Below are 55,145 nucleotides of genomic sequence, written 5' to 3' on the forward strand. Positions count from 1 at the left end.
GTTGAGTTCTCAAGGAACGGACGCTTCCTTTGTACTCACCCTCTCGGGCTTTCCTCCGGGCTTCCCTTCGGTCTTGCGTTTCCGACTCTATCAGACTCTTTCGGGCCTGATTCCCAGTCGGCGGGATTTGCCTTTCGGTTGCCTTTCGACTTCCTGCGGGCTGTCTATTCGGCCTCGCGACCTTTCGACATTCACTACGTTAGCGGATTCCTTCGGCAACTCATAATCGAGTCAGCGGAATCGAATTTCGGCATGCCGAAATGGACCCCGTTGAGGGAAGTCGCAGTAGTGGTTTGGCCGCTTCCGGCTGCTGTCGAAGGCAGTACCCGGTTCAAGCGGCTCGGGCTACATTACGGATCCCCCGGAGCGGCGTCAAGTCCCGTCAGGACGTCCGCCGTCGGGGCGTATGGGCCCTGTAAGGGCTGACGGTCGGGTCGTCGGCGATCCAGAAGCGCCAGGGGTGGACTCCGCCCTCCCCCGAGACGCCGGTGCGCGGGCCGTTGCGTACCTGGTCGGAGGGCACGGGTGTACCCGTATAGACAGAGAGCGAAGCTTCGGGGCCCGCGCAGACGTCCGTGCCGTCGAGGGCGCGGTCGACGTCGAGGGCCGTGGCGAGGCGGGCCGGGCCTTTGGCCAGTTCCTTGTCATTGCGGGCCGATAGGCGTCGGTGCCGGGTGAGCTCGGCGCCCTCGACGATCTCGCCGGCGCGCAGGAGTACACCGCTCGCGAAGCCCTCCGGGCCGCAGACGAGGTTGAGGCAGTGCCACATGCCGTACGTGAAGTAGACGTATGCGTGGCCCGGCGGTCCGAACATCACGCCGTTGCGGGCCGTGCGGCCACGATAGGCGTGCGAGCCCGGGTCGGACTCCCCGGCGTACGCCTCCACCTCTGTGAGGCGGAGCGCGATCGGACCGTCGGGGGTGGTGCGGACCAGGATGCGTCCCAGGAGGTCGGGGGCGACCTCGAGGACGGGCCGGTCGAAGAACGTGCGGGGCAGGGGCGTACGGTCGGGGGCCGCGATCATGGCGTACGAGCGTAGTGCAAAGGTTCTGTACGGGTGGGTGGTCAGGGGGCCCTGCGCTTGCAAGGGTGTGGGCCGGAACCAGCGCCTGCCGGTTCGCGTTTGTAGATGAGAGATCGCTGATCAAGACGGGCCGTCGTCGTGCGGCACGGGGAGGAACATCATGGGGTTCAAGAGGCTGCTCGCGAGCATGGGTGCCGGTGGCGCTTCGGTGGAGACGGTGCTGACCGAGGCCAATGTCGTGCCGGGCGGCGTCGTCCAGGGCGAGGTCCGTATTCAGGGCGGGTCCGTCGATCAGCAGATCGAGGCCCTCTCGGTCGGCCTGCAGGCGCGGGTCGAGGTCGAGGGCGGTGACCAGGAGGTCAAGCAGGACATCGAGTTCACCAAGCAGCGCCTCGGCGGTGCCTTCGAGCTCAAGGCCAATGCGCTGCACGCCGTGCAGTTCGGGCTCGAGATCCCGTGGGAGACGCCAGTCACCACGATCGACGGTCAGGCGCTGCGTGGCATGAACATTGGTGTGACCACCGAGCTGGAGATCGCGCGTGCGGTCGACTCCGGTGACCTGGACCCGATCAATGTGCACCCGCTGCCGGCGCAGCAGGCGATTCTCGACGCCTTCATCCAGCTGGGCTTCCGCTTCAAGAGCGCGGACATGGAGCGCGGGCACATCCGCGGTACGCGGCAGAAGCTGCCGTTCTACCAGGAGATCGAGTTCTTCCCGCCGTCGCAGTACCAGGGTCTGAGCCAGGTCGAGCTGTCCTTCGTCGCGGACGACCGCGAGATGGACGTCGTACTGGAGATGGACAAGAAGCCCGGTCTGTTCAACCAGGGCGGCGACACCTTCCGTGCCTTCAAGGTGGGGCTGAACGACTACCAGGGCACGGACTGGTCGGCTTACCTGAACGAGTGGCTGTCCAAGGTCGGCGGGAAGCGCAACTGGGCCTAGGCTCTGAAGCGCAGACCCGAGACTGCCGACCGGAGGTTTGACGTGACGGACAAGAGGCGCCCGCTCCCCCATGACTTCCACCCGCAGGTGCCGTCGTTCACGGTCCTGAGCGACGATGTCGCGCCGGGTGAGGTCCTGGACGACGCCCAGGTGTACGCGAAGGGCAACACCTCGCCGCAGCTGCGGTGGGAGGGGTTCCCTGCGGAGACCAAGAGCTTCGCGGTGACGTGTTACGACCCCGATGCCCCCACGGGCAGCGGGTTCTGGCACTGGGTGCTCTTCGACATCCCCGCGTCGGTCACCGAGCTGCCTGTCGGTGCCGGCAGCGGCAAGTTCGAGGGTCTGCCCGAGGGTGCGGTGCACGCGCGCAACGACTACGGGTCGAAGGACTTCGGTGGCGCCGCTCCCCCGCCCGGGGACGGCTCGCACCGTTATGTCTTCACCGTGTACGCGGTGGACCAGGAGAAGCTGGGTCCCGACGCGGAGGCGTCTCCGGCCGTCGTCGGCTTCAACCTGCGGTTCCACACGCTGGCCCGTGCGCAGCTCATCGGTGAGTACGAGGCACCCGCCGACAGCTGAGGGTTCATCGGTTGTTTGCCCGCTCCTGGTCATGGAATTGATCAGGAGCGGGCATTTTTATTCCGTTGTCCAGATCAGCCCGCCCGGCCAGAGTTGATCCCAGTCCGCCGTGGGGTGGGCTGGTGCGCACGGGAGGGTGGGCGAGATGCGGGACACGCTGGTGCTGAACGCGAGCTTCGAGCCGCTGTCGACGGTGACGTTGAACCGGGCTGTCGTGCTGGTTCTGACCGATAAGGCCGTCGTCGAGCAGGCCCACCCCGAGCTGCGTATGCGCGCGGCGGCGGTGGAGCTGCCGGTGCCTCGGGTGATCAGGCTCTGCCGGTACGTACGGGTGCCGTTCCGAAGACACGCGCCCTGGTCGAGGCGGGGTGTCTTGATCAGGGACCGCAACAAGTGCGCGTACTGCGGCCGGCGGGCCACCACGGTGGACCACGTCGTACCGCGTGCGCAGGGTGGTGGGGACACCTGGTTGAACACGGTGGCCTCGTGTGCGGCGGACAATCACCGCAAGGCGGACCGTACGCCGGAGCAGGCTCAGATGCCGTTGCTCTTCGAGCCGTTCGTGCCGACGCCGAGTGATGCGATGTTGTTCGCGCTGGCGGCTGACGACCGGTCGGCGCTGCCGGAGTGGCTCACGCAGTCGGTGGCCGCGTAACAGGCGCGTGCCCGATCCCGACGAGGCCCGTCTCCTTCAGGAGGCGGGCTTCTTCGCGGGACGGGGCCGTATGACCAGCTCTCCCGAGCAGTTGGGGCAGATGTGCTCCATCGCCGTGGTGCAGTCCGGGCACCACGTGCACTCGTACACGCAGATGTACGCGGGGTCCTCGGGGGCTATCGGCTTGTCGCAGCGTTCGCAGACGGTCCGCATTTCGAGCGCCATGGTCACCTCATCACGAGTTGGATCAAGGCCACAGTACCGACGGCCACGATGAGCCCCCTCAGCAGGCCCGACGGAATGCGACGGCCCAGCGTCCCGCCGACGAAACCGCCCACCAGGGAGCCCGCCGCCAGGAGCAGGACCACGGTCCAGTCGAAGTGGGCGGCGAAGAGGAAGAAGAGGGCGGCGACGGCGTTGACCATCGCGGCCAGGATGTTCTTGACCGCGTTGGTGCGCTGCAGGGATTCGCCGAGGAACATGCCCATCAGGGCCATGTAGAGGATGCCTTGGGCGGCGGTGAAGTAGCCGCCGTACACGCTTGCGAGGAACAGACCTACGAGGAGCCAGGGGCCGCCGAACTGGCTGCCCGGCTGTCCCTTGCGTTCGCGGCGGCGTTGCAGGGCCTTGGTGATCCAGGGCTGGAGCGCGATGAGGACGAGCGCGAGGCCGACGAGGACCGGGACGATCATCTCGAACGCGGAGTGCGGCAGCGTCAGGAGCAGGATCGCTCCGCACAGGCCGCCCGCGGTGACAACGATGCCGAAGCGCAGGACGCGCGCCCGCTGCCCGGCCAGTTCACGGCGGTAGCCGAAGACTCCGCCGGCGAAGCCGGGCAGCAGACCGAGGCCGTTGGAGACCGTGGCCGTCACCGGGGGCAGGCCGATGGCGAGGAGTACCGGGAACGTGATGAGCGTCCCGGAGCCCACGACCGTATTGATGGCCCCTGCACCGAATCCGGCGGCGAGGACCCCGACTATTTCCCAGGCCGTCACAGCGGGTCAGTCGACCGGCGGCTGCTCGCGGCGCTCCGTCGCGGGTGGACCGGCCTGTGGGCCCACGGAGTTGGGGCCGAGCCCGCCGCCGCCGAAGTTGCCGAACGCGCCGGACAGGCCCTTGAGTGCGTCGCCGATCTCGCTGGGCACGATCCAGAGCTTGTTGGCATCGCCCTCGGCGATCTTCGGCAGCATCTGGAGATACTGGTACGAGAGCAGCTTCTGGTCGGGGTCGCCGGCGTGGATGGACTCGAAGACCGTACGGATGGCCTGCGCTTCGCCTTCCGCGCGCAGAGCCGCGGCCTTGGCCTCACCTTCGGCGCGCAGGATCGCGGACTGCTTCTCGCCTTCGGCGGTGAGGATCTGCGACTGGCGGATACCTTCCGCGGTGAGGATCGCGGCACGCTTGTCACGGTCGGCGCGCATCTGCTTCTCCATCGAGTCCTGGATGGAGGTGGGCGGTTCGATCGCCTTGAGCTCGACGCGGTTGACGCGGATGCCCCACTTGCCGGTGGCCTCGTCGAGCACGCCGCGCAGTGCCGCGTTGATCTCCTCGCGGGAGGTCAGGGTCCGCTCCAGGTCCATGCCACCGATGATGTTGCGGAGCGTGGTGACGGTGAGCTGCTCGATCGCCTGGATGTAGGAGGCGACTTCGTACGTGGCGGCGCGGGCGTCGGTCACCTGGTAGTAGATGACGGTGTCGATGTTGACCACCAGGTTGTCCTGGGTGATCACCGGCTGGGGCGGGAACGGAACAACCTGTTCACGCAGGTCGATCCGGTTGCGGATCGAGTCGATGAACGGGACGACGATGTTCAGACCCGCGTTGAGCGTGCGGGTGTAGCGGCCGAAGCGCTCGACGATGGCGGCGCTGGCCTGCGGGATCACCTGGATCGTCTTGATCAGGGCGATGAAGACCAACACCACCAGGATGATGAGGACGATGATGACCGGTTGCATCGCGCTCCCCGTGCCCTTCGAGCCTGAATACGCTGCATAGTGCGCGTACGTCTGGAAGATCTTGCTGATCGAGTCTGTCAGACCTGCGGGTGCCGCGAGCCATCTTCGGCCAGATCACGCCACCGGTCACATGACGACGGCGGTGGCTCCGTCGATCTCCACCACGTCGACCTGCTGACCGACGTCGTACGCCTGCGCCTCGTCGAGTGAACGAGCCGACCAGACCTCGCCGTTGAGTTTGATGCGGCCGCCGCGTGCGTCCACCCGTTCCAGGACGACGGCCTGCTTGCCCTTCAACGCCTCGACCCCGGTGGCGAGTTGGGGCCGCTGGGCTTTGTGCCGGGCGGCGACCGGCCGGACGACGGCGATCCCCGCCACCGAAACGGCGGCGAAGAGGATCACTTGGAGAACGACGTCGCCGCCGAGACCGGCGGTCACGGCGGCGGCCACTGCACCTGCGGAGAGCATCCCGAGCTCGGGCATCGCGGAGATCACGAGCGCAATGCCCAGGACTACCGCGCCGATCAGCCACCACACCCATGGGTCCATGACGTTCATGGTAGGGGCGGGGGCCCGGCCCGGGACAGGGTGCGCGGGCCCCTGCACTGCTCTTCCGTACGGGATTTTACGGGGTCAGGAGATCGGCAGGCCCTGCGCGGTCCAGCGGTCGCCGACCTGTTCGACGACCAGCGGGAGGCCGAAGCAGAGCGACAGGTTCCGGGACGTCAGTTCCAGCTCCAGAGGGCCGGCCGCGAGGACCTTGCCCTGGCGGATCATCAGGACGTGCGTGAAGCCGGGGGCGATCTCCTCGACATGGTGCGTGACCATGATCATCGAGGGGGCGATGGGGTCGCGGGCCAGGCGGCCGAGCCGGCGCACCAGGTCCTCGCGGCCGCCGAGGTCGAGGCCCGCGGCCGGCTCGTCCAGGAGCAGCAGCTCGGGGTCCGTCATCAGGGCGCGCGCGATCATGGTGCGCTTGCGCTCGCCCTCGGAGAGGGTGCCGAACTTACGGTCCAGGAACTCGGACATGCCGAGGCGGTCGAGGAAGGCGCGGGCGCGCTGCTCGTCGACGTCCTCGTACTGCTCGTTCCAGCCGGCGGTCATGCCGTAGGCGGCGGTGAGCACGGTCTGCAGGACGGTCTGGCTCTTGGGGAGCTTGTCGGCGATGGCGATGCCGGCCATGCCGATGCGCGGGCGCAGCTCGAAGACGTCGACCTTGCCGAGGGTGTCACCGAGGATGGTCGCGGTGCCCTTGCTCGGGAACAGGTAGCTGGAGGCGACATTGAGCAGCGTCGTCTTGCCGGCGCCGTTGGGGCCGAGGATGACCCAGCGCTCCCCCTCCTTCACCGACCAGGAGACCTGGTCCACCAGTGCGCGGCCCCCTCGGACCACGGACACGTCCTCCAGCTCGAGCACATCGCTCATGAGCGTGCTGTCTCCCATGCGTATCGGAACTTGCGAGCGTCAGGTCGGACGTCGCCCCCAGGGAAAACCTACGCCACCGGGCGAGGACTCCGGTCGCCGGTCCGGTCCTTGGTGTTTGTTTCGGCAACGTGGAGGGGCTCCAGAGCCTGCTTCCGAACCTCCGTCGTTCTGCCCGGAGGGCAGGCGCAGCGGCGGTCGCGGCGAGAGTGCGCGCCGCGCGTCGGGGCGCAGGCGGGGGTTCGGAAGCAGGCTCTTAGGCTGGTCTCCATGCTCACGGAACAGCGCTCGGGCCGGCTGGCCTCATGGGGTAATGCACTGATTGCCGGACTTGTCTCACCTGATGAGGCCGCGCTCGCGATCGTCGGGGACGACGCCGTGCACCGGGTGGACGGTGTGCCCGGTGAGGCGGGTCCGGTCGGCCTGACCCTCGCGCTCGGCCGGCTGCGGGCGCTCGGCGCGCAGGGGCTGCGGGTCGCGCTGCCGGCGCCCGGGCATCCGCTGGGGCTGAGCGGTCCCGCGGAGTTCAACGCGCGGGCGCTCGAGGCCGAGGAGGCCGTGGTCTGCCACGGGGTCGCGCTCGGGCTCGTGCCCGAGGTGTACGAGGCAGGGCCCGACGGTGACGTCCATGTGGAGGTCCTCTGGCACTGTCTGCCGGTGCGCGAGGCGCCGCCGGCCGATGTGCCCTCGCTCGGGGAGGCGGAGCGCGAGCTGGCCGAGGCGCTGCGGGACGCGACGGCGCTGCTCACCAAGCTGGACGTCGCGGGGTCGGGGCCGGTCGCCGAGGCCGCCGTGGAGGCGTACCGGGCGCGGGCGGAGCGCGGGCGCGAGGTGCTCGCCCCTGGCTATCCGCCGCGTGCGGTCAGGGTGTTGGAGCTGGCGCAGCGGGTCGGACTGCTGATCTCGGTGGCGTACGAGAACGGGCACGGCGGGGCTGTCAGCGCCTCCGAGATCGGCGCGCGGGCCGAGGCGCTGCGGCCGGTGGAACGTACGGCGCGCAGGGCGCAGGTGGCCGCGTACAACGCGTATGTGGAGGAGCTGCTGCGGGGCTGAGCGCCCGCGCCGTAGCAGCCGGAAAGCTGGAACGACCGGAACACGCGAAAGCCCCGCGAACCGGGAGGAGTTCGCGGGGCTTTCGGAGTGCTGTGCGTCAGCTGGCGTTCGAGAGCGCGTTGCCGAACGCCGGGTTGAGGGCGCCACCGACGTTGGCGGAGTTGCCGCCGACGTTCACGGGGACGTGCACCGGGGCCTGCACGGTGTTGCCCGAGCCGACGCCCGGGTTCTGCAGGGCCTTGGCGTCCGCGTCGGAGTCGGCGAACGCGGCACCGGCGGAGGCACCCGCGGCCATCGAAGCGGCGGCGACGACCAGGGCGGCCTTCTTGGCGAAGTTCATGAGGTTGTTCCTCCATCAAGTCCCGTGCTGAGCACGGGAGTTCACTGTTCCGCGACCCCAGCCGCGGGGTCGCACGCTGAAGAACGCATGGGCCGTCCGGATGACACGGACCGGGGCCTGATGCCGCCCGTTTGGATCAATAGGCCGAAGATCTGCGGAACGCGCGAGAGCCGCGGTCGAGCGAGAGCCGTGGTCGCGCGAGTGCCCTGGGTCCGCTTGAACGTCCTGGACACGCGACCGGCCCCCCAGGCGGTATGCCTGGGGGGCCGGTTGGTCAGTGCCTAGACCTTGGCGAACGTCAGCCGTTGAAGCAGTCGTTGCCGAAGGCCGGGTTGAGGGCACCGATCACGGAGACGGTGTTGCCACAGGCATTGACCGGCACGTGGACCGGCACCTGGACGAGGTTGCCCGAGGCGACGCCCGGCGACTTGGTGGCCTTGCCATCGGCGTGCGCGCCATCCGTGGCGGACGCGAAACCGGCACCGGCGGCGACCAGGCCACCCGCCACCATCGTGACGGCTGCAGCCTTCTTCAGGTTCTTCACTTCTGTGTCCTCCTTGCGATTGCCACGGCCAGCCGCCGCAGCATGCAAGGAGAACGGCCCACGTCCGCTCGGGATGCGCCGTACGAGGGACATCCACACGACGGTATGAATCTCAGTCCGGAACGCGACGGTCCGCAACCGTTCCCGGCGAAACGGTCCTGCCTGCGCGGACTCGGCCCCTGATCAGCCGTTCAGGCCGTGCCGGACGGCCCACAGAGCCGCCTGGGTCCGGTCTGCAAGATCGAGTTTCATCAGGATGTTCGATACGTGGGTCTTGACGGTCTTCTCCGAGAGAACGAGCGCGCGAGCGATTTCCCGGTTGGACCGTCCGTCGGCGATCAGGCCGAGCACCTCGCGTTCACGCTCGGTGAGCGAACCGCCGCGCCCCTGCGCCCCGTTGCCCTCGTCCTGGGCGAGCAGCACGCCCGCCACCTCGGGCTGGAGCAGGACATGTCCCGCATGCACGGAGCGGATGGCGCCGGCGAGGGCGTCAGGGTCCACGTCCTTGTAGACGTAACCCGCGGCGCCCGCCTTGAGCGCGGGCACGACCGTGCGCTGCTCGGTGAAGCTGGTGACGATCAACACCCGGGCGGGGTTGGCCAGTTCGCGCAGCTTGCGCAGCGCCTCGACACCGTCCATGCCGGGCATCTTGACGTCCATCAGGACGACGTCGGGCTTCAGCTCCTCGGCGCGCTCGACGCCTTCGGCGCCGTCCGAGGCCTCGCCGACCACCTCGATGTCCTCCTGGATCTCCAGGAAGGTGCGCAGTCCCCGGCGGACGACCTGGTGGTCGTCGACCAGCAGTACGCGGATCACCTTGTCAGCCACCGGGCACCTCCATCTCGATCGTGGTGCCCTTGCCGGGCGCCGATTCCACCGTGAGCCGGCCGCCGACCCCGCTCGCCCGGTCCCGCATGGAGACCAGGCCGAGGTGACGCCCGGCCCGCCGGGTCTCCCGTGGTTCAAATCCCTGTCCGTCGTCGGTGATCCGAAGGACGGCTCCCTGGCCGTGCCTCTCCAGTACGACGTCCACCTGGGCGCCGCCGGAGTGGCGCAGCGCGTTGTGCAGGGCCTCCTGGGCGACGCGCAGCATGGCCTCCTCCTGCGAGGCGGGCAGGGCGCGTACGCCTTCGCAGCGGAAGGTGACCTGCGGGGCGTGCGCGCGGTCGAGCACCTGGATGTGGGTGCGCAACGTGGCGACCAGGCCGTCCTCGTCGAGCGCGGCGGGCCGCAACTCCGTGACGGCGGCGCGCAGTTCGTCGGCCGCTTCGGCGGCGAGCGCGGCCACCTGCTGGAGTTCGCCCTTGGCCCGTACGGGATCGCGGTCGATCAGCTTGGCGGCGGCCTGCGCGGTCAGACGGAGCGAGAACAGCTTCTGGCTGACCGCGTCGTGCAGTTCATGGGCGAGGCGGGTGCGTTCCTCGGCGATGGTCAGCTCGCGGCTGCGCTCGTAGAGACGGGCGTTGGTGAGGGCGATGGCGGCGTGCTGGGCGAGTATGCCGAGCAGCTCCTCGTCCTCGGCGGTGAAGCCGCAACTGCCTTCCGGCTTGGGGCAGTTCTTGTTCGCGAGGAAGAGCGCGCCCAGGGTCTCGTCGCCGTCGCGGATCGGCAGGCCCAGGAAGTCGGACATGTCGGGGTGCGCGGAGGGCCAGCCGCCGAAACGCGGGTCCTTGCGGACGTCCGCGAGCCGTTCGGCGTGCTCCTCGTGGAGCATCGCGGCGAGGATGCCGTGCTGGCGCGGCAGCGGTCCGATGGCCTTCCATTGCTCGTCGCTCACACCGTCGACCACGAACTGCGCGAAGCCGCCGTGGTCGTCGGGCACGCCGAGCGCCGCGTACTCGGCGTCGAGCAGTTCACGGGCGGAGGCCACGATCGTCTTGAGGACGTCGCGCACCTCCAGATGCCTGCTCATCGCCAGGAGCGCGGTGCTCACGGCGTACAGGCCGGATCGGGGGCCGTCGGTCATGGACACACCGTACCGGCGGGTCCGAACACCCGTATCGGGCCCGGGACCTCCCCCGACTAGGACCCGGGGCGTAGTCCGAAGGACCTTGCGGGAGCGGGCCTCGCGCACGAGGCGCCGAGCGCATCCGGGTTCCTACGTTGGGGGCAGCGACATACAGAGGGGACGGTCATCATGCCGGTTGCGATCATCACGGGGGCTTCCAAGGGGTTCGGCAAGGCGCTCGCCACCGCGCTCGCCGGGCGGGGCTGGGATCTGGTCGTCGACGCGCGGTCCGCGGACACGCTCGCGAAGACGGCCGAGGAGCTCGGCTCGTACGGCACACAGGTGGTGGCGCTGCCGGGGACGGTCACCGACGCGTGGCACCGCTCGGCGCTCGTCGCCGCGGCGCGTGAGCTCGGCGGACTCGATCTGCTGGTGAACAACGCGAGCGTGCTCGGCGCCGAACCGCTCGTACGGCTGGAACAGCACGACCTCGACGGGCTGCGCGAGGCGCTCGAGACCAATGTGGTGGCACCGCTCGGTCTGGTCCAGGAGGCGCTGCCCGCGCTGCGGGAGTCGAAGGCCGGAACGGTGATCGCGCTGAGCTCGGACGCGGCGGCCGAGGCGTACGAGACCTGGGGCGGTTACGGGGCCTCGAAGGCAGCGCTCGACCATCTGTCCGCGGTGCTCGCCGTCGAGGAACCGGACCTGCGGGTGTGGGCCGTGGACCCGGGCGACATGCGGACCTCTCTCTACCAGGCCGCGGTGCCGCTGGACGACGACTCGGGGCGGCCCGAGCCCGGGACGGTCGTGCCCGCCTTCCTGCGGCTGCTCGACGAGCGCCCTGCCAGCGGGCGGTACGCGGCACCCGCACTCCTGGAGACGCTGTGAGCGTCCTGGACACGCTCAGGGTTCCCGAGGAGCTCTCGGCGCGCGAGCCCGCGGAGCAGCGCGGCCCGGGACGCGACCGGGACGCGGTGCGGCTGCTCGTCTCGCGCGGCACCGCGGTCTCGCACCACGACTTCCGTGCGCTGCCCGCCCTGCTGCGCGCCGGTGACCTCCTCGTCGTCAATACGTCACCGACGCTGGCGGCCGCGGTCGACGGCCGGACCGGCGGTGAGCGCGTGGTCGTCCACTTCTCCACGTGCGGCGACGACGGGCGCTGGGCGGTGGAGCTGCGGGACCCGGACGAGCGCGGCACCACACGGGCCAGGGCGGGCGGCCCGGGCGTGGTGACGCTCGAGGGCGGGGCCGCGCTCGTACTGGAGGAGCCGCTGGATCCCGCGGGGACCCGACTGTGGTGGGCGCGGGTGTCCGGGGCGCATGTGCCGGAGCTGCTCGGCAGGTACGGGCGGCCGATCCGCTACGCGTACACGAGGAGGGACCAGCCGCTCGCCGCGTACCAGACGGTCTTCGCGCTGCCGCAGCCCGGCGGCGCGGGGTCGGCGGAGATGCCCAGCGCGGGGCGGCCGTTCACTGCGCGGCTCGTCGCGGAGCTGGTGAGCCGCGGCGTGCAGTTCGCTCCCATCACCTTGCATACGGGGGTGGCTTCGGCGGAGGCGCATGAACCGCCGTATCCCGAGCGGTTCGAGGTGCCCGCCGCATCGGCCCGGCTGATCAACGCGGCCAGGGCAGGGGGCGGGCGGATCATCGCCGTCGGGACCACCGGCGTACGCGCCGTGGAGTCCGCGGCCGGACCCGACGGTGTGGTGCGGCCGGCCGCGGGCTGGACGGATCTGGTGGTGACGCCGGAGCGCGGGGTGCGGGTCGTGGACGGGCTGATCACGGGGCTGCACGAGCCCGAGGCCTCGCATCTTCTGATGCTCGAGGCAATTGCGGGAAAGCCTGCGCTGGAGCGTTCTTATGCGCAGGCAGTAGAGGGGCTCTACCTCTGGCATGAGTTCGGGGACAGCCACCTCATCCTTCCGAATGACAGCTGTGACTCAACGAATTGCACTGGCAACGGTTGGTGAGACTGTTACGCGTTCGATGTGAGCCCGCGCATAGGACGCACGTCACGTACGAGGCCCCCTAGTAGACCCCTAGGGGGCCTCTGGGCGGCCAGAACGCACCATTCGGGACTTAGGTCCCGGCACCTGATCCACTATGCGCCTTCGTACGTCACATCATTGCCACAGAATTTTGCGGCCGCTAAGAATGGCTCCCGTCGCTCGGCGCGGTGGCTCAACAGCCCCGGCGCGGAAAAGCCGGAACCAGCTTCCGGCGAGGAAAGGCGAGCGACCCCGCTATTCGAAGAGGTCCATTCGTCATGCCCAAGCACCGCACCGCAGGCCAGTACACGCTGACCAAGAGCCAGAAGTTCTCGATGGCCGGTGTCGCCGCCCTCGGCGCCGCCGCTCTCGCGGTCTCCATCGTGCCGGGCAACGCCTCCGAGGCCTCCCAGGCCGCCACCGCGGAGATCTCCACGTCCCCCGCGGCCTTCACGGTCAACAAGGACGTCCAGGCCTCCGTCACGGCGCAGCAGGTGGCCGCCGCCAAGGATGCCGACGCCGCCGCGAAGAAGGCGAAGGCCGAGGCGGACGCCAAGGCGAAGGCCGAGGCCGAGGCGAAGGCGAAGCAGGAGCGCGAGGAGAAGGAGGCCGCGAGCCGGGCCGCCGCCCGCAAGCCGGTCTACGCCAACAACCTCGACGGCTGGATCCGCCAGGCCCTCGACATCATGAAGAAGGAGGGCATACCCGGTACGTACAACGGCATCTACAAGAACGTGATGCGCGAGTCGTCCGGCAACCCCAACGCCATCAACAACTGGGACATCAACGCCCAGAACGGCGTGCCCTCCATCGGTCTGCTGCAGATCATCAAGCCGACCTTCGACGCGTACCACGTCGACGGAACCGAGCACAACCAGTACAACCCGGTCGCCAACATCGTCGCCGCGTCCAACTACGCGGCCGACCGCTACGGCTCGATCGACAACGTGAACAGCGCCTACTGAGCCTGCTCACCACCTGCTCCGCAACGCCGAAGGGCGGCACCCCGCGAACGGGGTGCCGCCCTTCGGCGTCGTACGGGAGCGGTTACTTCCGCATGACCTCGGGCTCGTGCCGGCGCAGCAGTCGCGCCACGACGAAGGCGAGCACCACGCCGATCAGGATCAGGACGCCCATGTCCATGACCCATGTGGCGGCCTCGGGCTCCCACAGCGGGTCCTTCGAGGTGGGGTCGTCCTGGTTCGGGAACAGCTTGTTCAGGTCGACCGTGGTGCCCGACGCGGCCACCGCCCAGCGGGCCGGCATCAGGAACGAGAACTGGTTGATGCCGATCTGCCCGTTGAGCACGAAGAGGCAGCCGGTGAAGACGACCTGGATGATCGCGAACATCACCAGGAGGGGCATGGTCTTCTCGGCGGTCTTCACCAGCGAGGAGATGACCAGGCCGAACATCATGCAGGTGAAGCCGAGGGCCATGATCGGCAGGGTCAGTTCGAGCTTGACTGAGGAACCGAGGATCAGGCCCTCGTCCGGCACCTCGCGGACACCGAAGCCGATGGCGCCCATGATCGCGCCCTGCAGGACGGTGATCACACCGAGAACGATCACCTTCGACATCAGATACGCCGAGCGGGACAGGCCGGTGGCCCGTTCTCGCTCGTAGATCACGCGTTCCTTGATCAGCTCACGTACGGAGTTGGCCGCCCCGGAGAAGCAGGCACCGACCGCGAGGATCAGCAGGATCGTGGGCGCGTTGGTGTTCGTGCCGCTCTTGGGATCCGCCGTGAGACCGAAGTCCGAACTGATCAGCGTCGAGACGACGCCGAGCACCGCGGGCAGGATCACCATCAGGGCCAGGAAGCCCTTGTCCGAGACGATCACCGAGACGTAGCGGCGGATCAGCGTGATCAGCTGGGAGCCCCAGCCCTGTGGCTTGGGCGGGCGCATCTGCTGCGGCGGCGGCATGTGCACCGACTGCGCGGCGACGGCGTCGATGTCGGCGGCGTACATCTGGTAGTGCTGCGAGCCCTTCCAGCGGCCCGCCCAGTCGTAGTCGCGGTAGTTCTCGAACGCCGAGAAGACATCGGCCCAGGTGCTGTAGCCGAAGAAGTTGAGCGCTTCCTCCGGCGGACCGAAGTAGGCGACCGAACCGCCGGGCGCCATCACCAGGAGCTTGTCGCAGATCGCCAGCTCGGCGACGGAGTGCGTGACGACCAGGACCGTACGGCCGTCGTCCGCGAGACCGCGGAGCAGCTGCATCACATCGCGGTCCATGCCCGGGTCGAGGCCCGAGGTCGGCTCGTCGAGGAAGATCAGCGACGGCTTGGTGAGCAGCTCGAGGGCCACGGACACACGCTTGCGCTGACCACCCGAGAGCGAGGTGATCTTCTTGTCCTTGTGGATGTCGAGCTTGAGCTCGCGAAGCACCTCGTCGATGCGGTCCGCGCGCTCCTGGTTGCTGGTGTCCGCGGGGAAGCGCAGCTTGGCGGCGTACTTGAGCGCCGTGCGGACGGTCAGCTCCTTGTGCAGGATGTCGTCCTGCGGGACCAGACCGATGCGCTGGCGCAGCTCGGCGAACTGCTTGTACAGGTTCCGGTTGTCGTAGAGGACGTCACCCTGGTTGGCCGGGCGGTAGCCCGTGAGCGCCTTCAGGAGCGTCGACTTGCCGGAGCCGGACGGGCCGATGACGGCGATGAGCGACTTCTCCGGGACGCCGAAGGAGACGTCCTTGAGGATCTGCTTGCCGCCGTCGACGGTGACCGTCAGATGGCGGGCCGAGAAGGAGACCTCACCGGTGTCGACGAACTCCTCGAGCTGACCGCCCACGACACGGAACGTCGAGTGACCGACGCCGACGATGTCGTTGGGGCCGAGCACCGCGGTGCCGCCCTTGGCGACCGGCATACCGTTGACATACGTGCCGTTGTGCGAGCCGAGGTCGCGGATCTCCATCCGGCCGTCGGGCGTCGCGTGGAACTCGGCGTGGTGGCGCGAGACCTGGAGGTCGGAGACGACCAGCTCGTTCTCGAGCGCACGTCCGATGCGCATCACGCGGCCGAGGGCCAGCTGGTGGAACGTGGTGGGGCTGCGGTCGCCGTAGACCGGCGGCGCCCCCGAGGAGCCGCTCTGCTGCGGGACCTGCGGCGCGGGCTGCTGCTGCCAGCCCTGCTGCTGCGGCACGCCCTGCTGCGGCGCCGGCGGCTGGTGCTGCTGCGACCAGCCGGGACCGCCCTGCTGGGGCGCGGCCCCCGGCTGCTTGCGCGCCTGGTGCTGGGCCGGGGCCTGCTGGGCGTGCTGCGCCTGCTGCGGAGCCACGGACGCAGCCGCGCCCGCACCCGTGAGGTTCAGACGCGGACCGTCCGTGGCGTTGCCCAGATGCACCGCCGAGCCCGGGCCGATCTCCATCTGATGGATCCGCTGGCCCTGGACGAACGTTCCGTTCGTCGAGCCGTGGTCCTCGATGACCCAACTGCGGCCGCCCCAGCTGATGGTGGCGTGACGCCAGGAAACCCGCGCGTCGTCAATCGTCACATCACCGCCCGGGTCGCGTCCGAGCGTGTATGACCTGGACGGATCCAGGGTCCAGGTCCGTCCGTTCAATTCCAGTACGAGTTCCGGCACTCCATGCCCCACTACGTTGTCCCCCGATTGGCCCCGTCATGGGGAGTCTAGGGATGTCGAACATCGTGGGGAACTATTTCAGGCTCAGCCCCCTGTCCGAAAGTCGGGCCTTGTGAAGAGTCCGTAGGTGCCTCATGGTTCGCCCCGTTGACGGTCCGGAAACCGCCCCGGAGAGTGGTAATCACCCATAGGTGTACGCGGATCATGCGCAACCTTCAGTTAACGGACAAAGCTCTACGGATCGGGGGACGGCCGATGGGCGCGATGCGGTCGAGTGCGGCGGTCGGCCAAGTGGACCGGATCCGTTGGGGAGATGTGCTGCTCACGGCGATCGCCTGTGTGAGCTGGTCCCTCGTCGGCATGGCCGGCGTCGCGGCGCTCGGGCTCCATCTGCTCGGCGCGGATGCGGCGGGTTCGCTGGGGCCGATGACGGCGGCGGCCGTGGTGCTCGGCGTGGGCGGTTCGGTGACGCCGTCGGGCGATGTGTCGGCTTTCGGCCTGGAAGGCGCGGAGGCCACCACCGCGATAGAGGTGACACCGCTCGGCGTCGGTCTGGCGGGCGCGCTGCTGCTCGCCTTCTTCTTCCTACGGTCCTTACGCGCCCTGGGAGTTGAGATCTCGCCCCGTGAGCTGGCCGCGCGGGCCGGCACGGTGGCGGTCCTCTTCCTGGCGATGATCGGCGGTCTCGCGTGGGCCGGTCACGATGTCATCACCATCGACGGCGCCTCGCTCGGCCTCGACCAACTCCCGGACGGCGGCGGGATCACCGACGATCTGCCCGGCGGCATCGGCGATCTGCTGCCCGACCGGCTCGGCGATCTCGTCGAGGCCGAGGCCGCGGTCGGCTTCACCGTCGACACGGGTCCTTCGCTGCTCGGCGCGCTGGTGTGGGTGCTCGGGGTGCTGGTCCTCGCGCTCCTGGTCTCCCGTCGTACGCCGCTGCCCGCGGCGCTCTCGTTCCTGCACCGGGCCGTGCGGCCGGCCGCCTCGGCGCTCGTGACCGTGCTGCTCGTGGCGGTGGCGGCGGGGCTCGCGGCCGCGGCGTACGCGGCGATCGGCGACGACCATCCCGGGCGGATCGCGGGGGCCGCGCTGCTCGGGGCGCCCAACGGGGTGTGGCTCGCGGTGCCGCTCGGCATGTTCGTGCCCTGGGAAGGCAAGGCGACAGGGGCACTTGTCGAGGTGCTTCCGGCACCGCTCGACGAATTCTTCAGCGTCTCCGCGGACGAGCCCGCGACGATCGGCCGGCTCGCCGAGCTCGACGGGCGGGTGTGGCTGCTCGTGGTGGCGGTCGCGGTGATGATGCTGTTCGCCGGAGTGCTCACCGCCGTGCGTACGCCGGTGGGTGCGCTGTCGGTGGGCGGGTTCGCGGGCCGGTGTGCGCTGCGGCTCGGTGTGGTGACCGCGCTGGTCGTACCGCTCATGGTGTGGCTGACCGCGGTGTCCGCGAACGCGTCCCTGTCCGTGCTGGGTTTCGATGCTTTCGGCGCGGGGCTCTCGCTGCGGGGGCAGGCCGGGATGGGGCTGCTGCTCGGGGCCGTGTGGGGGGCGGGGGCCGGTGGGCTCGGGGCGCTCCTTGCCTCCGTGAGCGGGGCGGCGGGTGGGCGGGTTTCGGGGTTCGCGGTGGCCGAGGCGGGGGGCGGCGGGGGCGCCGCGTCCTCCCACTCCTCGGGTCCGTACGACCCCGCGGCGCCGTTCCGGCCCGCGAATCCGGACACCAATCCCTATCTGCAGATTCCGGACGAGCTGCGGGATCCTCCTCCGGAGGAGGGGCCGCCTCGGGGTGGGTGGCGGCGGTAGGGGGCGGTGTCGTCGTCGGGTGCGGTGCGGTTGCGTCGTCGCGTGCGGGTGGGTGGCGCCTGCGGCGGGCTTCTCTCCCCGCCCCGCCCCTTCCCGAAACCGGGGCTGCGCCCCGGACCCCCAGCTGCGGAGCCCCCACGGGTGGGTGGGATCTGCGGAGCCCCAGGGTGGGTGGGCCGCGGGGGCTTCGCCCCCTGCACCCCCGCATCCGAACTTCGTTCGGATCTCCTCAAACGCCGGAGGGGCTGATAGGCGTCCACCACCCGGGACACCTCACCACCCCGTCACCCACGCCCGCTACCGTGTTCCCCACCATGAGCGCACCGCAGAACACCGCCGACGTCCCCACTCTTCTCGTCAAGATCTTCGGCAAGGACAGGCCAGGTATCACCGCCGGGCTCTTCGACACCCTTGCCGCCTTCTCCGTGGATGTCGTCGACCTGGAGCAGGTCGTCACCCGGGGACGGATCGTGCTCTGTGCGCTCGTCACCGAGCCCGCCTCCGGTCTGGAGGGCGAGCTGCGGTCGACGGTGCACAGCTGGGCCGACTCCCTGAAGCTGCAGGCCGAGATCATCTCGGGCGTGGGCGACAACCGGCCGCGCGGCGAGGGCCGCTCGCATGTCACGGTGCTCGGGCATCCGCTGACCGCCGAGTCCACGGCGGCCATCGCGGCCCGGATCACCGCCACCGGCGGCAACATCGACCGCATCTTCCGGCTCGCCAAGTACCCCGTGACGGCCGTGGAGTTCGCCGTCTCCGGCACGCCGACCGAGCCGCTGCGCACCGCGCTGGCCACCGAGGCCGCCGCGCTCGGCGTCGATGTCGCGGTCGTCTCGGCAGGGCTGCACCGGCGCGCGCAGCGGCTCGTCGTGATGGACGTCGACTCGACGCTCATCCAGGACGAGGTCATCGAGCTGTTCGCCGCACACGCCGGCTGCGAGGAGCAGGTCGCCGAGGTCACCAACGCCGCGATGCGCGGTGAGCTGGACTTCGAGCAGTCGCTGCATGCCCGGGTGGCCCTCCTGAAGGGCCTCGACGTCTCGGTGGTCGAGAAGGTGCGGGCCGAGGTGCGGCTCACGCCCGGCGCGCGGACCCTGGTGCGCACCCTGAAGCGGCTCGGCTATCAAGTCGGTGTCGTATCGGGCGGATTCACGCAGGTCACGGACGACCTCAAGGAACGGCTGGGGCTCGACTTCGCGCACGCCAATACCCTGGAGATCGTCGACGGCAAGCTGACCGGCAAGGTCACCGGCGACATCGTGGACCGGGCCGGCAAGGCCCGGCTGCTTCGCCGGTTCGCCGACGAGGCCGGTGTGCCGCTGGCGCAGACGGTGGCGATCGGCGACGGTGCCAATGACCTCGACATGCTCAACGCGGCAGGTCTCGGCGTCGCGTTCAACGCCAAGCCGGTCGTACGGGAGGCCGCGCACACCGCGGTGAACTTCCCGTTCCTCGACACGGTGCTCTACCTTCTCGGGGTCACCCGCGAAGAGGTCGAGGCCGCGGACGCCAGGGACGCGTAGCCGCAAGATGTAGCCGTAAGAAGTTGAGGGCCCCGGCATTCCTCCGGGGCCCTCAAGCACGTAGGGGACAGAGCGAGTTGCTCTGTTCGTGACGCGTCTGCTCGCCTACTCGTTCGGAGCCCAGTAGTCGAACAGCGTCGCCACACCCGGTTCCAGGGACTTCCACGAACCCTTGAAGCTCAGCATCGCCATCGCCGAGGTCGGGAAACCGCGGCGGTTGAGGCGGGCCAGGGGATCGTCCTCGGCGGAGCCCGCGAGGATCTCGGCCAGGCCCTGCATGCCGGGGTTGTGGCCGATGAGGAGCAGGTCGGCGACGTCGTCCGGGGTCTCGTTGAGCACGGCGATCAGCTCGCCGGGAGAGGCCTCGTACACCCTCTCCTCGTACACGGTCTTCGGGCGCTGCGGCAGCTCGCCCACCGCCAGCTTCCAGGTCTCCCGGGTACGGGCGGCCGTGGAGCAGACGGCCAGGTCGAAGGCGATCCCGCTCTCCGCGAGCCGACGGCCCGCGGTGGGGGCGTCCTTGCGGCCCCGCTCGGCCAACGGCCTTTCGTGGTCGGAGATCTGGGGCCAGTCGGCCTTGGCGTGCCTGAGGAGGACGAGCCTGCGCGGTGTATCGACACTCATGTGTCCCAGCTTCGCATGAAACGCTCCACGCGGCGCAGGGAGTTGACGGGCTCCCCCTTGAAGGGTGACACCGGCCGCACAGAGATCTCACGGGGACCGCACGCGGATCTCACGGGCTTACGGAACATCCTCACGGGATGCGGAACATCAGGGTTTCCTTGAGCCTGCCCAGGAAGTCCCCGACGGCGGGGTCACCGGTCGCCGCCTGTGCCTCGGCGGGGTGCAGCACGACCAGGAAGAGCGCGACGAAGGCGATCACCGGCAGGGCGACGCCCCACCAGGGCAGCCGGGCCTGTGCGCCACGGGCCTGCTGCGGGGAGCTGGTGTGCGCTGGGGCCGACATGACGCCTCCGGGTCTTCAGGTCCGTCCGCCGCGCCTCGCGGCGGTGCCGCAGATCGACGCTGTGCGGCCTACTGAAGAACCTACGGAAGCGCGGGCCCTCAACCCATCCGGTGATCCACCCACTTGACCCTGACACCAGCCCCCTAGGGGATGGTGGAGCTAACCCCACCATGGCGGGTTCGTACGGGATGTCAGGGCGAGACGATCGTGGCGATGATGCCGATGATCACGGTGATGGCCATCATGGCGCCGAAGACGGCGAGCAGCTTCTTCTGGCCGTTCTTGGGGTGCGGGTCGAGCACAGGCATACGGCCAGTCTCGCACCCTTTGCCCACTCCCCCGCCGCCGGGGTCCTGCCGTGGAAGAGCTCAGGCCGCGCACTCGTCCTCGACGGTCCGCTGCCGTCCGGCCATCACGCCGAAGAGGATCTGTGGCACGAGCAGCGCGCCCATCAGGACGATCGGCGCCTCCCAGCCGCCGCTGTGCTGGTAGAGCACACCCACGAGCAGCGGCCCGGGGATCGAGAGCAGATAGCCCGCGCTCTGCGCGAAGGCCGACAGCTGCACCACGCCCGCGCCCGTACGCGCCCGCATCCCGACCATCGTCAGGGCCAGCGGGAACGAGCAGTTGGAGATGCCGAGCACCAGCGCCCACACCCAGGCGCCGCCCGCGGGGGCGAGATACAGACCGGTGTAGCCGATGAGTCCGCACAGGCCGAGGACGACGACGATCGGGCCCTGGTGGTTCATCCTGGCCGCGGTCCGCGGGATCACGAACGACAGGGGCACCCCCACGGCCATGGTGATCGCGAGCAGCACACCGGCCGTCTCCGCCGAGACCCCGGCGTCACGGAAGATCTGCGGCATCCAGCCCATGGTGATGTACGCGCCGGTGGCCTGGAGCCCGAAGAACACGGCGAGCGCCCATGCCGTACGGCTGCGCGTGATCCGCAGCTTCGCCGAGGCCTGTGGCGCAGGGCTCGGGGACGCGGAGGCCCGGGCGGCATCCGAGCGCTTCGCCCGCATCACGGGCAGCCACGGCACCACCGCGGCGGCCGCGAGCGCGGCCCAGACGGCAAGTCCCGTCTGCCAGTTGCCGCCGAGCGCCTCGGTCATCGGCACGGTGATCGCGGCCGCGAGGGAGGTGCCGAGCGCGAGGGCCATCGAGTACAGACCCGTCATCGAGCCCACCCGCTGCGGGAACCACTCCTTGATGACCACCGGCATCAGCACGTTGGAGACGGCGATGCCCGCGAGCGCCAGCGCGCTGGTGGCGAGGAAGGCGGCGGTGCTGCCCGTGAAGGGACGCACGAGAAGGCCGGTGGCTATCGCGGCCATGCCGCCGCAGACCACGGCGGCCGGCCCGAACCGCCGGGCCAGGCGCGGCGCGAGGCTGCCGAAGACGGCGAAGCACAGGGGCGGTACGGAGGTCAGGACACCGGCGACGGAGCCGCTCATGCCGAGCCCGTCACGTACCTCTTCGAGCAGGGCACCGAGGCTGGTGATGGCCGGGCGGAGATTGAGGGCGGCCAGGACGATGCCCGCGATCACGAAGGGCACAGCCCAGGAGCGCGCGGCCGAACCGGGCTCGGACTGCGCGCTGCTGCTGCTCGGGACCGCTTCGGACGGGGACAGAACGGTCGACTTCTCACTGGCCATGGGAGCCATCATAGAATCATGGGATGATTGGTTGTCCAATCGTTGTCCGGCCAACGCCCTTGCTCCTCCACGGCCGGCTGTACGGTCGTCCCGAAAAGCCTCGCGCCGAAGGAAGAGCCCATGCCCCTGTCGTCCCCGCGGCGCTCGGCGCTCGCCGACCAGGTGATCGCCGCGCTCAGGAACCAGATCACCTCGGGTGAGTGGCCGGTCGGCTCGCGTATCCCCACCGAGCCGGAGCTGGTCGAGCAGCTGGGCGTCGCCCGCAACACCGTGCGCGAGGCGGTGCGCGCGCTCGCGCACAACGGGCTGCTCGACATCCGCCAGGGCTCGGGCACCTATGTCGTCGCCACGAGCGAGCTGGCCGGCGTGATGCAGCAGCGCTTCGGGGACGCGGACCCCCGCCATATCGCCGAGCTGCGCGCCACGCTGGAGTCGGCCGGGGCCAAGCTGGCCGCCGAGCGGCGCACCGAGCGCGATCTCAAGCAGCTCGACGCGCTGCTCGTACGGCGTGAGGAGGCCTGGGAGTCCGGTGACCGCGAGGCGTTCATCGAGGCGGACGCGACCTTCCACCTCGCGGTGGTGTCGGCCGCGCACAACGACGTCCTGCGGGATCTGTACGCGGATCTGGGCGATGTGCTGCGGGCCTGGCTGCGCGACGACATCGGCGAGACGCTGCGGCCGGAGAACCACATGGACCACACGCGCCTGCTCGACGCGATCCGCGGCGGGGACACCGAGGCGGCGGCGTCCGAGGCCGCGAGCTACCCCTTCATGTGCGGCCCGTACCGGGACCGCTGAGCCTGGTCACGGCCCGTCACGGCCGCTTGTCGTGGCTGACCCACGCCGAGCGGACTTCCTTCCAGCAGCGCCCGTCCAGGCGCACGGTCAGCGCGGGTTCCGCCGCGACGGCCACGGCGTCCGTGTCGATGTCCCACCACCGGTCGCACTCGACGTGCAGTCGTACGTGATCGGTCTCGGGATACGGGTTGTGGCAGTACGCGGTGACCCGGGCGCCCTCGACCTCCGTACGGCAGGTGGCGCCGAAGGGGCGCTCGGGTGGGGCGGACTCGGCGGCAGCCGGCGCGGAGGAGGTGCCGGACGGCAGGAACAGCAGCAGGCTCAGCCCCGCGAGGAGGGATCCGTACCGCCGCGTCCTGCGCACCACTCGGAAGACCTCCTCGGCCGTACCGCATCACGGCAGAGACCTGCCGTACGCGGCTGCACCACAAGGGGGGAACTGGACTTCCAGAGTGCGGTGTTCGGGGGCGGGCCGCAGGGCGAGGGGGCCGAACGGGCGAGGCCCTGTTTCCCGGATTCCGGGAAACAGGGCCTCTGCGTCACTGCGGTGAGCCGACCGGTCAGGCGCCGACGGCGTGCAGACCACCGTCGACGTGGACGATCTCACCCGTGGTCTTCGGGAACCAGTCCGACAGCAGCGCCACGATCGCGCGGCCGGTCGGCTCCGGGTCCGCCAGGTCCCAGGCCAGCGGCGAACGGTTGTCCCAGACGCTGGCCAGCTCCGTGAAGCCCGGGATGGACTTCGCGGCCATCGAGCCGAGCGGACCGGCCGAGACGAGGTTGCAGCGGATGTTGCGCTTGCCCAGGTCACGGGCCATGTAGCGGGACGTGGCCTCCAGCGCGGCCTTGGTCGGGCCCATCCAGTCGTACTGCGGCCAGGCGAACTGGGCGTCGAAGGTGAGGCCGACGACCGAGCCGCCGGTGTCCTCGGGGATGAGCGGCAGGCAGGCCATGGTGAGCGACTTCAGCGAGAACGCCGAGACGTGCATGGCGGTCGCGACCGACTCGAAGGGCGTGTTGAGGAAGTTGCCGCCGAGCGCGTCCTGCGGCGCGAAGCCGATGGAGTGCACGAGGCCGTCGAGCCCGCCGAGCTCGGCGCGGACCTTCTCCTCCAGGCCCGCGAGGTGCTCGTCGTTGGAGACGTCCAGCTCGATGACCTTGGTGGGCTTGGGCAGCTTCTTCGCGATGCGCTCGGTGAGCGTAGGCCGCGGGAAGGCGGTCAGGATGATCTCCGCGCCCTGCTCCTGCGCCAGCTTGGCCGCGTGGAAGGCGATGGAGGACTCCATGAGCACACCCGTGATGAGGATGCGCTTGCCGTCGAGAATTCCGCTCATGGTCAGTGACCCATGCCCAATCCGCCGTCAACGGGGATGACGGCACCAGTGATGTACGAAGCGTTGTCGGAGGCCAGGAACTGGACCGCGGCGGCGATCTCCTCCGGCTGCGCGTACCGGCCGAGCGGCACCTGGGCGACGATGCCCGCGCGCTGCTCGTCGGTGAGCACCTTGGTCATGTCGGTGTCGACAAAACCCGGTGCGACGACGTTGAAAGTGATGTTGCGCGAGCCCAGCTCACGGGCGAGCGAGCGCGCGAAGCCGACGAGGGCGGCCTTGGAGGCGGCGTAGTTCGCCTGGCCCGCGGAGCCGAGCAGACCGACGACCGAGGAGATCAGGACGACGCGGCCCTTCTTGGCGCGCAGCATGCCGCGGTTGGCACGCTTGACCACGCGGAAGGTGCCGGTGAGGTTGGTGTCGAGGACGGACGTGAAGTCCTCCTCGCTCATCCGCATGAGGAGCTGGTCCTTGGTGACGCCGGCGTTGGCGACGAGCACCTCGACGGGACCGTGCTTCTCCTCGATCTCCTTGTAGGCCTGGTCCACCTGCTCGGTGTCGGTGATGTCGCACTTGACGGCGAGGAAGCCGAGCTTCTCGAGGTCGGCGGGGTCGCCCGAGCGGTATGTGATCGCGACCTTGTCGCCGGCCTCGGCGAACGCGCGGGCGATGGCGAGGCCGATGCCCCGGTTTCCTCCGGTGACGAGAACCGAGCGGCTCAACGGATCACCCTTTCGATAGTGGTCGGATACCCGGAAACTTATCTGGCCCGCCGCGGTTACGGAGAATCGGTCACCCACAGTGGCTCGGAGCAGTCCCTGTCGGGTCCCTACAGAAAGCTGGTGCCGAAGTGCCGCAAGCACATCACGCTCTCGACGCGACCTTTACCGCACTTCCCCTGCGCGCGCTCGCCGACGCCGCCCTCGCCCGGGCCCGTGCGCTCGGCGCCGAGCACGCCGACTTCCGCTTCGAGCGGGTGCGCAGCGCCGCCTGGCGGCTCAGGGACGCCAAGCCCTCCGGATCGTCGGACACGACAGATCTGGGTTATGCCGTACGGGTGGTGCACGGCGGCAGCTGGGGCTTCGCCTCCGGGGTCGATCTGACGATGGACGCGGCCGCGAAGGTGGCCTCGCAGGCGGTGGCGATGGCCAAGCTGTCGGCGCAGGTGATCAAGGCGGCGGGGTCGGACGAGCGGGTGGAGCTGGCGGACGAGCCCGTCCATGCCGACAGGGAGTGGATCTCCTCGTACGAGATCAATCCCTTCGATGTGCCGGACACGGAGAAGACCGCGCTCCTGAGCGACTGGAGTGCGCGGCTGCTCGGTGCCGAGGGCGTGGCGCATGTGGATGCCTCGCTCCTGACCGTGCAGGAGAACAAGTTCTACGCGGACACCGCGGGCACCGTCACCACCCAGCAGCGCGTACGGCTGCATCCGCAGCTGACCGCGGTGGCCGTGGACGAGCGGACCGGGGAGTTCGACTCGATGCGCACCATCGCGCCGCCGGTGGGGCGCGGCTGGGAGTACCTCGGCAAGGAGGTGTGGGACTGGGACAAGGAGCTGGCGCAGATCCCGGAGTTCCTGGCCGAGAAGATGCGGGCGCCGAGCGTCGAGGCGGGACGCTATGACCTCGTCGTGGATCCGTCCAATCTGTGGCTGACCATCCATGAGTCGATCGGGCACGCCACCGAGCTGGACCGGGCGCTCGGTTACGAGGCGGCGTACGCGGGCACGTCGTTCGCCACGTTCGACCAGCTCGACACCTTGGAGTACGGCTCGTCGATCATGAACGTGACCGGGGACAGGACCGCCGAGCACGGGCTCGCGACCATCGGATACGACGACGAGGGCGTGGCCGGGCAGTCCTGGGATCTGGTGAAGGACGGCACGCTGGTCGGCTACCAGCTGGACCGCCGGATCGCGAAGCTCACCGGCTTCGAGCGGTCCAACGGATGCGCCTACGCGGACTCCCCCTCGCATGTACCGGTGCAGCGGATGGCGAATGTGTCGCTGCAGCCCGCGCCCGAGGGGCCCTCCACGGACGAGCTGATCGCAGGGGTCGAGCGCGGGATCTATGTGGTCGGTGACCGCTCCTGGTCGATCGACATGCAGCGCTACAACTTCCAGTTCACCGGCCAGCGCTTCTTCAGGATCGAGAACGGCCGGCTCGCGGGCCAGCTCCGCGACGTGGCGTACCAGGCGACGACCACCGACTTCTGGGGCTCGATGGCGGCGGTCGGCGGGCCCGACACGTATGTGCTCGGCGGCGCCTTCAACTGCGGCAAGGCCCAGCCGGGTCAGGTGGCGGCGGTCTCGCACGGCTGCCCGTCGGCGCTCTTCCAGAACGTGAACATCCTCAACACCACCCAGGAGGCGGGCCGATGAGCTCTCGTACGAACCGTGTGACCAAGCCCCACGAGATCGTCGAGCGGGCCCTCGAACTGTCCACCGCCGACGGGTGCGTGGTGATCGCCGACGAGGAGTCGAGCGCCAATCTGCGCTGGGCGGGCAACGCGCTGACCACCAACGGCGTCACCCGCGGCCGCACACTGACCGTGATCGCCACCGTGGACGGCAAGGAGGGCACGGCCTCGGGCGTGGTCTCGCGCTCGGCCGTCACCGCCGACGATCTCGCCGATCTCGTACGGGCCGCCGAGACGGCCGCGCGCGAGGGCGAACCCGCAGAGGACGCACAGGAGTTGGTGACCGGCACCCCCGCGTCGCCGGACTTCTCCGACTCCCCCGCCGAGACCTCATCGGCCGTCTTCGCCGACTTCGCCCCCGCACTCGGCGAGGCCTTCGCTCGCGCCCGCGCCGGCGGGCGCGAGCTGTACGGCTTCGCCCACCACGAGATGACCTCGACCTATGTCGGTACGTCGACAGGGCTGCGGCTGCGGCACGACCAGCCCAACGGCACCCTGGAGGTGAACGCCAAGTCCCCGGACCGTACGCGTTCGGCCTGGGCCGGACGCTCGACGCGGGACTTCAAGGACGTGGACCCGGGTGCGCTGGACGCCGAGCTCGCCCAGCGCCTCGGCTGGGCCGAACGCCGCGTCGAACTGCCGGCCGGGCGCTACGAGACGCTCCTGCCGCCGACCGCCGTGGCGGATCTGCTGATCTACCAGTACTGGTCGGCCGCGGGCCGGGACGCCGTCGAGGGCCGCACCGTCTTCTCCAAGCCCGGCGGCGGTACGCGGGTCGGCGAGCGGCTCAGCGAGCTGCCCCTGACGCTGCGCAGCGACCCGGGCGAGCCCGGTCTGGAGTCCGCGCCTTTCGTGATCGCGCACGCCTCGGGCGACACCTCGTCGGTCTTCGACAACGGCCTGCCGATCGCGCCCACGGAGTGGATCCGCGAGGGCGAGCTGGCACATCTGCTCACCACCCGGCACAGCGCGGGCCTGACGGGTCTGCCGCTCGCGCCCGACATCGACAATCTGATCCTGGAGGGCGGCGGCGAGCAGTCCCTGGACGAGATGGTCGCGGCCACCGAGCGCGGGCTGCTCCTGACCTGCCTCTGGTACATCCGCGAGGTCGACCCGGCGACGCTGCTGCTCACCGGGCTCACCCGGGACGGGGTGTATCTCGTCGAGAACGGCGAGGTGGTCGGCGAGGTGAACAACTTCCGGTTCAACGAGTCGCCGGTCGACCTGCTCGGCCGCGCGACGGAGGCGGGCCGCACGGAGAAGACGCTGCCGCGCGAGTGGGGCGACTACTTCACCCGGGCAGCGATGCCGGCGCTGCGCATCCCGGACTTCAACATGAGCTCGGTCAGTCAGGGGGTGTGAGCCGGGAGGGAGAGGGCCGGGACGGAGGGGCCGGGGTTGCCGCATGCGGCGGCGGCCCGGCCCCTCCGCGGGGGGGCTCCACTGTTGCCGCATGATCTTGCGGGCTGGAATGCGTTCGGCCGGCGCACCCCCGCCCCCATAGACTGGACGCGCGCCTGCGGCTGACCGTGGGTGCTTCGACCACTCCCGAGGAGACCCACGATCGTGACGGACATCGTCGACGAGCTGAAGTGGCGCGGCCTTTTCGCCCAGTCCACTGACGAAGACGCCCTGCGCAAGGCGCTCGCGGACGGCCCTGTCACGTATTACTGCGGCTTCGACCCGACCGCGGCGAGCCTGCACGTGGGCCACCTCGTCCAGGTCCTCACCCTGCGCCGGCTGCAGCAGGCCGGCCACAAGCCGCTGGCCCTCGTGGGCGGCGCGACCGGCCAGATCGGCGACCCGCGGCCGACCGCGGAGCGCACTCTGAACGACCCCGAGGTCATCGCCGAGTGGGTCCAGCGCCTGCGCTCGCAGATCGAGCCGTTCCTGTCCTTCGAGGGCGAGAACGCGGCGCAGATGGTGAACAACCTGGACTGGACCGCGGGCATGTCCGCGATCGAGTTCCTGCGCGACATCGGCAAGCACTTCCGCGTCAACAAGATGCTCACCAAGGACTCGGTGGCCCGCCGCCTGGAGTCCCAGGAGGGCATCAGCTACACGGAGTTCAGCTACCAGCTGCTCCAGGGCATGGACTTCCTGGAGCTGTACCGGCGCCACGGCTGTGTCATCCAGCAGGGCGGCTCGGACCAGTGGGGCAACCTGACGGCCGGCATCGACCTGATCCACCGGCTGCACCCCGAGGCGCAGGTGCACTGCTACTCGACGCCGCTGATGGTGAAGTCCGACGGCACCAAGTTCGGCAAGTCCGAGGGCGGGGCCATCTGGCTCGACCCGGAGATGACCACGCCGTACGCGTTCTACCAGTTCTGGCTGAACACGGACGACCGTGACATCTCCACGTACATGCGCATCCTGTCCTTCAAGTCCCGCGAGGAGCTCGAAGAGCTGGAGAAGCTGACCGAGGAGCGGCCGCAGGCCCGCACCGCCCAGCGCGCACTCGCCGAGGAGCTCACCACCCTGGTGCACGGCGCCGACCAGTGCGCCGCGGTCATCAACGCCTCCAAGGCGCTGTTCGGCCAGGGCGACCTCGCCGACCTGGACGAGACGACGCTGGCCGCCGCCCTGTCCGAGCTGCCGCGTGCCGAGGTGACCGAGCTGGGCCTGGTCACGGACCTGTTCGCCGAGGTCGGCCTGGTCGCGTCCAAGTCGGCCGCGCGCCGCACCGTGAAGGAGGGCGGCGCGTACGTGAACAACGTCAAGGTCGCCGCCGAGGACGCGGTGGCCACCGAGGCCGAGCTGCTGCACGGCCGCTGGCTGGTGCTGCGGCGCGGCAAGAAGAACCTGGCCGCGATCGAGGTCGTCGCCGGCTGACCGTACGTACGACGAAGAGGGGCCGGTCCGTGCGGACCGGCCCCTCTTTCATCTGTGCGGACTCAGGTGGTTTCTCTGCTGCCGCCCTTGACCGCCTTGTAGATCATGTCTCCCAGGAAGACCAGCACGACCGCGGCCGCGATCTGCAGCGCGTGACGGCCCCAGTCGACACCCTTGGTCTCGTCGATGCCGAAGCCGGCGGCGAGAGAGTTGCCGACCACACCGCCGATGATGCCGAGGATCGTGGTCATCCACAGCGGCATGTGCTGCTTTCCGGGCAGGATCGCCTTTGCCAGGAGACCCAGGACAAAACCCACAATGATCGCCCACAACCAGCCCATGACCGCCTCCTCATATGCGCACGGGTGAGCAGTACCGCCAGTCTCCGCCCCTCGGCCATACGGCGCATGTCGGGCACGTCCATACGTGGTACGGCGCAGCACATACGCCCAGACCGGGGCCGACCCGGTCTCGAATGCGGCGCAGGCCCGGCGTACCGTGGAGGCGTGTCCGGTCCGGGGAGAGTCCGGCAGTCCGAGCGGGTGGTGGAACGTGATGCGGAAGCAGCACACAGGGGGCGGGGCCGAGGTCTTCCGGATCACCGGGGCACGGCAGTCGCTCGCGGACGATGTGCGCGGCAGGCAGCGGCGCTATGTCATCTCCATGTCGATCCGCACTCTTTCGGTGATTCTCGCGGCCGTGCTGTGGAACGTGGAGCGGCATGTGGCGATCGTCGCGCTCGCGGCCGGTGTGCTGCTCCCCTATATCGCGGTCGTGATCGCCAACGCAGGGCGAGAGAACGCCCCTTCGCTGCCCTCGACCTATGTCCCGGCCCCCGTACGCCCGATGCTGCCGGCGCCCGGCGCACCCGAACCGGCGGAATCCGTCCCGGAATCCGCCGCGGGTGAGGCGCGGGACGGATCGGGCGGGCGGACCTGACCTGCACCGGTCTGCAAAGCTCAAGAAAAGCTCAGATCAATCATGTAGTTCCGGTGCACCGCACGGGGTCACGCGTGACATACTTCGTACGCGCTCCGCATCCCCCGTCGGAGCGACGGACCGACGCCGGGCAGCTCCCCCCGTGGCTGCTCGGCGTCGCCTTTTCCGCAGCGTTTAGGGTTGAGGAGTGATCCTCCCCGAACCTTCCACAGACACCCCGCAGTGCTCCGCCAAGGGCTGCCGGACCGATGCGGTCTGGGTCCTCGCCTGGAACAACCCGAAGCTGCACACTCCGGAGCGTCGCAAGACATGGCTGGCGTGCGAGGAGCACCGCGAGCACCTGTCCCAATTCCTGGGCGTACGAGGGTTCTTGAAGGATGTCGTCCGGCTGGCCGACTGGGACGCGGCGCAGGAACGGTCCTGAGGCAGACGACCCTGGGGCTCAGGGCCTGAGGTATACGGAGAAGGGCCCCGCCGACGTGCCGGCGGGGCCCTTCTCGTACGACGGGAGGAAGCTCAGCCGCCGATCGCCGACATGGGGCGGGCGGGCTGCAGGAAGGTGGGGTCGTCAAGGCCGGAACCGGCCTTCTTGCCCCACATCGCGAGCTTCCACAGGCGGGCCACCTCTTCGTCCGAGGAGTCCTCGGCGCGCAGGGCCGCCCGCAGGTCGGTCTCCTCGGTGGCGAACAGGCAGGTGCGGACCTGGCCGTCGGCCGTCAGGCGCGTACGGTCGCAGGCGCGGCAGAACGGGCGCGTGACGGAGGCGATCACACCGACCGTGTGCCGGCCGCCGTCGACGATCCAGCGCTCGGCCGGGGCGGAGCCGCGCTCCTCCTGGCCCTCCTCGGTGAGGGTGAAGCGGGTGCGCAGCGACTCCAGGATGTCACCGGCGGTGATCATGCCGTCGCGCTTCCAGCCGTGCTGGGCGTCGAGCGGCATCTGCTCGATGAAGCGGAGCTCGTAATCGTTCTCCATCGCCCAGGCGAGGAGGTCAGGGGCCTCGTCGTCATTGAGGCCCGGCATCAGGACCGCATTGACCTTGACCGGGGTGAGGCCTGCGTCGCGGGCCGCGGCCATGCCGTCGAGGACGTCCTGGTGGCGGTCACGGCGGGTGAGGGTCTTGAAGACGTCGGGGCGCAGGGTGTCCAGCGAGACGTTCACCCGGTCCAGGCCCGCCGCCTTGAGGGCGGTGGCGGTGCGCTTGAGACCGATGCCATTGGTGGTCAGCGACATCTTGGGGCGCGGCTCCAGAGCCGCGACGCGCTCGACGATGCCGACGATCCCGGGGCGGAGCAGCGGCTCGCCGCCGGTGAAGCGGACCTCTTCGATGCCGAGCTGCGTGACGGCGATACGGATCAGCCGGACGATCTCGTCGTCGGTGAGCAGATCGGGCTTGGCCAGCCACTGCAGTCCCTCTTCGGGCATGCAGTAGGTGCACCGCAGATTGCACCGGTCGGTCAGTGAGACCCGCAGATCGGTGGCCACGCGGCCGAACGTGTCGATGAGCACCTGGCCCCCTCCTCGGCGAATCGGCGACATCAGAGAATGCTTCTCTGCTGAAAGCCTACGCGAGGGGTCGGACACACATCAGGGTGTTGATCGCACAGCTACGGCCACGGCCGCGTCGTAGGTCTCTACGACGCGGCCGCGAGCGGGGGCGTGTCCCTGGTGCCTCAGTGGGCGCCGGTACCGGTGAGCGAGCGGACCTCGAGCTCCGCGTACTTGCCGGTGTCGGGCTCCTCCTTGGACAGGACCGTGCCGAGCCAGCCCATCAGGAAGCCGAACGGGATGGAGATCAGGCCCGGGTTCTTCAGCGGGAACCAGGCGAAGTCCACGCTCGGGAACATCGCCTTCGGGTCGCCCGAGACGACCGGCGAGAAGAGCACCAGACCGACGGCCACGATCAGACCGCCGTAGATCGACCACAGCGCGCCCTGGGTGGTGAAGCGCTTCCAGAACAGGCTGTAGAGGATCGTCGGCAGGTTGGCCGACGCGGCGACCGCGAAGGCGAGGGCGACGAGGCCGGCGACGTTGAGGTCGCGGGCCATGGCGCCGAGCAGGATGGACACCGCACCGATGCCGATGGTGGCCAGGCGCGCGGCGCGCATCTCCTCCTTCTCGGTGGCCTTGCCCCGCCGGATCACGTTCGCGTAGATGTCGTGCGCGAACGAGGACGAGGACGCCAGGGTGAGACCCGCGACCACGGCCAGGATGGTGGCGAAGGCGACCGCGGAGATCACCGCGAGCAGGATCGCGCCCCAGGCGGAATCCACGCCGCCGATGTGCAGGGCGAGCAGCGGTGCGGCCGTGTTGCCGGACGGGTTGGACGCGATGATCTCGTCCTGCGAGATCAGCGCCGCCGCGCCGAAGCCGAGCGCGATGGTCATCAGGTAGAAGCCGCCGATGATGCCGATCGCCCAGTTCACGGACTTACGGGCGGCCTTGGCGTTGGGCACCGTGTAGAAGCGGATCAGGATGTGCGGCAGGCCCGCGGTGCCGAGCACCAGGGCGATGCCGAGCGAGATGAAGTCCAGCTTCGTGGTGGCGGTCGCGCCGTACTGCAGACCGGGCTCCAGGAACGCCGCGCCCTTGCCGCTGTTCTCGGCGGCGGTGCCGAGCAGGTCGGAGATGTTGAAGTTGAACTTGAGCAGCACAAGGAAGGTGATCAGGAGCGTGCCGCCGATGAGCAGCACGGCCTTGACCATCTGGACCCAGGTGGTGCCCTTCATGCCGCCGATGGAGACGTACACGATCATCAGGACGCCGACGAGCGCCACGATGGCGATCTTGCCCGCGTCCGAGGTGATGCCGAGCAGCAGCGAGACGAGGACGCCCGCGCCCGCCATCTGCGCGAGCAGATAGAAGATCGAGACGACGATCGTCGAGGTGCCCGCGGCCGTCCGCACGGGGCGCTGGCGCATGCGGTACGCGAGGACGTCGCCCATCGTGTAGCGGCCTGAGTTGCGCAGCGGCTCGGCGACGAGGAGCAGCGCCACCAGCCACGCGACGAGGAAGCCGATCGAGTACAGGAAGCCGTCGTAGCCGAACAGCGCGATGGCGCCCGCGATACCGAGGAACGACGCGGCCGACATGTAGTCGCCGGAGACCGCGAGACCGTTCTGGAACGCGCTGAAGGAACGCCCGCCCGCGTAGAAGTCGGAGGCGTCCTTGGTCTGCTTGCCGGCCCAGATCGTGATGAAGAGCGTGGCGACGACGAAGGCCGCGAACAGCGAGATGATCAGTGGCCGGTGCTCGCTGGCCTCATTGGCCGCGAGCGTGATCATGGGGCTCATGCGCCGCCCTCCAGACGGGACTTGATCGCCTCGGCCTTGGGGTCGAGCTTCTCGGCGGCGTGCTTCGAGTACCACCAGGCGATGAGGAACGTGGTGACGAACTGGGCGATACCGAAGACGAAGGCGACATTGATGTTGCCGAAGAGCTTGGTGCCCATGAAGCCGCCCGCGTAGTTCGAGAGCAGCACGTACAGCAGGTACCAGGTGATGAAGGCGACGGTGAGCGGGAAGGCGAAGGAACGGTGCGCATGGCGCAGTTCACCGAACTCCGCACTTTCCTGAACTTCCCGGTACGCCTCGGTCGACGGCGTGACGGGCTCTGTTCCGCCCTTCGACGGCGGTGGTGCGTCGGTGGCCACGGGGACTCCTTGCGCGACGGGTGCACTGGCTGGGGACATACGACCTCGCAGGTACGGGGATCACGCGATCCGGAGGGCGACTCGGTCCTCCGTGACGTGATCCGGCAGGGGGCTGATGCTGGCTTTTCCCCCTGCCAACCGCACGGCGACGCGCGCGATGTGGTTCAACGCCCCACCCGTTGAGTCGGAAACTTTTCCGATCACTCTCCCCACCCCATTGCTCGGCCCTCGGAACGGGCTATAGCTTCACGTTCGTTGTACGCGCCAACTGCCCCGACCATTCAGGTGGTTCGTGCCATTTCGGCGCATCGGATGAAGCACCCACCCTCAAACGGATGAAGTGGAGATCCCATGACTCATCTGCGTTCCAGACGGCGTCGTCTCGTTGCGCCGCTGGGCCTGGTCCTGACCCTGGCCACGCTCGGCATCGCGCCGGCCGCCCAGGCCGCGACCCCGGCCGCCGACACTCCGGCCGCCACGACGCAGACCGGTCCGAAGCTGCCCTATGTGGTGAACACGCGGACGGACCACCGCACGATCTCCTCCGTGGAGAAGGCGATAGCCAGGGCCGGTGGCGAAATCGTCATCACGTACCGGCAGATAGGTGTGATCGTCGTCCACTCGACGAACCCCGCATTCGGCGAGCAGATACGCAAGGTGCGCGGCGTGCAGAGTGCGGGCGCGACCCGCACGGCGCCGCTCACGCCCGCGGGTATCACCCGCGAAGGCGACACCGACAAGCTCACGGCGGCCGAGGCCGCGAAGATCCGTGAGCGGGCGGGCGAGGGCCAGGAGCCGCTCGAGGCCGAACAGTGGGATCTGCGCGCGATCGGCGCGGACAAGGCCGCGAAGATCAACCCCGGCAGCTCCAAGGTCACCGTCGGCGTGATCGACACCGGCGTGGACGACACCCACCCGGACCTCGCGCCCAACTTCTCGGCCTCGCAGTCCGCGAACTGTGTCGGCGGCAAGCCCGACACCTCCCCCGGCGCCTGGCGTCCGTACCAGCCCGACCACGACCACGGCACGCATGTGGCCGGCGAGATCGCCGCCGCGCGCAACGGCATCGGTGTCGCGGGCGTGGCGCCCGGCGTGAAGGTCGCGGGCATCAAGGTCTCCGAGCCGGACAGCCAGCTCTTCTTCCCGGAGAGCGTGGTCTGCGCCTTTGTCTTCGCCGCCGACAAGGGCATCGAGATCACCAACAACAGCTACTACGTGGACCCGTGGCTGTACAACTGCATGGACGACCCCGACCAGCGGGCCATCGTCGACGCGGTCAACCGGTCCCAGCTGTACGCCCAGCGCAAGGGCACGCTCAACGTGGCGGCTGCGGGCAACTCCAACCACGACCTCGACTCCGACGCGATCGTGGACGACTCCAGCCCGGACGACGTCCCCACTCCCATCACCCGCACCATCGACCCCCACGAGTGCTTCGACATCCCGACCCAGCTGCCGGGTGTCGTGACGGTCAGCTCCGTGGGCGTGAAGGGCACCAAGTCGTACTTCTCCACGTACGGCAAGGGCGTCATCGATGTCGCGGCGCCGGGTGGTGACAAGTACCAGATCCCGGACACCCCCGAGAAGAACGGCCGCATCCTGTCGACCGTGCCGGGCGGCGGCTGGGACTACATGCAGGGCACCTCGATGGCGTCCCCGCACGCCGCGGGCGTGGCCGCACTCCTCAAGAGCGAGCACCCGTGGGCGAGCCCCGCGCAGCTGCAGGCGATGCTCAAGGCGCAGGCCGACAACCCGGGCTGCCCGACCGAGCCGTACGACGGCAACGGCGACGGTGTCGTGGACGCGTGGTGCAAGGAGGGCAAGCGCACGAACGGCTTCTACGGGGCCGGCATCGTGGACGCGCTGGATGCGGTGAACTAGGCACGGGTGCCGTGAGGTAGTCCTGTTCTATGTGCTGCGGGCCGCCCCTGGTGGGGCGGCCCGCAGTTCTTTCGTCTTCTGTGGAGGCCCGGTTGAACCCCTCGGATCCTGTCGCCCCCGTATGGCAGTTGCTGGGCGGCGATCCCGCCCTGCTGCCGCGGATCGCCCACCGGGGCGCCGGTGACGTGCTGCCCGCTCGGCTGCCCGTGCTGAGCGCCGCCCGCACCTGTGTCGCGGTGTGCGCGCTGGCGGCGGCGGAGTACGCGGGCGGCGACCGTGCGGTGACCGTCGACGACGGGGCCGTGGCCACCGCGTTCGTGAGCGAGCGGCAGCTGCGGGTCGACGGGCGGGCGCCGGAGTCCTTCGCGCCTCTGTCGCGGATGTGGCGCACGGCCGACGGCTGGGTGCGCACCCACGCCAACTACCCATGGCACCGGGCGGCGTTGCTGTCCGCGCTCGGCGCCGACGCGTCCCGGCTCGAAGCGGAGATCGCCGGGCGCACCTCCCTGGAGGTGGAGGACGCGGTGTACGCGGCGGGCGGTCTCGCGGTCGCGCTGCGGTCGCCGAAGGAGTGGGCGGCCCATGAGCAGGGTGCGGAGGTGGCCCGCCGGCCGCTGCTCGGCCTGGCCCGGACCGACGATGCTCCGGCGGTACGGGAGCCGGGCGGGCGGCCGCGCGTGCTCGACCTGACCCGGGTCATCGCGGGGCCCGTCGCCACCCGCACGCTGGGGCTGCTCGGCGCCGACGTGCTGCGCGTCGACACCCCCGAGCGGCCCGAACTGCCCGACCAGCACGCGGACACCGGCTTCGGCAAGCGTTCCGCGCTGCTCTCCCTCGACCGGGCCGCGGACCGCCGTACCTTCGAGGAACTGCTCGCCGGGGCCGATGCGGTGGTCACCGGGTACCGTCCCGGCGCGCTCGACCGTTTCGGCCTCTCCCCCGCCGCGCTCGCCGAACGGCGGCCCGGCCTCGTCGTGGCGCGGCTCTCGGCCTGGGGCGCATACGGACCGTGGGCGGAGCGCCGCGGGTTCGACTCGCTGGTGCAGGTGGCCACCGGGATCGCCGAGGCCGAGGGGACCGACGCGAAGCCGGGCGTGCTGCCCGCGCAGGCGCTCGACCACGGCACCGGCTATCTGCTCGCGGCGGGCGTGCTGCGGGCCCTCACGGAACGCCGGACGGCCGGCGGCACCTGGCAGCTGGAGTACGCGCTCGCGCAGACGGCGCACTGGCTGTGCGGGCTGCCGTCCGCCGCCGTGCCCGAAGGGACGTATGAGAGCGAGCGTCATCTGGCAGAGACGGACGGCCCGTCGGGGCGCCTGCGGTACGCCAAGTCGCCGGTGACGTACACGGGCGGGCCCGCCGACTGGACGGGCGGACCGGGGCCGTGGGGCGCCGATCCGGCGGCCTGGAGCGACTGAACGCCGATCCGGCGGCCTGGAGCGACTGAACCGGGCCAACCCCCTTCCCCGGGAAGGGAGTTGGCGGCCACCATCACCGTGTCCTGCCGCGCCTCGCATCCTTCCCGCCCCGGAGGTCACGTTGAACCAGTCCCCGTCCGCCCTCGCCATCGACCCGCTGGTCAAGGACCTCGACGGCGAGACCGCCCGGCTGCGCGCGGCCGGTCCCATCGCCCGGATCGATCTGCTCGGCGTGCCCGCGTGGACCGTCACCTCGCAGCCCGTGGCCCGGCGGCTGCTCACCGACTCCCGTCTGGTCAAGGACATCAACCAGTGGGGCCTGTTCGCCTCGGGCGAGGTCACGCACGCCTGGCCGCTGATCGGCATGGTCGACGTACCGCCCTCGATGTTCACCACGGACGGCGCCGAGCACCGGCGGCTGCGGACGAAGATCGCGCAGGCGCTGACCGCCCGCCGGGTGGAGGAGCTGCGGCCGGCGATCGAGGGGTACACCACGCGGCTCCTGGACGAGATGGCCGCGCAGGCGAAGGAGACGCCGGGCGCGACCGTGGACCTCAAGCCCGTGTTCGCCGGACCGCTGCCGATGGCCGTGGTCTGCTCGCTGATGGGCGTACCGGAGTCGGAGATACCGCGGCAGATGCGGCTGTGGAAGGCCTTCTTCTCGCTGCTCACCCCGCAGGAGGAGCGGCTCGCCGTGATGGCGGAGGTGTACGGGATCTTCCTGGACATGGTCCGCGAGAAGAAGGCCGCGCCCGGCGACGACCTCACCAGCGCACTGATCCTGGCGGACGAGGGCGGTGCGCCGATGAGCCAGGAGGAAGTGGCCGGCAATCTCCAGTCGATGATCGCGGCGGGTCACGAGACCACGATCTCGCTGATCCTCAGCGCCGTACGGGGTCTGCTCACCCATCCCGACCAGCTGGCGATGGTGCTCGACGGCCAGGTCTCCTGGGAGGCCGTGATCGAGGAGGCGCTGCGCTGGGACCCGCCTGTCACCCATCTCCTGATGCGGTTCGCGACCGAGGACATCGTGGTGGCGGAGGCGGGCGGGTTCGTGATCGAGAAGGGCGAGGGCGTGGTGATGTCGTACCGGGCCATCGGCCGCGACACGGAGTTCCACGGGCCCGACGCCGACTCCTTCGACATCACCCGGGCGGACGCCGGGCGTCACATCGCCTTCGGGCACGGTCCGCACATCTGCCCGGGCGCGGCGCTCTCGCGCCTCGAAGCGGCGATCGCGCTGCCCGCGCTGTTCGCGCGCTTCCCCGGTCTGCGGCTCGCGGTGCCGTCGCAGGAGCTGCGCAAGGCGCCGGTGCTGACGCAGAACGATCTGGAGGCGCTGCCGGTCGTTCTGGGCGTCTGACGGATCGATCATGGTGTCTTGCGGGTCGTTCCTGCTGTCCGGCAGACCATTCCCGGCGCCTGACGGACCACCAGTTCAGCGGTCGAGCGTTGCCATAATCACACTGTTTCCGTCAAAATTGATCAATGACCGTATCCCGCCCCTCCGTTGCGGCCCCCGTGGCCGAAGACAGCGACGGCAGCGTGGGACCTGACGCTCCGTCGGCCGCCGAGCGAAGATCCGCTCTGCGGCGCGGCGGGGCCGTGCTCGTCCTCGTCCTGCTGGCCGCCCTCGTGCCGCTCCTCGGCCCCGATCTCGCCCTGCACGAGTCGGGCGAGGCGGCCGCGCCCGGGATCGATCTGGTCACGCTGCTTCGTACGGTCATGTTCGGCGCCCTGTGCGTACTCGCCGGTCACACGGCCGGCGGATGGCTGACCCGCAGGGTGCCGGACGCGCCCGCGCCGCGCCCGGTGAACTGGTCGGGGCCTGCGGCCTTCCTCGGCGCGGTGGCCGCGGTGGGGCTCGCGCTGATCGTGGCCAACGGCAACATCCCGCCGGACACCCTGGCCGAGCTGCGGCCGGGCCGGCTGTGGCAGACCACGGACGGGCGGCTCGCGCTCCTCGAGGTGAACGCGTTCATCGCTGCCGGGTTCTGCGCCCAGTCCCGGCGCCCGGGCAGCGCTGCGCTGCCGCTCGCGGTGGTGGCCGCGGCGGAGGCGCTGCGGGCCCACCCCTCCATCGGTCCCGAGGAGGATCCGCTGGTCGGCAGCGCGCTGACCTTCGTGCACCTGAGCTCGGCCGCGCTCTGGGCCGGCGGCCTCCTGTGGGTGCTGCGCACGATGCGGCTCTGGCGGGCGTGGCCCCGTCCCGCGGCCGCGCTGCTCGGGCTGTACGCGCGGGTGGCGGCGGTGCTGTTCGCCGCGATCACGGCGTCGGGGATCTGCTCGACGCTGCGCAAGCTGCCGCTCGACTCGGTGTTCGACACCGCCTACGGGCGGGTGCTGTTCGCGAAGCTGCTGCTCGTGGTGGTGATCGCGGTGCTCGCCGTGCTGGCTCGCGCACGGCTGAAGCGTGGCGGCGATCCGTGGTCGGCGATGGTGCCGGCCCGCGCCGAGGTGGTGGTCCTCGGCGCGGTCGTGGCGGTGTCGGCGTTGCTCACTGCGGTGCCCGCGCCCATTTGGTGGGACAGGCCTCTGTGGGGCTGAGCCCTACGGCTTGACCATCACCTTCAGCGCCGTACGCGCGTCCATCGCCTTGTAGCCCTCCGGGACCTCGTCCAGACCGACCGTGAGGTCGAAGACCGGGGACGGGTCGATCGTGCCCGCGAGCACGTCCGGCAGAAGTTCCGGAATGTACGTGCGGACCGGGGCGACGCCGCCGCGCAGCGCGATGTTGCGGTCGAACATGACGCCGAGGTCGAGGCCCGTGCCGCTGCCGTGCGGGACGCCGACGAAGCCGATCGCACCACCGTCGCGGGTGATGTTCACGGCCGTCTTCATCGACTGCTCGGTGCCGACCGCCTCGACGACACAGTGCGCGCCCTGGCCGCGCGTGAGCGCACGTACCGCCTCGACGGCCTCCTCGCCGCGCTCGGCGACCACGTCGGTGGCGCCGAACTTCCGGGCGATGTCGGTCCGCACCTGATGGCGGCCGAGCGCGATGATCCGCTCGGCGCCGAGCCGCTTCGCGGCGAGCACCGCGCACAGGCCGACGGCGCCGTCACCGACGACCGCGACGGTGGAGCCCTCGCGGACACCGGCGCCGAGCACCGCGTGGTGACCGGTGCCCATCACGTCCGAGAGCGTGAGCAGCGCCGAGAGCAGGTGGTCGTCGGAGGCCGCGTCGGCGGGCAGCTGCACGAGGGTGCCGTCGGCGTGCGGGACGCGCACGGCCTCGCCCTGGCCGCCGTCGTGCCCGACCGCGCCCCAGAAACCGCCGTGCTCGCAGGAGGTGGTCAGACCCTCTGTGCAGTAGTCACAGGTGCCGTCGGACCACATGAACGGGGCGACGACCAGGTCACCGGCCTTGAACCCGCGGACGTCGGAGCCGGTCTCCTCGACGATGCCGAGGAACTCGTGCCCGATCCGCTGCCCCTTCTGCCGCGCGGCCTCACCGCGGTACGCCCACAGGTCGCTGCCGCAGATGCAGGCCCGCAGGACGCGCAGGACCGCGTCCGTGGGCTCCTGGATCCTCGGGTCCGGCACCTCCTCCACACGCATGTCGTACGGGGCGTGGATGGTGGTGGCGCGCATGGCGGTGTTCCTTCGGGTGTACGGGGTGAAACGGACGCGTCCGCGTCAGACGGCCGCGCGGCTCTCACCGTACGCCGTGCCCGGTGCCTTCTGCGCGTCGATACGGGTCAGCACACCCCTGACCAGGAGCGCCTGCGCCGCCGCGTACGTGAGCATGATCCAGAAGTCGGGGCGCGGCAGCTGGGGCCAGTCGGCGATGCCGGTGGCGATCAGGGTGTCCGAGAGCAGGAAGAGCGCACCGCCGACCCCGGCGACGGCGCCCATCCGCGCGGCCCTGAAGGCCATCGCCGTGAGCAGCAGGCTGTACGCGACGACCGGGATGCGCAGTTCGGAAGGGAGGTCGGGCCACAGCATGGGCAGGGTGGCGACGAGGACCACGCTGTACGTGGCGAGCAGGAAGTCGGCGCGCTCACCGCGCCGTCCGTGGCGGGCGAAGAGCACGAGATAGCAGACATGCCCGAGAGCGAAGCCGCCCATCCCGGCGAGGAAGGCCGCGTCGGCGTCGAACATCAGGAGCACATCGCCGCACCAGCCGAAGAACAGTGCGACGAGCAGGAGCCGCGGTGCGCCCCGCACCACCGCGTACGCCGCGAGCAGCGGCATGAGCAGGGGCTTGCAGACCGTGTGGCCGAGGTCCCAGCCGGCGAGCAGGGAGACCAGGTCACCGGCGAGCGCGACGCCGAAGGCCGTCGCGAAGACCACCGAAGGGCGCCTCACGCGACGCGCTCCTGTGCCGCGTCGGCAGCGGCCGCAGGCACGGACGGGGTCACAGGAGCGGCGGCGGTCTCGGGCTGCCAGCCCGGCCCCCGGAAGACCCGCCCCGCCCGCTCACGCCAACTCCGCGCCGCCTTCAGGTCCTTGGCGATGGAGACGTACTCGTGGGTGGCGACCTTCAGTGGGTTGTACGTCTCGATGTTCTTGGTCAGACCGAAGACGCAGCGCTCGGTCTCCGGCACGAACGAGCCGAACATCCGGTCCCAGACGATCAGGATCCCGCCGAAGTTCCGGTCCAGGTAGCCGCCCTGGGAGGCGTGGTGGACGCGGTGGTGGGACGGGGTGTTGAAGACGAACTCGTACCAGCGGGGCATCCGGTCGATGCGCTCGGTGTGGATCCAGAACTGGTAGACGAGGTTCGCCGAGGAGCAGAACGCGAGCGCGGCCGGGTGCACACCGCAGGCGATCAGCGGCAGATAGAACGGCCAGGACGTGACGGAGGTCCACGGCTGCCGCAAGGCCGTGGAGAGGTTGAACTTGCGGCTGGAGTGGTGGACCACGTGGCAGGCCCACAGGATGCGGATGACGTGGTGGCCGCGGTGGGACCAGTAGTAGAAGAAGTCCTGCGCGAGCAGCATCAGCGGCACCGTCCACCACAGGACGGGCACGCGGGCGGGCGTGAGCTCGTACACCGCGGTGTAGATCGCGACGACCGGGATCTTCCACAGGAAGTCGAAGCCCAGGCTGCCGAGCCCCATGGTGATGCTGGTGGCGGCGTCCTTGGTCTCGTATCCGGCGGCGTCCTCGTCGGGATGCAGCCGTACGCTCACGATCTCGATGACCGTGAGCAGGATGAAGGCGGGTATGGACCACAGCACCACGTCGGGCAGGTTCGGCATGAGAGCACGGTAAGGGTGCTGGTCGGGGCGGGGCTAGGGGTTGTTACCGACAAGTATTACCGGGGGTAGGGGCCGCATTGTTGGCAGTGTCCGCCAACGCGCTGTGCGTCGCACCGGCCGCGGCTTACGATGCGGGGCCCACCCCTGTGCGCCACGGGAGGAACTGCCGTGAACGGACTGGAAGTTGCTCTCGCCAAGCTGGCCGGAACCGTCGTGTCGGCGGTGGCCAGATCGCTGCTCACCCGGCCGCCGGGCGCAGGCCTCACCGACGCCCCGGTGCGCAGACGCCCGCTGCCACGACAGCGCCACGCGACGGCGGACACCGCGCGACTCACCGCGGTCCTGTCCGGCCGCCTGGCCGCGGCGCACGCCGGGCTTGCCGAGCATGAGCGGCTGGCCGCGGTCGACGCCTTACGGGATACGTTCGCCGCGGCGGGCCCGTTCGACCTGGACCGCGCCTTCGCGGCCCGCCTCGACCCGAAGCTCCTGCGCGCCGGACTGCCGCGCGTGGATGCCCGTTTGGGCGAGGCGGCGCAGTCGCTGTACGAGGAGCTGCTGACGGCGTGCTGTGTGCACGCCGTGGAGCAGCTCACCGCCGATCCGTCCTTCGCCGCGCGAGCCGCGGTCGAGCACACCCGGCAGCTGGCGCAGACCCATGACCTGGTCGCCGGACTGCCGAGGCCGCGCCCCGAGTCCGTCTCGCTCGCCTTCGAGCAGCGGTACGCGGACTTCGTGGCCGAGACGCACAGCCGCCTGGAGCTGTTCGGGCTCACGCTGGGCGGCCCCGAGCGCACGCAGTGGCCGTTGGACACCGCTTACATCTCGCTGTCGGTGAGCAGCGAGGACGGCGCGAGCACCTATCAGGAGGCCATGGGCGCACCGCGCTCCACGCCCTCCAGGATCAGGGTCGAGGAGGCACTGTCGGCCGGCTCCCGGCTGCTGCTGCGGGGCGCCGCCGGATCGGGCAAGTCCACCCTCGTCCAGTGGCTGGCGCTGAATGCGGCCCGACGCGGTTTCGGGCCCGAGCTTGCCGACTGGAACCTGTGCGTACCGTTCGTGCTGCGCCTGCGGTCCTTCACTCCGACCGGGACGCTGCCGATGCCGGAGGACTTCCTCAAGGCGGCGGGGATACCCCTGCAGGGGGCCGCGCCCGCGGGCTGGGTGGCCGAACTGCTCACCAATGGAAGGGCGTTGGTGCTCCTGGACGGGGTGGACGAGGTGCCGCTCCGGCTGCGCAAGGCCACGGAGCACTGGCTGCGCGCGCTGATCGCCGCATTCCCGCTGGCCCGGTACGTGGTGACGGCGCGGCCCTCCGCGATCCCCGACGACTGGCTCACGGACCTGGGGTTCGCCGGGCACGGCCTGTTGCGGATGGACCGGGACGACATCCGCTCCTTCGTGGCGCACTGGCACGCCTCGGCCCGCGAGGCCTGCCCGGAGGACGGCGAGCTCCTCGACATGTACGAGAGCAGCCTGATCACCGCGATCACCACGCGCCGCGACCTGGGCCGCCTCGCCACCAACCCGCTGATGTGCGCACTGCTCTGTGCGCTGAACCGGGACCGGCGGATGCAACTGCCCCGGGCGCGCAAGGAGTTGTACGACGCGGCCCTGGAGATGCTGCTCGTCCGCAGGGACGCCGAGCGGGAGATCTCGGCGGTCGAGGGCGTGCTGCTCGGCCGCGAGGAGCAGACCGTACTGCTGCAGCGCCTCGCGTACTGGATGATCCGCAACGGGCAGCGGGAAGCGGCCCGTTCGGAGGTCGTCGAGATGATCGACGGCTGGCTGGAGGCCATGCCCCAGGTCCGGGAGCAGGGCGACGCACGCACGGTGTGCGCCCATCTGCTGATCCGCAGCGGGCTGCTGCGGGAGTCCCTGCCCGGCAGCGTGTCCTTCGTCCACCGCACGTTCCAGGACTACCTGGGCGCCAAGGCCGCCGTGGAAGCACGGGACTTCGGGGCGCTGGTGCGCAACGCGCACGACGACACCTGGGACGACGTGATCCGGATGGCCGTGGGCCACGCACGCCTGGAGGAGCGCGCGCGGCTGCTGCGCGGACTCCTGAAGCGGGCCTCGCAGGCGAAGAAGCACCACAATCGGCTTGTGCTGCTCGCCGCCGCGGCCTTGGAGCACGCGCCCGAACTCGACCCGGCCGTACGGGCCGAGGTCCAGTCCTGCACGGAAGGGCTGCTGCCGCCCCGCTCGATCGAGGAGGCCAAGCAGCTCGCCAAGGTCCCGCTGGTGGTGGAGCTGCTGCCGGGCCCGTCGGACGATCTGGACGAGGAGAGCGCGGCGGCCGTGGTGCGCACGGCGAAGCTGGTGAAGGGTGACGCGGCGCTCAGTGTGGTGGCGCGGTTCAAGGGGGACGAACGGTTCGCCGTGGCCCACGAGATCGGTACGGGGTGGGACGACTTCCCCGTACAGGACTACGTGGACAGTGTTCTCAGGGACAGGATGCACAGCCAGGCCTACCTGTACGCACGCAGCCCCGCGCAAGTACAGGCTCTTGCCCAGCTCCCCCAGTTGCGCCGGCTGGCGCTGAGCGGGGACCACGGGCTGCCGGCCGAGCTCCTCGCGCTGGACCGTCTGGAGTGGCTGCTCACGTACGACAACGGCTCGCTGACTGATCTGTATCCCTTGCGGACGCTGCGGAAGCTGCGCCTGCTGTGCCTGCGCGAGTGCTACGCGATAGCCGACCTCGCGCCCCTCGCCGAGACCACGCTGGAGGTGCTGTATCTCTACGCGCTCCACCCCGGCCTCGACCTGCGGCACCTACGCGCCATGGACCGCCTCCAGCGGCTGAGCATCGACTTTCCCGCGGGACTCGCGCAGATCGGCGACCTCGACGTGGGTGAACAGCTCACCGCGCTGGGGATGTTCCGGGAGGCCGCCGTCATCGGTCTCGGCGGCCTCGAACGGTGGCCTCGCCTCGACTGGCTCTCGCTCGCGGGCACCCCCCAGATCGCCGAGTTCGCCGGCCGGTCCGCGCTGCCCGGACTGCGCACCCTGCAGATCCTCGACGCCGACTTCGCGCCCGCGGACGTGGTGGCGCAGCAGAGCCTCACGACGCTGTGGCTCGGCACCTGCCACATCACCGGGGGCCTCGAACCACTGCGTGAACTGCCAGGGTTGCGTCAAGTGCGGTTCGCCAAGTGCACGACGGCCTCCGGCGCCCCACTGGACCTGTCGCCGCTCGCCGGCCTCGACGATCTGAACGTCATCGTCGAGGACGACACTCCGGTGCGCAGCAACAACGTGATCCCCAAGGACCGGTTGAGTCTGCGCCGGGCGAGCAACTCCTACCTGGTCTGAGTCACACACCCACCGCCCCCAGCAACGACCCCGCCCCATACGTCACCGCCATGGCCAGCGCACCCCCGACCACATTCCGCAGCACCGCAGGCCGCGTCGGCGCCGAGCCCAGGCGGGCGCTCCACCAGCCCGTGAGCCACAGGGCCGCGAGCACGGCGCCGACCGTGACGTACAGCCGTACGGACGAAGGCGGCAGCACGATGGCTAGCAGGGGCAGCAGCGCGCCGACGGTGAAGGCGAGGAAGGAGGCCCATGCCGCGTGCCAGGGGTTCATGAGCTCGTCCGGGTCGATGCCGAGTTCCACCCGCGCGTGCGCCCGCAGCGCGTCCTTCTCCGTGAGCTGCTCCGCCGCCTCGCGGGCCACGTCGGCGCTGAGCCCCCGCGCCTCCAACAGCTCGGTCAGCTCGTCGAGTTCGGCCGCCGGCTGCTCGCGCAGCTCGCGCTTCTCCGTCGCGAGCGCGGCCTTCTCCGAGGCGCGCTGGGTCGATACGGAGACATACTCGCCGGCCGCCATCGACATGGAGCCGGCGAGCAGGCCCGCCAGACCCGCGGTGAGCAGGGTGGAGCGGTCGGACGTGGCGCCCGCGACGCCGACGACGAGGCCCGCCGTGGAGACGATGCCGTCGTTCGCGCCGAGCACCGCGGCGCGCAGCCAGTTGAGGCGGGTGCTCATGCCCTGCTCGTGGGGCTCGTGCGGCTCGGCTGCGGATGCGCTGGAGTCGGTCATGCCGGGAGGGTCTCAGAACCTCCCGGCATGACCCGGTCACCACACGCGGACCTTGCCGCCTGGCGCGAAAACGGGTGACGTCGCGTCCGACGGGGGCTCCTTCAACGGCTCGGCCAGTTCCTCGACCGTGGGCCCGACCTTCGCCGCGATCGGGTCGAGGAAGTCCAGGTCGAAGCCGTAGACGCGGGCCGCGTTGCCGCCGACCATCGCGGCGATCTCCGCGGGGTCGAGCCCGGCGTAGGCGATCCGCAGGCCCTCCCTCGTATACGGGTAGGTGCCTTCGTCGTGGGGGTAGTCGCTGCCCCACATGATCTTGTCGAGGCCGATCCGGTCGCGCAGCGGCACCTCGTGCGGGCGCATGAAGCTGGCGCCGACGAAGCAGTTCTCGCGCCAGACCTCGGAGGGGCCCTTGCCCATGGAGGCCGCGAGGCCCTGGCCGAACTTGGACTCCGCCGTATTCGCCTTCGGGCCCGCCGCCTTCGTGACGGCCTTGACCAGGCGTGCGTGGTAGTAGTCCAGCATGTCCAGGACGCCCGGGATCCAGCCGGAGCCCTGTTCCGTCAGGACCAGCTTCAGGTCCGGATGACGGCGGAAGGCGCCGCCGAAGATCAGATGCCACAGGGCGCGGTGCGAGAACCAGGTGGTCTCCACCATGAACACCGCGCGCGCCGCGGGTTCGTCACCGAGCGGCGGGGAGGCAGAGCCTGCGTGGTGGTTGACGGGGATGCCCAGTTCGGCGCATGTGGCCCAGATCGGGTCGTACGTCTGGGAGTACAGCTCGGGCAGGCCCGAGCCCGGTGGTGTGCCGGGCAGGAGCAGGCCGCCGGTGAGGCCCGCCGCGTGGGCCCAGCGGATCTCCTTGACCGCCTCGTCCACGTCGTTGAGCAGGATCTGGAAGACGCCCGCGCGCCGTCCCGGCGCCGCGGCGCAGAACTCGGCGAGCCAGCGGTTGTGGGCGCGCAGGCCCGCCCAGCGCTGCTCGAACTCCTCGCGCGTGGGCGCGGGTGCCATCAGGGCCGCGGAGGGGAAGAACGGCGGGATGGTGTTGGGGAACACCACCTCCGCGACGATCCCGTCCTCCTCCAGCTCGGCGACGCGGCGGTCGGAGTTCCAGTTCTTGTCCGCGGTGTCGGCGAGCAGGTCCTCGTACGGATTGACGTAGGTGGCCGCCCACGCGTCGAAGGCCTCGTGGTGCCTGGACTCCAAGTAGGGCTTGTAGTCGAGGAGATCGGCGCCGGCGTGGCAGTCGGCGGAGATGACGGTGTAGCGGTCGGTGGGTGCGCTCGGGGCGCTGCGGCTCTGGTTCACGGGTTCACCCCCAGGACGGGAAAGTCGTTGCCGGTGATCCAGTGCCGGCCCACCTCGCGCGAACGCGCCCAGGAGGCCTCGACGGCGGCCTGGTCATCGGGCTGGCCGAGATCGGCCGGGGTCGGGCCGATGCGCTGCGCGATCGGCGCGAGCTTGTCGGTGTCGAAGCCGAAGACCTCGGCGGCCGCGAGCCCGAGCATCCGGCGGGTCTCCTCGACCGGGATGTCGTGGAAGGTGTTCTTGAGCCAGGTGCGGGTGTTGGGCCAGGTTCCTTCCGGGTGCGGGAAGTCGGAGCCCCACAGGATGTTGTCCACGCCGATCTCGTAGCGCTGGGCGAGTTCGCGCCGCTTGGTGTTGGTGGCGCAGATGAACACCTGGCGGTCCAGATACTCGCTCGGCGGCCGCTTCAGCTCGGAGAACGGCGAGAGCTTCTTGCCGCCGTGCGCGCCGAGGTAGAGGCGGTCCATGAACCACAGGAGGTTCGGCAGCCACCAGCAACCGGACTCCGCGACACCGAACTTGAGGCCCGGGTGCCGCTCGAACACCCCGGACCAGATCAGGAAGTGGAGCGGCCGCGCGGGCCACCACGTCACCTCGCTGACGTAGATGCCGAGGTGCTCGCCGTACTCGTGGCGCGGCGCCGCACCCGAGTGCGTGACCATGGGCATCTCGCACTCGGCGGCCGCGGCCCAGATGGGCTCGTACCGCGCGTCGTGGTACGGCGGGTGGTCCACCCACATCGAGGGGATCATCAGCGCGCCGAGCCCGGACTCCTTGGCCCGGTGGATCTCGGCGACGACCTTGTCGGGCTCCGCGGTGATGGGCAACAGGGCGACACCGCAGTGCCGTTCGGGGTTCTGTCCCACGAACTCCGCGAGCCAGCGGTTGTGCGCCTGCGCGCCCGCCATGCCGAGTTCGGGGTCCTGGTCGCCGGAGAGCCCGAGGCCCACGCCGAAGGGCGCGGCGGTCTGGCTGTCCACGGCGTCGGCGTCCGGGAAGACCACCTCGGCGGCCACTCCGTCGCCGTCCAGCTCCTTGAGGCGCTGGGCGACGTCCCAACCGCCGCGCAGCCCTTCCTCGTTGTCGCTGAACCACTTGTCGGCGAAGGCCTCGTTGCGGATGCCGAGCCGCGTGGCCTCCTCGCGGCGCCGGTCGCGGCCCGCGAGGAATTCGTCGAACTCCCGGTGGAAACGGGAGTCCAGATACGGCCGGTACTCCTCGGTCGGCAGCCCTGCATGGCAGTCCGAGGAGATGATCAGGTACGGATCCTGTGCGTCGGTCACGGGTCGTCCCCCTAGTCGAGGATGAAGCTTTCGAGATACGCGGGATTCGCACGGTCGAGCATCGACTGCGACCGGGCCTTGATCTGCCGGTCGCTGTGCTCGCTGGCGGGCATCATCCAGAACTGCCCGGCCTCGATGCACTCGGCCACGAAGTCGGCGACCTCTTCGACCGGCGTGAACTGCACCTCGTGGCCGGCCTCCTTCATGGCCGACTCCCACTGGTCGAGGCTGCGGTACGGCGTCTTGCGCGGCCGCTCCTTGGCGTACCGCTCGGGGCGGTTGCGGTGCGACTCCCACAGGCCGGTGCGCAGCATGTGCGGGCCCGGGAAGAGCACGGACGCGCCGACCTGGACGCCCTCGGCCTTGAGATGCGCGTACAGCGACTCGGTCATCGTCACGACGGCCGCCTTGGTCACCGCGTAGACGGAGGCAGTGGGCAGGGGTGCGATGCCGCCGTCACCGGAGGACGTGTTGACCACATGCCCCGGCAGGCCGCTCTCGATCATGCGCGGCACGAAGGCCTGGATGCCGTGGAAGACACCCCAGACGTTGACCGAGAACGCCCACTTCCAGTCGTTGGGCTCGTGCTGCCACATCCGGCCCTCGGCACCCGAGCCGACACCGGCGTTGTTGCACAGGACGTTGACCTGCCCGTACGTGTCGTACGCGGCGTCGGCGAGTGCGAGGACGGAGTCGCGGTCCGATACGTCGACCACCTTGGCCAGGACGTCGGCGCCGTCCTCCCTGAGCGAGGCGGCGGCCTTCTCCAGGGCGCCCTCCTCGACATCGGCGAGCACGACCTTGAGCCCGGCGGCGGCGAACCGCCGCGCCATCGCGAGGCCGATCCCGCTCGCGGCGCCCGTGACGACGGCGACCTGCCCTGCTTCGAGCTTCATCAGGCGCCCGCCTCCTTGTCACTGCCCTCAGGGGGACCGTCGAGGATCTGCTGCGGGTCGTCGTACCGCTGGTGGATATAGGGCAACAGGGCCTGGGCGGAGACCCGTTCGACGACCTTGCCCTTCTGGTCCGTGGTCTTCTCACCGATGGTGATCTCCACGATCGTGCGTACGGGGAGATCCGCGATCGGGTCGAACATCGACTCCCGCAGGACGATGTCCCCGGTGATCCGCTCCAGCTTGCGCACCTTCTCGTTACGGGTGCAGTGCACGAGCACCGGGTCGGCGTCGAAGCCGGAACCGTCCACGGCGGGCAGGAACTTGAAGTAGAAGTCGGTCTTCTGCACCGGCTCGGGAAGCGGCAGGTCACCGCTGACCGCTCCGCGTACCTCCACGAACGCGATGCCGTGCCGGGCCAGCTTGGCGTTCACGACGAGGCCGTCGCGGTCGACCGTGACCTCGCCGAGCTTCTTCGGCTCGCCGAAGACCTCACGGCCGCCGATCAGCGCCCGCTCGTGGGTCATCGGCATGACCAGCGGATACCAGCCCACGACTCCGTTGTGCTCGGCGGCCACCGCCACCGATCCTGCGCCGAGCGGATAGCCGGGCAGGTCGACCTTGCTGATGTTCGCCCGCACCAAGGGCTTCTCGGTGGGCTTCAGCGGTGGCGGCAGCACCGCGGCCACCGCGTCCGGATCGCTCTCCCAGACAGCCACCACACCGGTCGACCAGATGTCGGGAAGCTTGGAGCTCTTCTCGCGCGAGGCCTGGATCTCGGCCTCGGTGCGCGCGCCGTACCGTACTCGTGCCATGGCGTACCGCCCTTCGGTGGGGGTGTTCCAGCGAGTCTGTAACACTGTTACACCGCCCGCGATGAAGGGTAAAGAGCCGTGCGGGAAACGGAAATTGGGGACCCGATGAGCAACCAGAGCGATTCGCCGAAACGCGCACTGACTCGGGACGACGTGCTCGACGCCGCCGCGGCGATGGTCAAGAAGAACGGCCCGCGCGCGCTGACCATGCGCAAGCTCGCCGCCGAGCTCGGCACGGCGGTCACCTCGATCTACTGGCACGTCGGCAACCGCGAATCCCTGCTCGAAGCCCTCGTCGAGCGCACGGTCACCGACCTCGGCGAGATCCGTGCCCAGGGCCGCACCCCCGCCACCCGTATCGTCTCGGTCACCCGCGCCCTGCGCGCCCAGTTGCGCGGACATCCGCATCTGGTGGCGATGGTGCACGAACGGGGCCTGACGGAGCGGATGTTCCAGCCCGCGACCCAGGCCCTGGTGCACGAGGTCCATGCGGCCGGCCTGCGCGGGGGTCAAGCCGCCGACGTCGTACGGTCGCTGCTCTTCCAGGTCGTCGGATTCGTTCTGGTGGAGCGCAATCGCGAGCGAGCGCCGGTGCAGTACCCCGGCGACGAAAGCCTGTGGGACGCGGGCGCCGCCGAACACGATCCCGCGCTGGCCAAGGGCCTTGCCGCGCCGCCGGATCCGGAGCGGCTCTTCCTGCTCTCCGTACGGGCCATGGTGGACGGCCTGTTGGGAGAGCGGCCCGCCGAGCGGGCGCACTGAACCCCGGCGGTCCGCGGTGTCGGTCGCGGGCCTTATCCTCGTGAACCATGCTCGAAGACCGCACGACCGCCGTTCCGTGGCCGGCCGCCTACCCGTCGGGGTACGCGGTCGTCGACGTCGAGACCACGGGTCTCGCCCGCGACGACCGCATCATCTCCGCCGCCGTCTACCGGCTCGACGCGCGCGGCGAGGTCGAGGACCACTGGTACACGCTGGTCAACCCCGAGCGCGACCCCGGTCCGGTGTGGATCCACGGCCTGACGAGCGACACCCTCGAAGGCGCCCCGCTCTTCCCCGAGATCGCCGAGGAGTTCTCCGCACGCCTCGAAGGCCGGGTGCTCGTGGCGCACAATGCGGTCTTCGACTGGCAGATGATCGCCCGCGAGTACGCCCGGGCCTCGCTCACCCCTCCCGTACGGCAGCGGCTGTGCACCATCGCCCTGTCGAAGGAGCTGGCGCTCCCGCTGCCCAACCACAAACTGGAGTCGCTCGCGGCCCACTTCGGTGTCGTGCAGCAGCGCGCGCACCATGCGCTCGACGACGCCCGTGTGCTCGCCGAGGCCTTCCGGCCCAGCCTGCGGGCGGCGGCCAAGGATGCCGTACGGCTGCCGCTGCACGAGTGCCGGCCGCTGACGGAGTGGAACGCGACGCCCGCGCCGGCCCCTTCGGGAATCGGCCGGCAGTACCAGCCACAGGGCAACTGGCGCCAGTCCCGCAAGCTCCCGCCGAGCCCGTATCCGAACCCCGGGCGGTACGAGGAGGGCAAGCCGCTGCGCCAGGGCATGCGCGTGGCGTTCTCGGGCGACACCTCCACCGAGCGCGAGCTGCTCGAGGACCGGGCGGTCGAGGCGGGGCTGCATGTGGCGACCAGCCTGTCGCGTCTGACGAGCCTGCTCGTCACCAATGATCCGGACTCCGGTACGTCCAAGGTCGTCAAGGCGAAGAGCTTCGGCACCCCGATCGTGGACGAGGCGGCCTTCGGCCAGCTCCTGCGGGACGTGGCACCTGCGTAAGGGGAGGCCCGGGCGCCTGTCCGGGTGATTATCAGCCCGCACGCCGCATGCCTCGACGGCGTCGCGGCACGCGGGTCCCACTCTGTGGCGCATGGCACGTTGCGAAGTCTGCGGAAACGACTACTCCATGAGCTTCGAGGTCCACGCCCAGGGCGCGGTCCACGTCTTCGACTGCTTCTCGTGCGCCATCCACCGGATGGCGCCGATCTGCGAGCACTGCCGGTGCCAGATCATCGGCCAGGGCGTCGAGGTCGAGGGGCACTGGTACTGCGGGGCGCACTGCGCCCGCTCCGAGGGGAAGGCAGGCATCGTCGATCGCGTCTGACCCCGGCCCGCTCCCCGCACGCCCCGGATCCCCTCACTGCTCGACCCCGATCCACCCCTCTGCCCGTTTCGGCCCCCTACGGGACCCCTCCCGCAGGGGGCCTTCGTATGCCGGGGTACCGTCGACGGCGTGTACCGCTTCCTGTTGACCCGGCAGTGGGTGCTTGTCACCCTTCTCGCCCTTGTGCTCATCCCCGTGATGATCGAGCTGGGCTTCTGGCAGCTGCACCGGCATCAGGCCCGCGTCGCGCAGAACGCGCTGATCGCGAAGAGCCTCGACGCGAAGCCCGTACCCGTCGAGGAGCTGACCGCGCCGGGCGAGACGCTGCCCCGCGAGGACTACTGGCGCCAGGTCACCGCCACCGGCCGCTTCGACGCGGAGCACGAGGTCGTGGTCCGCCGCCGCACCAACTCCGACGACCGGGTCGGCTTCCACGTCCTGACCCCGTTCGTGCTCGAGGACGGCAAGGTCCTCCTGGTGAACCGGGGCTGGGTGCCCGCGGCCGCCGATCAGAAGGCGTTCCCGAAGGTTCCGCCGCCGCCCTCGGGCGAGCGCACGGTGACGGGCCGGCTGATGGCCTCGCAGACCACGGACGCCAGCGGCATCAAGGACCTCAAGGGACTGCCCGACCGCCAGGTGATGCTGATCAGCAGCGAGCAGCAGGCCCAGCTCCTGAACAAGCAGGTGCTCGGCGGCTACATCGAGCTGACCGACCCGGAGACCGACTCCCCCGAGCAGATCCCCGCCCCCGACCACGACTCGATCGGGAACCACTTCGCGTACGCCATCCAGTGGTGGCTGTTCACGGCGGCCGTGCCGGTCGGCTGGATCTTCCTCGTACGGCGGGAAGTACGCGAACGTCTCGAGCGCGCGGACTCCGAGGAACAGGCCGAACCGGTTCCGGCCTGACCCCGGGCTCCCTTCGCGGGGATCCACGCGGCAGGATGGGTGCATGGATCTTGGACTGAAGGACCGTGTCTACGTAGTCACCGGCGCGACCCGGGGCCTCGGCCACGCTTCGGCCGCCGCCATGGTCGCGGAGGGTGCGAAAGTCGTCCTCACCGGGCGTGAGGAGAAGGCCGCCGTCGAGGCCGCGGCCGCGTTCGGCGAGAACGCCGTCGGTGTCGGCGCCGACAATGGCGACCCGGCCACCGCGCAGCGTCTGATCGACACCGCCCGTGAGCGCTTCGGCCGTTTCGACGGCATCCTCATCAGCGTCGGCGGCCCGGCCCCCGGCACCGCCGCCACCAACACCGACGAGCAGTGGCAGGCCGCCTTCGACGCGGTCTTCCTGGGCGCGGTCCGGCTCGCGCGGGGTGCGGCCGCGGAGCTCGGCGAGGGCGGGGCGATCGGCTTCGTCCTGTCCGGTTCGGTGTACGAGCCCATCGCCGGCCTCACCATCTCCAACGGTCTGCGTCCGGGCCTGGCCGGCTTCGCCAAGTCGCTCGCGGACGAGGTGGGTCCGCGCGGCATCCGCGTGCTCGGCCTGCTGCCCGGCCGGATCGCCACGGACCGCATGCGCCAGCTGGACGGCCTGGCCCCCGACCCCGCCGCGGCCCGCGCCGCCAACGAGTCCCGTATCCCGCTGGGCCGCTACGGCACGCCGGAGGAGTTCGGCCGGGTGGCGGCGTTCACGCTGTCGCCGGCGGCCTCGTATCTGACGGGTGTGATGCTGCCGGTGGACGGCGGGGCGCTGCGGGGGTTCTGAGCCCGGCCTCGGCGCGCACGCTCCCGCCGTCCGGGCCGGGCTCCTCGCGTCAGACCAGCTCGTACACCGCGGTGACCGACGCGGTCGACTGGATCTCCCCGGGAGCCAGCGGGACGCTCGCGCCCGCGCTGTCGAACGCCTCCTTGGCCATCGGCAGCGGGTGCGGGCCGCTCGTGGCGCTGTCCGTGAGCGAGACGAGCCGACCAAGGCGGTGCCCGCTGAACTCGGCGTACTCCAGGGCCTTGGCCCGCGCGTCGCGGTGCGCGTCCTTGCGTGCCTGCGTGCGCAGCGCCGCCGGGTCGGCCACGTCGAAGGCGACGGAGTGGATACGTCCGGCGTCGCCGGTGGCGTCCGTGACGGCCTGCAGGACCGCACCCGTGTCGCCGATCCTGCGGACCTTGACAGTGAAGGACTGCGCGGCCCGGTAGCCCGTCAGCTCGGACTTGCCCGACGTGTAGGTGTACTGCGGGCCGAGGGACAGGCCTTCGGTCCTGATGTCCTTGTCGGCGATGCCCCGGGCGCGCACGGCGGCCAGC

General features: G+C 70.1%; 56 protein-coding genes (1 of these 56 running past the window's edge). 25 read left to right on the forward strand and 31 right to left on the reverse strand.

Annotated features, from left to right (window positions below; genetic code table 11):
* Positions 1–382 precede the first annotated feature (382 nt).
* Positions 383–1,024, reverse strand: a complete 642-nt coding sequence (locus H9Y04_RS04275; RefSeq protein WP_187812305.1) for a DNA-3-methyladenine glycosylase — start codon at positions 1,022–1,024, stop codon at positions 383–385.
* 160 nt (positions 1,025–1,184) lie between these two features.
* Here H9Y04_RS04275 and H9Y04_RS04280 point away from each other — a divergent pair, with 160 nt between their 5' ends.
* From H9Y04_RS04280 to H9Y04_RS04290, 3 genes are all read left to right on the forward strand, one after another.
* Entirely contained in the window at positions 1,185–1,967 is a 783-nt protein-coding gene (locus H9Y04_RS04280; RefSeq protein WP_187812306.1) for a sporulation protein, read from the forward strand.
* A gap of 42 nt (positions 1,968–2,009) precedes the next feature.
* Positions 2,010–2,546, forward strand: a complete 537-nt coding sequence (locus tag H9Y04_RS04285; RefSeq protein ID WP_187812307.1) for a YbhB/YbcL family Raf kinase inhibitor-like protein — start codon at positions 2,010–2,012, stop codon at positions 2,544–2,546.
* Positions 2,547–2,691: 145 nt separating this feature from the next.
* Positions 2,692–3,201 (forward strand): HNH endonuclease, encoded by a 510-nt coding sequence (locus tag H9Y04_RS04290; RefSeq protein ID WP_187812308.1) that lies wholly within the window; start codon positions 2,692–2,694, stop codon positions 3,199–3,201.
* Positions 3,202–3,237: 36 nt separating this feature from the next.
* On the opposite strand, the gene H9Y04_RS04295 is transcribed toward H9Y04_RS04290, so the two are convergent.
* The 5 genes from H9Y04_RS04295 to H9Y04_RS04315 all read right to left on the reverse strand — a co-directional run bounded on the left by H9Y04_RS04295 (position 3,238) and on the right by H9Y04_RS04315 (position 6,581).
* Positions 3,238–3,426, reverse strand: coding sequence for a DUF1272 domain-containing protein (locus H9Y04_RS04295; protein ID WP_187812309.1), 189 nt, complete (start codon positions 3,424–3,426; stop codon positions 3,238–3,240).
* Positions 3,427–3,428: 2 nt separating this feature from the next.
* On the reverse strand, positions 3,429–4,196 hold the full coding sequence (locus H9Y04_RS04300; protein WP_187812310.1) for a sulfite exporter TauE/SafE family protein: 768 nt from the start codon (positions 4,194–4,196) through the stop codon (positions 3,429–3,431).
* Between the two features lie 6 nt (positions 4,197–4,202).
* On the reverse strand, positions 4,203–5,156 hold the full coding sequence (locus tag H9Y04_RS04305; RefSeq protein ID WP_187812311.1) for an SPFH domain-containing protein: 954 nt from the start codon (positions 5,154–5,156) through the stop codon (positions 4,203–4,205).
* Positions 5,157–5,282: 126 nt separating this feature from the next.
* On the reverse strand, positions 5,283–5,714 hold the full coding sequence (locus H9Y04_RS04310) for an NfeD family protein (RefSeq protein WP_187812312.1): 432 nt from the start codon (positions 5,712–5,714) through the stop codon (positions 5,283–5,285).
* Positions 5,715–5,789: 75 nt separating this feature from the next.
* Complete coding sequence (locus H9Y04_RS04315) at positions 5,790–6,581, reverse strand: ABC transporter ATP-binding protein (protein WP_187812313.1); 792 nt, start codon at positions 6,579–6,581, stop codon at positions 5,790–5,792.
* Between the two features lie 267 nt (positions 6,582–6,848).
* Here H9Y04_RS04315 and H9Y04_RS04320 point away from each other — a divergent pair, with 267 nt between their 5' ends.
* Positions 6,849–7,631 carry an Rv1486c family protein gene (locus H9Y04_RS04320; RefSeq protein WP_187812314.1) on the forward strand — a complete coding sequence of 261 codons (783 nt, stop codon included), beginning with the start codon at positions 6,849–6,851 and terminating at the stop codon, positions 7,629–7,631.
* 97 nt (positions 7,632–7,728) lie between these two features.
* Here the strand turns inward: H9Y04_RS04320 and H9Y04_RS04325 are convergent, their stop codons facing one another.
* From H9Y04_RS04325 to H9Y04_RS04340, 4 genes are all read right to left on the reverse strand, one after another.
* Positions 7,729–7,971 carry a chaplin gene (locus H9Y04_RS04325; protein ID WP_187812315.1) on the reverse strand — a complete coding sequence of 81 codons (243 nt, stop codon included), beginning with the start codon at positions 7,969–7,971 and terminating at the stop codon, positions 7,729–7,731.
* Between the two features lie 298 nt (positions 7,972–8,269).
* Positions 8,270–8,515: a chaplin gene (locus H9Y04_RS46530; protein ID WP_093618393.1), complete on the reverse strand. Its 246-nt coding sequence runs from the start codon at positions 8,513–8,515 to the stop codon at positions 8,270–8,272.
* Between the two features lie 183 nt (positions 8,516–8,698).
* Positions 8,699–9,343: a response regulator gene (locus H9Y04_RS04335; protein ID WP_308800858.1), complete on the reverse strand. Its 645-nt coding sequence runs from the start codon at positions 9,341–9,343 to the stop codon at positions 8,699–8,701.
* Positions 9,336–10,481: a GAF domain-containing sensor histidine kinase gene (locus H9Y04_RS04340; RefSeq protein ID WP_187812316.1), complete on the reverse strand. Its 1,146-nt coding sequence runs from the start codon at positions 10,479–10,481 to the stop codon at positions 9,336–9,338. Before H9Y04_RS04340 ends, H9Y04_RS04335 begins: the two co-directional genes overlap by 8 nt.
* A gap of 171 nt (positions 10,482–10,652) precedes the next feature.
* On the opposite strand from H9Y04_RS04340, the gene H9Y04_RS04345 reads away from it, so the two are divergent.
* From H9Y04_RS04345 to H9Y04_RS04355, 3 genes are all read left to right on the forward strand, one after another.
* Positions 10,653–11,351 carry an SDR family NAD(P)-dependent oxidoreductase gene (locus H9Y04_RS04345; RefSeq protein ID WP_187812317.1) on the forward strand — a complete coding sequence of 233 codons (699 nt, stop codon included), beginning with the start codon at positions 10,653–10,655 and terminating at the stop codon, positions 11,349–11,351.
* Entirely contained in the window at positions 11,348–12,433 is a 1,086-nt protein-coding gene (locus H9Y04_RS04350; RefSeq protein ID WP_187812318.1) for an S-adenosylmethionine:tRNA ribosyltransferase-isomerase, read from the forward strand. Before H9Y04_RS04345 ends, H9Y04_RS04350 begins: the two co-directional genes overlap by 4 nt.
* Positions 12,434–12,729: 296 nt before the next feature.
* On the forward strand, positions 12,730–13,416 hold the full coding sequence (locus H9Y04_RS04355; RefSeq protein ID WP_187812319.1) for a transglycosylase SLT domain-containing protein: 687 nt from the start codon (positions 12,730–12,732) through the stop codon (positions 13,414–13,416).
* An 82-nt stretch (positions 13,417–13,498) separates the two neighbouring features.
* Here H9Y04_RS04355 and H9Y04_RS04360 read toward each other — a convergent pair whose 3' ends face one another.
* Positions 13,499–16,033, reverse strand: a complete 2,535-nt coding sequence (locus H9Y04_RS04360; RefSeq protein WP_187812320.1) for an ABC transporter ATP-binding protein/permease — start codon at positions 16,031–16,033, stop codon at positions 13,499–13,501.
* A 255-nt stretch (positions 16,034–16,288) separates the two neighbouring features.
* Between H9Y04_RS04360 and H9Y04_RS04365 the strand changes: the two genes are divergently transcribed.
* On the forward strand, positions 16,289–17,833 hold the full coding sequence (locus tag H9Y04_RS04365) for a streptophobe family protein (RefSeq protein WP_236070589.1): 1,545 nt from the start codon (positions 16,289–16,291) through the stop codon (positions 17,831–17,833).
* Between the two features lie 314 nt (positions 17,834–18,147).
* Entirely contained in the window at positions 18,148–19,356 is a 1,209-nt protein-coding gene (gene serB, locus H9Y04_RS04370) for a phosphoserine phosphatase SerB (RefSeq protein WP_187812321.1), read from the forward strand.
* Positions 19,357–19,461: 105 nt separating this feature from the next.
* Here the strand turns inward: serB and H9Y04_RS04375 are convergent, their stop codons facing one another.
* The 4 genes from H9Y04_RS04375 to H9Y04_RS04385 all read right to left on the reverse strand — a co-directional run bounded on the left by H9Y04_RS04375 (position 19,462) and on the right by H9Y04_RS04385 (position 21,990).
* On the reverse strand, positions 19,462–19,980 hold the full coding sequence (locus H9Y04_RS04375) for a SixA phosphatase family protein (RefSeq protein ID WP_187812322.1): 519 nt from the start codon (positions 19,978–19,980) through the stop codon (positions 19,462–19,464).
* Between the two features lie 130 nt (positions 19,981–20,110).
* The gene (locus tag H9Y04_RS04380) at positions 20,111–20,323 is read right to left on the reverse strand and encodes a hypothetical protein (RefSeq protein WP_187812323.1); all 213 of its coding nucleotides are present in this window, start codon (positions 20,321–20,323) and stop codon (positions 20,111–20,113) included.
* A gap of 191 nt (positions 20,324–20,514) precedes the next feature.
* The gene (locus H9Y04_RS47470; protein ID WP_267913067.1) at positions 20,515–20,631 is read right to left on the reverse strand and encodes an SGM_5486 family transporter-associated protein; all 117 of its coding nucleotides are present in this window, start codon (positions 20,629–20,631) and stop codon (positions 20,515–20,517) included.
* 60 nt (positions 20,632–20,691) lie between these two features.
* Positions 20,692–21,990, reverse strand: a complete 1,299-nt coding sequence (locus H9Y04_RS04385) for a CynX/NimT family MFS transporter (RefSeq protein ID WP_438818071.1) — start codon at positions 21,988–21,990, stop codon at positions 20,692–20,694.
* Between the two features lie 111 nt (positions 21,991–22,101).
* Between H9Y04_RS04385 and H9Y04_RS04390 the strand changes: the two genes are divergently transcribed.
* On the forward strand, positions 22,102–22,779 hold the full coding sequence (locus H9Y04_RS04390) for a FadR/GntR family transcriptional regulator (protein WP_187812325.1): 678 nt from the start codon (positions 22,102–22,104) through the stop codon (positions 22,777–22,779).
* Positions 22,780–22,795: 16 nt separating this feature from the next.
* Here the strand turns inward: H9Y04_RS04390 and H9Y04_RS04395 are convergent, their stop codons facing one another.
* From H9Y04_RS04395 to fabG, 3 genes are all read right to left on the reverse strand, one after another.
* Entirely contained in the window at positions 22,796–23,143 is a 348-nt protein-coding gene (locus tag H9Y04_RS04395) for a hypothetical protein (RefSeq protein ID WP_187813031.1), read from the reverse strand.
* Between the two features lie 196 nt (positions 23,144–23,339).
* Positions 23,340–24,113 (reverse strand): enoyl-ACP reductase FabI, encoded by a 774-nt coding sequence (gene fabI, locus H9Y04_RS04400; RefSeq protein ID WP_187812326.1) that lies wholly within the window; start codon positions 24,111–24,113, stop codon positions 23,340–23,342.
* Between the two features lie 2 nt (positions 24,114–24,115).
* Positions 24,116–24,832, reverse strand: a complete 717-nt coding sequence (gene fabG / locus H9Y04_RS04405) for a 3-oxoacyl-[acyl-carrier-protein] reductase (protein ID WP_187812327.1) — start codon at positions 24,830–24,832, stop codon at positions 24,116–24,118.
* A 128-nt stretch (positions 24,833–24,960) separates the two neighbouring features.
* On the opposite strand from fabG, the gene H9Y04_RS04410 reads away from it, so the two are divergent.
* From H9Y04_RS04410 to tyrS, 3 genes are all read left to right on the forward strand, one after another.
* Positions 24,961–26,493: a TldD/PmbA family protein gene (locus H9Y04_RS04410; RefSeq protein WP_187812328.1), complete on the forward strand. Its 1,533-nt coding sequence runs from the start codon at positions 24,961–24,963 to the stop codon at positions 26,491–26,493.
* Positions 26,490–27,893 carry a TldD/PmbA family protein gene (locus H9Y04_RS04415; protein ID WP_187812329.1) on the forward strand — a complete coding sequence of 468 codons (1,404 nt, stop codon included), beginning with the start codon at positions 26,490–26,492 and terminating at the stop codon, positions 27,891–27,893. The genes H9Y04_RS04410 and H9Y04_RS04415 overlap by 4 nt, the downstream gene beginning before the upstream one ends.
* 204 nt (positions 27,894–28,097) lie before the next feature.
* Positions 28,098–29,366, forward strand: coding sequence for a tyrosine--tRNA ligase (tyrS, locus tag H9Y04_RS04420; RefSeq protein ID WP_187812330.1), 1,269 nt, complete (start codon positions 28,098–28,100; stop codon positions 29,364–29,366).
* Positions 29,367–29,428: 62 nt separating this feature from the next.
* Here the strand turns inward: tyrS and H9Y04_RS04425 are convergent, their stop codons facing one another.
* Positions 29,429–29,707 carry a GlsB/YeaQ/YmgE family stress response membrane protein gene (locus tag H9Y04_RS04425; RefSeq protein ID WP_187812331.1) on the reverse strand — a complete coding sequence of 93 codons (279 nt, stop codon included), beginning with the start codon at positions 29,705–29,707 and terminating at the stop codon, positions 29,429–29,431.
* A 214-nt stretch (positions 29,708–29,921) separates the two neighbouring features.
* Between H9Y04_RS04425 and H9Y04_RS04430 the strand changes: the two genes are divergently transcribed.
* Positions 29,922–30,305 carry a DUF3099 domain-containing protein gene (locus H9Y04_RS04430; RefSeq protein ID WP_187812332.1) on the forward strand — a complete coding sequence of 128 codons (384 nt, stop codon included), beginning with the start codon at positions 29,922–29,924 and terminating at the stop codon, positions 30,303–30,305.
* Between the two features lie 187 nt (positions 30,306–30,492).
* Positions 30,493–30,729 (forward strand): hypothetical protein, encoded by a 237-nt coding sequence (locus H9Y04_RS04435; RefSeq protein ID WP_187812333.1) that lies wholly within the window; start codon positions 30,493–30,495, stop codon positions 30,727–30,729.
* A 92-nt stretch (positions 30,730–30,821) separates the two neighbouring features.
* On the opposite strand, the gene moaA is transcribed toward H9Y04_RS04435, so the two are convergent.
* The 3 genes from moaA to H9Y04_RS04450 form a co-directional block, all read right to left on the reverse strand.
* Positions 30,822–31,814, reverse strand: coding sequence for a GTP 3',8-cyclase MoaA (gene moaA / locus H9Y04_RS04440; RefSeq protein WP_308800859.1), 993 nt, complete (start codon positions 31,812–31,814; stop codon positions 30,822–30,824).
* 164 nt (positions 31,815–31,978) lie between these two features.
* Complete coding sequence (locus H9Y04_RS04445) at positions 31,979–33,598, reverse strand: monocarboxylic acid transporter (RefSeq protein WP_187812335.1); 1,620 nt, start codon at positions 33,596–33,598, stop codon at positions 31,979–31,981.
* On the reverse strand, positions 33,595–33,957 hold the full coding sequence (locus H9Y04_RS04450; RefSeq protein WP_187812336.1) for a DUF485 domain-containing protein: 363 nt from the start codon (positions 33,955–33,957) through the stop codon (positions 33,595–33,597). Before H9Y04_RS04450 ends, H9Y04_RS04445 begins: the two co-directional genes overlap by 4 nt.
* 351 nt (positions 33,958–34,308) lie before the next feature.
* Between H9Y04_RS04450 and H9Y04_RS04455 the strand changes: the two genes are divergently transcribed.
* From H9Y04_RS04455 to H9Y04_RS04470, 4 genes are all read left to right on the forward strand, one after another.
* Positions 34,309–35,838: a S8 family serine peptidase gene (locus tag H9Y04_RS04455; protein WP_187812337.1), complete on the forward strand. Its 1,530-nt coding sequence runs from the start codon at positions 34,309–34,311 to the stop codon at positions 35,836–35,838.
* Between the two features lie 92 nt (positions 35,839–35,930).
* Complete coding sequence (locus H9Y04_RS04460) at positions 35,931–37,256, forward strand: CoA transferase (RefSeq protein WP_438818072.1); 1,326 nt, start codon at positions 35,931–35,933, stop codon at positions 37,254–37,256.
* A gap of 121 nt (positions 37,257–37,377) precedes the next feature.
* Positions 37,378–38,619, forward strand: a complete 1,242-nt coding sequence (locus H9Y04_RS04465; protein ID WP_214660862.1) for a cytochrome P450 family protein — start codon at positions 37,378–37,380, stop codon at positions 38,617–38,619.
* 125 nt (positions 38,620–38,744) lie between these two features.
* Entirely contained in the window at positions 38,745–39,803 is a 1,059-nt protein-coding gene (locus H9Y04_RS04470; RefSeq protein WP_187812339.1) for a CopD family protein, read from the forward strand.
* 3 nt (positions 39,804–39,806) lie between these two features.
* On the opposite strand, the gene H9Y04_RS04475 is transcribed toward H9Y04_RS04470, so the two are convergent.
* From H9Y04_RS04475 to H9Y04_RS04485, 3 genes are read right to left on the reverse strand one after another with little or no spacing between them, the layout of a single operon-like run.
* Positions 39,807–40,850 carry a zinc-dependent alcohol dehydrogenase family protein gene (locus H9Y04_RS04475; RefSeq protein ID WP_187812340.1) on the reverse strand — a complete coding sequence of 348 codons (1,044 nt, stop codon included), beginning with the start codon at positions 40,848–40,850 and terminating at the stop codon, positions 39,807–39,809.
* A gap of 45 nt (positions 40,851–40,895) precedes the next feature.
* The gene (locus tag H9Y04_RS04480; RefSeq protein ID WP_187812341.1) at positions 40,896–41,567 is read right to left on the reverse strand and encodes a lysoplasmalogenase; all 672 of its coding nucleotides are present in this window, start codon (positions 41,565–41,567) and stop codon (positions 40,896–40,898) included.
* A complete protein-coding gene (locus H9Y04_RS04485) occupies positions 41,564–42,463 on the reverse strand; it encodes a sterol desaturase family protein (RefSeq protein ID WP_187812342.1) in 900 nt (299 codons plus the stop codon). The genes H9Y04_RS04480 and H9Y04_RS04485 overlap by 4 nt, the downstream gene beginning before the upstream one ends.
* Positions 42,464–42,631: 168 nt before the next feature.
* Here H9Y04_RS04485 and H9Y04_RS04490 point away from each other — a divergent pair, with 168 nt between their 5' ends.
* On the forward strand, positions 42,632–45,775 hold the full coding sequence (locus H9Y04_RS04490) for an NACHT domain-containing protein (protein WP_308800860.1): 3,144 nt from the start codon (positions 42,632–42,634) through the stop codon (positions 45,773–45,775).
* A gap of 1 nt (position 45,776) precedes the next feature.
* On the opposite strand, the gene H9Y04_RS04495 is transcribed toward H9Y04_RS04490, so the two are convergent.
* The 5 genes from H9Y04_RS04495 to H9Y04_RS04515 are packed head-to-tail and all read right to left on the reverse strand — an operon-like array spanning position 45,777 to position 50,801.
* Positions 45,777–46,502 carry a VIT1/CCC1 transporter family protein gene (locus tag H9Y04_RS04495; RefSeq protein WP_187812344.1) on the reverse strand — a complete coding sequence of 242 codons (726 nt, stop codon included), beginning with the start codon at positions 46,500–46,502 and terminating at the stop codon, positions 45,777–45,779.
* Positions 46,503–46,538: 36 nt separating this feature from the next.
* Entirely contained in the window at positions 46,539–47,810 is a 1,272-nt protein-coding gene (locus H9Y04_RS04500; RefSeq protein ID WP_187812345.1) for an amidohydrolase family protein, read from the reverse strand.
* Complete coding sequence (locus H9Y04_RS04505) at positions 47,807–49,093, reverse strand: amidohydrolase family protein (RefSeq protein WP_187812346.1); 1,287 nt, start codon at positions 49,091–49,093, stop codon at positions 47,807–47,809. The genes H9Y04_RS04500 and H9Y04_RS04505 overlap by 4 nt, the downstream gene beginning before the upstream one ends.
* A gap of 11 nt (positions 49,094–49,104) precedes the next feature.
* Positions 49,105–49,989 (reverse strand): SDR family NAD(P)-dependent oxidoreductase, encoded by an 885-nt coding sequence (locus H9Y04_RS04510; protein ID WP_187812347.1) that lies wholly within the window; start codon positions 49,987–49,989, stop codon positions 49,105–49,107.
* Positions 49,989–50,801, reverse strand: coding sequence for an acetoacetate decarboxylase family protein (locus H9Y04_RS04515; protein WP_187812348.1), 813 nt, complete (start codon positions 50,799–50,801; stop codon positions 49,989–49,991). The genes H9Y04_RS04510 and H9Y04_RS04515 overlap by 1 nt, the downstream gene beginning before the upstream one ends.
* 105 nt (positions 50,802–50,906) lie before the next feature.
* Here H9Y04_RS04515 and H9Y04_RS04520 point away from each other — a divergent pair, with 105 nt between their 5' ends.
* From H9Y04_RS04520 to H9Y04_RS04540, 5 genes are all read left to right on the forward strand, one after another.
* Positions 50,907–51,563 carry a TetR/AcrR family transcriptional regulator gene (locus H9Y04_RS04520; RefSeq protein ID WP_187812349.1) on the forward strand — a complete coding sequence of 219 codons (657 nt, stop codon included), beginning with the start codon at positions 50,907–50,909 and terminating at the stop codon, positions 51,561–51,563.
* A gap of 47 nt (positions 51,564–51,610) precedes the next feature.
* Complete coding sequence (locus H9Y04_RS04525; RefSeq protein WP_187812350.1) at positions 51,611–52,576, forward strand: DEDDh family exonuclease; 966 nt, start codon at positions 51,611–51,613, stop codon at positions 52,574–52,576.
* 91 nt (positions 52,577–52,667) lie between these two features.
* A complete protein-coding gene (locus H9Y04_RS04530; protein ID WP_187812351.1) occupies positions 52,668–52,901 on the forward strand; it encodes a metallothionein in 234 nt (77 codons plus the stop codon).
* Positions 52,902–53,030: 129 nt separating this feature from the next.
* Positions 53,031–53,810: an SURF1 family cytochrome oxidase biogenesis protein gene (locus H9Y04_RS04535; RefSeq protein ID WP_187812352.1), complete on the forward strand. Its 780-nt coding sequence runs from the start codon at positions 53,031–53,033 to the stop codon at positions 53,808–53,810.
* A 43-nt stretch (positions 53,811–53,853) separates the two neighbouring features.
* Positions 53,854–54,609 carry an SDR family oxidoreductase gene (locus H9Y04_RS04540; protein ID WP_187812353.1) on the forward strand — a complete coding sequence of 252 codons (756 nt, stop codon included), beginning with the start codon at positions 53,854–53,856 and terminating at the stop codon, positions 54,607–54,609.
* A gap of 49 nt (positions 54,610–54,658) precedes the next feature.
* Here the strand turns inward: H9Y04_RS04540 and H9Y04_RS04545 are convergent, their stop codons facing one another.
* On the reverse strand, positions 54,659–55,145 hold the 3' portion of the coding sequence (locus H9Y04_RS04545; RefSeq protein WP_187812354.1) for an SIMPL domain-containing protein. 290 nt of this gene lie beyond the right edge of the window; only the last 487 of its 777 coding nucleotides appear in the window; its start codon lies beyond the right edge, outside the window — the gene reads right to left on this strand; the stop codon is at positions 54,659–54,661.

The sequence above is a fragment of the Streptomyces polyasparticus genome (genome assembly GCF_014493765.1).
Lineage (GTDB): Bacteria > Actinomycetota > Actinomycetes > Streptomycetales > Streptomycetaceae > Streptomyces > Streptomyces polyasparticus.

What these genes read in the sequence shown, in the direction of transcription:
- H9Y04_RS47470 (WP_267913067.1), bottom strand. Translation starts at nt 20,631, where the DNA reads ATGCCTGTGCTCGACCCGCACCCCAAGAACGGCCAGAAGAAGCTGCTC.
- H9Y04_RS04325 (WP_187812315.1), bottom strand. Translation starts at nt 7,971, where the DNA reads ATGAACTTCGCCAAGAAGGCCGCCCTGGTCGTCGCCGCCGCTTCGATG.
- H9Y04_RS04475 (WP_187812340.1), bottom strand. Translation starts at nt 40,850, where the DNA reads ATGCGCGCCACCACCATCCACGCCCCGTACGACATGCGTGTGGAGGAG.
- H9Y04_RS04305 (WP_187812311.1), bottom strand. Translation starts at nt 5,156, where the DNA reads ATGCAACCGGTCATCATCGTCCTCATCATCCTGGTGGTGTTGGTCTTC.
- H9Y04_RS04310 (WP_187812312.1), bottom strand. Translation starts at nt 5,714, where the DNA reads ATGAACGTCATGGACCCATGGGTGTGGTGGCTGATCGGCGCGGTAGTC.
- H9Y04_RS04355 (WP_187812319.1), top strand. Translation starts at nt 12,730, where the DNA reads ATGCCCAAGCACCGCACCGCAGGCCAGTACACGCTGACCAAGAGCCAG.
- H9Y04_RS04425 (WP_187812331.1), bottom strand. Translation starts at nt 29,707, where the DNA reads ATGGGCTGGTTGTGGGCGATCATTGTGGGTTTTGTCCTGGGTCTCCTG.
- H9Y04_RS04540 (WP_187812353.1), top strand. Translation starts at nt 53,854, where the DNA reads ATGGATCTTGGACTGAAGGACCGTGTCTACGTAGTCACCGGCGCGACC.
- H9Y04_RS04510 (WP_187812347.1), bottom strand. Translation starts at nt 49,989, where the DNA reads ATGAAGCTCGAAGCAGGGCAGGTCGCCGTCGTCACGGGCGCCGCGAGC.
- H9Y04_RS04280 (WP_187812306.1), top strand. Translation starts at nt 1,185, where the DNA reads ATGGGGTTCAAGAGGCTGCTCGCGAGCATGGGTGCCGGTGGCGCTTCG.
- H9Y04_RS04415 (WP_187812329.1), top strand. Translation starts at nt 26,490, where the DNA reads ATGAGCTCTCGTACGAACCGTGTGACCAAGCCCCACGAGATCGTCGAG.
- H9Y04_RS04290 (WP_187812308.1), top strand. Translation starts at nt 2,692, where the DNA reads ATGCGGGACACGCTGGTGCTGAACGCGAGCTTCGAGCCGCTGTCGACG.
- H9Y04_RS04295 (WP_187812309.1), bottom strand. Translation starts at nt 3,426, where the DNA reads ATGGCGCTCGAAATGCGGACCGTCTGCGAACGCTGCGACAAGCCGATA.
- H9Y04_RS04455 (WP_187812337.1), top strand. Translation starts at nt 34,309, where the DNA reads ATGACTCATCTGCGTTCCAGACGGCGTCGTCTCGTTGCGCCGCTGGGC.
- H9Y04_RS04315 (WP_187812313.1), bottom strand. Translation starts at nt 6,581, where the DNA reads ATGAGCGATGTGCTCGAGCTGGAGGACGTGTCCGTGGTCCGAGGGGGC.
- H9Y04_RS04320 (WP_187812314.1), top strand. Translation starts at nt 6,849, where the DNA reads ATGCTCACGGAACAGCGCTCGGGCCGGCTGGCCTCATGGGGTAATGCA.
- H9Y04_RS04275 (WP_187812305.1), bottom strand. Translation starts at nt 1,024, where the DNA reads ATGATCGCGGCCCCCGACCGTACGCCCCTGCCCCGCACGTTCTTCGAC.
- H9Y04_RS04430 (WP_187812332.1), top strand. Translation starts at nt 29,922, where the DNA reads ATGCGGAAGCAGCACACAGGGGGCGGGGCCGAGGTCTTCCGGATCACC.
- H9Y04_RS04525 (WP_187812350.1), top strand. Translation starts at nt 51,611, where the DNA reads ATGCTCGAAGACCGCACGACCGCCGTTCCGTGGCCGGCCGCCTACCCG.
- H9Y04_RS04385 (WP_438818071.1), bottom strand. Translation starts at nt 21,990, where the DNA reads ATGGCTCCCATGGCCAGTGAGAAGTCGACCGTTCTGTCCCCGTCCGAA.
- H9Y04_RS04345 (WP_187812317.1), top strand. Translation starts at nt 10,653, where the DNA reads ATGCCGGTTGCGATCATCACGGGGGCTTCCAAGGGGTTCGGCAAGGCG.
- H9Y04_RS04530 (WP_187812351.1), top strand. Translation starts at nt 52,668, where the DNA reads ATGGCACGTTGCGAAGTCTGCGGAAACGACTACTCCATGAGCTTCGAG.
- H9Y04_RS04340 (WP_187812316.1), bottom strand. Translation starts at nt 10,481, where the DNA reads ATGACCGACGGCCCCCGATCCGGCCTGTACGCCGTGAGCACCGCGCTC.
- H9Y04_RS04470 (WP_187812339.1), top strand. Translation starts at nt 38,745, where the DNA reads ATGACCGTATCCCGCCCCTCCGTTGCGGCCCCCGTGGCCGAAGACAGC.
- fabI (WP_187812326.1), bottom strand. Translation starts at nt 24,113, where the DNA reads ATGAGCGGAATTCTCGACGGCAAGCGCATCCTCATCACGGGTGTGCTC.
- H9Y04_RS04375 (WP_187812322.1), bottom strand. Translation starts at nt 19,980, where the DNA reads ATGAGTGTCGATACACCGCGCAGGCTCGTCCTCCTCAGGCACGCCAAG.
- H9Y04_RS04495 (WP_187812344.1), bottom strand. Translation starts at nt 46,502, where the DNA reads ATGACCGACTCCAGCGCATCCGCAGCCGAGCCGCACGAGCCCCACGAG.
- H9Y04_RS04365 (WP_236070589.1), top strand. Translation starts at nt 16,289, where the DNA reads ATGGGCGCGATGCGGTCGAGTGCGGCGGTCGGCCAAGTGGACCGGATC.
- H9Y04_RS04485 (WP_187812342.1), bottom strand. Translation starts at nt 42,463, where the DNA reads ATGCCGAACCTGCCCGACGTGGTGCTGTGGTCCATACCCGCCTTCATC.
- serB (WP_187812321.1), top strand. Translation starts at nt 18,148, where the DNA reads ATGAGCGCACCGCAGAACACCGCCGACGTCCCCACTCTTCTCGTCAAG.
- H9Y04_RS04380 (WP_187812323.1), bottom strand. Translation starts at nt 20,323, where the DNA reads ATGTCGGCCCCAGCGCACACCAGCTCCCCGCAGCAGGCCCGTGGCGCA.
- H9Y04_RS04515 (WP_187812348.1), bottom strand. Translation starts at nt 50,801, where the DNA reads ATGGCACGAGTACGGTACGGCGCGCGCACCGAGGCCGAGATCCAGGCC.
- H9Y04_RS04445 (WP_187812335.1), bottom strand. Translation starts at nt 33,598, where the DNA reads ATGAGCCCCATGATCACGCTCGCGGCCAATGAGGCCAGCGAGCACCGG.
- H9Y04_RS04390 (WP_187812325.1), top strand. Translation starts at nt 22,102, where the DNA reads ATGCCCCTGTCGTCCCCGCGGCGCTCGGCGCTCGCCGACCAGGTGATC.
- H9Y04_RS04520 (WP_187812349.1), top strand. Translation starts at nt 50,907, where the DNA reads ATGAGCAACCAGAGCGATTCGCCGAAACGCGCACTGACTCGGGACGAC.